Annotated in this window: 47 protein-coding genes and 2 pseudogenes (1 of these 49 running past the window's edge); 28 read left to right on the forward strand and 21 right to left on the reverse strand. The window is 56.8% G+C overall.

Annotated elements, in window-relative coordinates:
* Positions 1-380 precede the first annotated feature (380 nt).
* On the forward strand, positions 381-1,478 hold the full coding sequence (locus Q1Q75_RS02090) for an NADH:flavin oxidoreductase (RefSeq protein WP_300667357.1): 1,098 nt from the start codon (positions 381-383) through the stop codon (positions 1,476-1,478).
* A 48-nt stretch (positions 1,479-1,526) separates the two neighbouring features.
* On the opposite strand, the gene Q1Q75_RS02095 is transcribed toward Q1Q75_RS02090, so the two are convergent.
* Positions 1,527-4,007, reverse strand: coding sequence for a transporter substrate-binding domain-containing protein (locus Q1Q75_RS02095; RefSeq protein WP_300667358.1), 2,481 nt, complete (start codon positions 4,005-4,007; stop codon positions 1,527-1,529).
* Between the two features lie 560 nt (positions 4,008-4,567).
* Positions 4,568-5,479 (reverse strand): LysR family transcriptional regulator ArgP, encoded by a 912-nt coding sequence (locus Q1Q75_RS02100; RefSeq protein WP_300667359.1) that lies wholly within the window; start codon positions 5,477-5,479, stop codon positions 4,568-4,570.
* Between the two features lie 290 nt (positions 5,480-5,769).
* Here Q1Q75_RS02100 and Q1Q75_RS02105 point away from each other — a divergent pair, with 290 nt between their 5' ends.
* The 10 genes and pseudogenes from Q1Q75_RS02105 to Q1Q75_RS02150 all read left to right on the forward strand — a co-directional run bounded on the left by Q1Q75_RS02105 (position 5,770) and on the right by Q1Q75_RS02150 (position 17,886).
* Positions 5,770-6,378, forward strand: coding sequence for a LysE/ArgO family amino acid transporter (locus Q1Q75_RS02105; RefSeq protein ID WP_300667360.1), 609 nt, complete (start codon positions 5,770-5,772; stop codon positions 6,376-6,378).
* Between the two features lie 182 nt (positions 6,379-6,560).
* On the forward strand, positions 6,561-8,057 hold the full coding sequence (locus Q1Q75_RS02110; protein WP_300667361.1) for a sigma 54-interacting transcriptional regulator: 1,497 nt from the start codon (positions 6,561-6,563) through the stop codon (positions 8,055-8,057).
* Positions 8,058-8,353: 296 nt separating this feature from the next.
* Positions 8,354-9,862, forward strand: a complete 1,509-nt coding sequence (locus tag Q1Q75_RS02115) for a BCCT family transporter (protein WP_300667362.1) — start codon at positions 8,354-8,356, stop codon at positions 9,860-9,862.
* Positions 9,863-9,955: 93 nt separating this feature from the next.
* On the forward strand, positions 9,956-11,377 hold the full coding sequence (locus Q1Q75_RS02120) for a trimethylamine methyltransferase family protein (RefSeq protein WP_300667363.1): 1,422 nt from the start codon (positions 9,956-9,958) through the stop codon (positions 11,375-11,377).
* A 15-nt stretch (positions 11,378-11,392) separates the two neighbouring features.
* Positions 11,393-12,937 (forward strand): BCCT family transporter, encoded by a 1,545-nt coding sequence (locus Q1Q75_RS02125; RefSeq protein ID WP_300667364.1) that lies wholly within the window; start codon positions 11,393-11,395, stop codon positions 12,935-12,937.
* 55 nt (positions 12,938-12,992) lie between these two features.
* Positions 12,993-13,625: a corrinoid protein gene (locus Q1Q75_RS02130; RefSeq protein WP_300667365.1), complete on the forward strand. Its 633-nt coding sequence runs from the start codon at positions 12,993-12,995 to the stop codon at positions 13,623-13,625.
* 76 nt (positions 13,626-13,701) lie between these two features.
* Positions 13,702-14,502 carry a dihydropteroate synthase gene (locus Q1Q75_RS02135; RefSeq protein ID WP_300667366.1) on the forward strand — a complete coding sequence of 267 codons (801 nt, stop codon included), beginning with the start codon at positions 13,702-13,704 and terminating at the stop codon, positions 14,500-14,502.
* A 172-nt stretch (positions 14,503-14,674) separates the two neighbouring features.
* Positions 14,675-16,281, forward strand: a pseudogene (locus Q1Q75_RS02140) (ASKHA domain-containing protein).
* 225 nt (positions 16,282-16,506) lie between these two features.
* On the forward strand, positions 16,507-17,241 hold the full coding sequence (locus Q1Q75_RS02145; RefSeq protein ID WP_300667367.1) for a hypothetical protein: 735 nt from the start codon (positions 16,507-16,509) through the stop codon (positions 17,239-17,241).
* Between the two features lie 171 nt (positions 17,242-17,412).
* A complete protein-coding gene (locus Q1Q75_RS02150; protein ID WP_300667368.1) occupies positions 17,413-17,886 on the forward strand; it encodes a hypothetical protein in 474 nt (157 codons plus the stop codon).
* A 150-nt stretch (positions 17,887-18,036) separates the two neighbouring features.
* Here Q1Q75_RS02150 and Q1Q75_RS02155 read toward each other — a convergent pair whose 3' ends face one another.
* The 3 genes from Q1Q75_RS02155 to Q1Q75_RS02165 all read right to left on the reverse strand — a co-directional run bounded on the left by Q1Q75_RS02155 (position 18,037) and on the right by Q1Q75_RS02165 (position 22,889).
* On the reverse strand, positions 18,037-18,663 hold the full coding sequence (locus Q1Q75_RS02155; RefSeq protein ID WP_300667369.1) for a DUF2284 domain-containing protein: 627 nt from the start codon (positions 18,661-18,663) through the stop codon (positions 18,037-18,039).
* A gap of 537 nt (positions 18,664-19,200) precedes the next feature.
* Positions 19,201-20,565 (reverse strand): sigma 54-interacting transcriptional regulator, encoded by a 1,365-nt coding sequence (locus tag Q1Q75_RS02160; protein ID WP_300667370.1) that lies wholly within the window; start codon positions 20,563-20,565, stop codon positions 19,201-19,203.
* A gap of 542 nt (positions 20,566-21,107) precedes the next feature.
* The gene (locus Q1Q75_RS02165) at positions 21,108-22,889 is read right to left on the reverse strand and encodes an ATP-binding protein (RefSeq protein ID WP_300667371.1); all 1,782 of its coding nucleotides are present in this window, start codon (positions 22,887-22,889) and stop codon (positions 21,108-21,110) included.
* 436 nt (positions 22,890-23,325) lie between these two features.
* On the opposite strand from Q1Q75_RS02165, the gene Q1Q75_RS02170 reads away from it, so the two are divergent.
* Together Q1Q75_RS02170 and Q1Q75_RS02175 are read left to right on the forward strand one after the other, a co-directional pair.
* A complete protein-coding gene (locus Q1Q75_RS02170) occupies positions 23,326-23,724 on the forward strand; it encodes a periplasmic heavy metal sensor (RefSeq protein WP_300667372.1) in 399 nt (132 codons plus the stop codon).
* 125 nt (positions 23,725-23,849) lie between these two features.
* The gene (locus Q1Q75_RS02175) at positions 23,850-24,104 is read left to right on the forward strand and encodes an SHOCT domain-containing protein (RefSeq protein ID WP_300667373.1); all 255 of its coding nucleotides are present in this window, start codon (positions 23,850-23,852) and stop codon (positions 24,102-24,104) included.
* Between the two features lie 145 nt (positions 24,105-24,249).
* Here the strand turns inward: Q1Q75_RS02175 and Q1Q75_RS02180 are convergent, their stop codons facing one another.
* Entirely contained in the window at positions 24,250-25,974 is a 1,725-nt protein-coding gene (locus tag Q1Q75_RS02180; RefSeq protein ID WP_300667374.1) for an alpha/beta fold hydrolase, read from the reverse strand.
* 211 nt (positions 25,975-26,185) lie between these two features.
* Between Q1Q75_RS02180 and Q1Q75_RS02185 the strand changes: the two genes are divergently transcribed.
* From Q1Q75_RS02185 to Q1Q75_RS02230, 11 genes and pseudogenes are all read left to right on the forward strand, one after another.
* A complete protein-coding gene (locus Q1Q75_RS02185) occupies positions 26,186-27,022 on the forward strand; it encodes a phosphate ABC transporter substrate-binding protein (protein WP_300667375.1) in 837 nt (278 codons plus the stop codon).
* On the forward strand, positions 27,019-27,885 hold the full coding sequence (pstC, locus tag Q1Q75_RS02190; protein ID WP_300667376.1) for a phosphate ABC transporter permease subunit PstC: 867 nt from the start codon (positions 27,019-27,021) through the stop codon (positions 27,883-27,885). The genes Q1Q75_RS02185 and pstC overlap by 4 nt, the downstream gene beginning before the upstream one ends.
* The gene (locus Q1Q75_RS02195; RefSeq protein WP_300667377.1) at positions 27,882-28,754 is read left to right on the forward strand and encodes a PstA family ABC transporter permease; all 873 of its coding nucleotides are present in this window, start codon (positions 27,882-27,884) and stop codon (positions 28,752-28,754) included. The genes pstC and Q1Q75_RS02195 overlap by 4 nt, the downstream gene beginning before the upstream one ends.
* Before the next feature lie 20 nt (positions 28,755-28,774).
* On the forward strand, positions 28,775-29,467 hold the full coding sequence (locus tag Q1Q75_RS02200) for an ATP-binding cassette domain-containing protein (protein WP_300667378.1): 693 nt from the start codon (positions 28,775-28,777) through the stop codon (positions 29,465-29,467).
* A 239-nt stretch (positions 29,468-29,706) separates the two neighbouring features.
* Entirely contained in the window at positions 29,707-30,675 is a 969-nt protein-coding gene (locus Q1Q75_RS02205; RefSeq protein ID WP_300667379.1) for a flavodoxin family protein, read from the forward strand.
* A 262-nt stretch (positions 30,676-30,937) separates the two neighbouring features.
* A pseudogene (locus Q1Q75_RS02210) lies at positions 30,938-32,230 on the forward strand (FAD-dependent oxidoreductase); the annotation flags it as partial.
* 45 nt (positions 32,231-32,275) lie between these two features.
* Positions 32,276-32,812: an NADH peroxidase gene (locus Q1Q75_RS22565; protein ID WP_366945141.1), complete on the forward strand. Its 537-nt coding sequence runs from the start codon at positions 32,276-32,278 to the stop codon at positions 32,810-32,812.
* A 44-nt stretch (positions 32,813-32,856) separates the two neighbouring features.
* A complete protein-coding gene (gene rd / locus Q1Q75_RS02215) occupies positions 32,857-33,015 on the forward strand; it encodes a rubredoxin (protein WP_300667381.1) in 159 nt (52 codons plus the stop codon).
* 132 nt (positions 33,016-33,147) lie between these two features.
* Positions 33,148-34,356 carry a flavodoxin domain-containing protein gene (locus tag Q1Q75_RS02220; protein ID WP_300667382.1) on the forward strand — a complete coding sequence of 403 codons (1,209 nt, stop codon included), beginning with the start codon at positions 33,148-33,150 and terminating at the stop codon, positions 34,354-34,356.
* Between the two features lie 131 nt (positions 34,357-34,487).
* Positions 34,488-34,847 (forward strand): DsrE family protein, encoded by a 360-nt coding sequence (locus Q1Q75_RS02225; protein WP_300667383.1) that lies wholly within the window; start codon positions 34,488-34,490, stop codon positions 34,845-34,847.
* Between the two features lie 299 nt (positions 34,848-35,146).
* Positions 35,147-35,836, forward strand: coding sequence for a DVU0298 family protein (locus tag Q1Q75_RS02230; protein WP_300667384.1), 690 nt, complete (start codon positions 35,147-35,149; stop codon positions 35,834-35,836).
* A gap of 923 nt (positions 35,837-36,759) precedes the next feature.
* On the opposite strand, the gene Q1Q75_RS02235 is transcribed toward Q1Q75_RS02230, so the two are convergent.
* From Q1Q75_RS02235 to bioD, 12 genes are all read right to left on the reverse strand, one after another.
* Entirely contained in the window at positions 36,760-37,308 is a 549-nt protein-coding gene (locus Q1Q75_RS02235) for a hypothetical protein (protein WP_300667385.1), read from the reverse strand.
* 685 nt (positions 37,309-37,993) lie between these two features.
* Positions 37,994-39,394, reverse strand: a complete 1,401-nt coding sequence (locus Q1Q75_RS02240; protein WP_300667386.1) for a hypothetical protein — start codon at positions 39,392-39,394, stop codon at positions 37,994-37,996.
* A 48-nt stretch (positions 39,395-39,442) separates the two neighbouring features.
* The gene (locus tag Q1Q75_RS02245) at positions 39,443-41,311 is read right to left on the reverse strand and encodes a hypothetical protein (RefSeq protein WP_300667387.1); all 1,869 of its coding nucleotides are present in this window, start codon (positions 41,309-41,311) and stop codon (positions 39,443-39,445) included.
* A gap of 840 nt (positions 41,312-42,151) precedes the next feature.
* Complete coding sequence (locus Q1Q75_RS02250) at positions 42,152-43,285, reverse strand: 8-amino-7-oxononanoate synthase (RefSeq protein ID WP_300667388.1); 1,134 nt, start codon at positions 43,283-43,285, stop codon at positions 42,152-42,154.
* The gene (locus Q1Q75_RS02255; protein ID WP_300667389.1) at positions 43,267-43,686 is read right to left on the reverse strand and encodes a hypothetical protein; all 420 of its coding nucleotides are present in this window, start codon (positions 43,684-43,686) and stop codon (positions 43,267-43,269) included. The genes Q1Q75_RS02250 and Q1Q75_RS02255 overlap by 19 nt, the downstream gene beginning before the upstream one ends.
* Positions 43,687-43,979: 293 nt before the next feature.
* Positions 43,980-45,209, reverse strand: coding sequence for a beta-ketoacyl synthase (locus Q1Q75_RS02260; protein ID WP_300667390.1), 1,230 nt, complete (start codon positions 45,207-45,209; stop codon positions 43,980-43,982).
* A 236-nt stretch (positions 45,210-45,445) separates the two neighbouring features.
* Positions 45,446-45,811 (reverse strand): acyl carrier protein, encoded by a 366-nt coding sequence (locus Q1Q75_RS02265; RefSeq protein WP_300667391.1) that lies wholly within the window; start codon positions 45,809-45,811, stop codon positions 45,446-45,448.
* 130 nt (positions 45,812-45,941) lie between these two features.
* The gene (locus Q1Q75_RS02270; protein ID WP_300667392.1) at positions 45,942-46,685 is read right to left on the reverse strand and encodes an SDR family oxidoreductase; all 744 of its coding nucleotides are present in this window, start codon (positions 46,683-46,685) and stop codon (positions 45,942-45,944) included.
* A complete protein-coding gene (locus Q1Q75_RS02275; protein ID WP_300667393.1) occupies positions 46,682-46,969 on the reverse strand; it encodes a hypothetical protein in 288 nt (95 codons plus the stop codon). The genes Q1Q75_RS02270 and Q1Q75_RS02275 overlap by 4 nt, the downstream gene beginning before the upstream one ends.
* Positions 46,969-47,949 (reverse strand): biotin synthase BioB, encoded by a 981-nt coding sequence (gene bioB, locus Q1Q75_RS02280; RefSeq protein ID WP_300667394.1) that lies wholly within the window; start codon positions 47,947-47,949, stop codon positions 46,969-46,971. The genes Q1Q75_RS02275 and bioB overlap by 1 nt, the downstream gene beginning before the upstream one ends.
* A 261-nt stretch (positions 47,950-48,210) precedes the next feature.
* A complete protein-coding gene (locus Q1Q75_RS02285) occupies positions 48,211-49,086 on the reverse strand; it encodes a pseudouridine synthase (RefSeq protein ID WP_300667395.1) in 876 nt (291 codons plus the stop codon).
* The gene (gene bioD / locus Q1Q75_RS02290; protein WP_300667396.1) at positions 49,083-49,790 is read right to left on the reverse strand and encodes a dethiobiotin synthase; all 708 of its coding nucleotides are present in this window, start codon (positions 49,788-49,790) and stop codon (positions 49,083-49,085) included. Before bioD ends, Q1Q75_RS02285 begins: the two co-directional genes overlap by 4 nt.
* Positions 49,791-50,152: 362 nt before the next feature.
* Between bioD and Q1Q75_RS02295 the strand changes: the two genes are divergently transcribed.
* Positions 50,153-50,740, forward strand: coding sequence for a CDP-alcohol phosphatidyltransferase family protein (locus tag Q1Q75_RS02295; RefSeq protein ID WP_300667397.1), 588 nt, complete (start codon positions 50,153-50,155; stop codon positions 50,738-50,740).
* Positions 50,741-51,275: 535 nt separating this feature from the next.
* On the opposite strand, the gene Q1Q75_RS02300 is transcribed toward Q1Q75_RS02295, so the two are convergent.
* Positions 51,276-52,424, reverse strand: a complete 1,149-nt coding sequence (locus tag Q1Q75_RS02300) for a 4Fe-4S dicluster domain-containing protein (protein ID WP_300667398.1) — start codon at positions 52,422-52,424, stop codon at positions 51,276-51,278.
* Between the two features lie 150 nt (positions 52,425-52,574).
* Between Q1Q75_RS02300 and Q1Q75_RS02305 the strand changes: the two genes are divergently transcribed.
* Entirely contained in the window at positions 52,575-54,056 is a 1,482-nt protein-coding gene (locus tag Q1Q75_RS02305; RefSeq protein WP_300667399.1) for a sigma 54-interacting transcriptional regulator, read from the forward strand.
* 105 nt (positions 54,057-54,161) lie between these two features.
* Here Q1Q75_RS02305 and Q1Q75_RS02310 read toward each other — a convergent pair whose 3' ends face one another.
* The gene (locus Q1Q75_RS02310; protein ID WP_300667400.1) at positions 54,162-54,662 is read right to left on the reverse strand and encodes an acyl-CoA thioesterase; all 501 of its coding nucleotides are present in this window, start codon (positions 54,660-54,662) and stop codon (positions 54,162-54,164) included.
* Positions 54,663-54,889: 227 nt separating this feature from the next.
* On the opposite strand from Q1Q75_RS02310, the gene Q1Q75_RS02315 reads away from it, so the two are divergent.
* Positions 54,890-55,741 (forward strand): ribonuclease H-like domain-containing protein, encoded by an 852-nt coding sequence (locus Q1Q75_RS02315; RefSeq protein WP_300667401.1) that lies wholly within the window; start codon positions 54,890-54,892, stop codon positions 55,739-55,741.
* Between the two features lie 203 nt (positions 55,742-55,944).
* Positions 55,945-56,232 (forward strand): integration host factor subunit alpha, encoded by a 288-nt coding sequence (locus Q1Q75_RS02320; protein WP_300667402.1) that lies wholly within the window; start codon positions 55,945-55,947, stop codon positions 56,230-56,232.
* 61 nt (positions 56,233-56,293) lie between these two features.
* Here Q1Q75_RS02320 and Q1Q75_RS02325 read toward each other — a convergent pair whose 3' ends face one another.
* Positions 56,294-57,671, reverse strand: partial view of a hypothetical protein gene (locus Q1Q75_RS02325; RefSeq protein WP_300667403.1) — the 3' portion only. The gene runs 2,675 nt beyond the window's last position; only the last 1,378 of its 4,053 coding nucleotides appear in the window; its start codon lies beyond the right edge, outside the window — the gene reads right to left on this strand; the stop codon is at positions 56,294-56,296.

Genomic DNA, 57,671 nt, shown 5'->3' on the forward strand with positions numbered 1-57,671 from the left:
CATGCTCCCCATATATTTCTGAGAAAGGTTTCTGAGAAAGGGTGGCAATGCATCAACCCCCTCCCCTATGCGCAGCTCTTCCCGCTGTCAAAACGAAAAAATCGATTCCCCTGTCCCCCACCATTCATCACACCTATCGGTGGCGCATATTCGCTCTGTTCCATCCCCCCACCGCATGCTATCAAATCTCTCATGGTATCGTGCCCATGGCCCCTTCTCGATCCAGTTGAACCCCACGGCACACCAGGAGACACAAAGAAAGGTGAAAAATCATGGGAGATTGGCCACCGACCCGCCTCACATTTTTATTGGCGAGATGGCCTCCTTTTGATATAGCTTATGAATCTATAGATATCTGATACACCAGATAGGAGATCACTATGAACCCTCTGTTCACCCCCATGACGATCAACGGCATGACCCTTGCCAACCGATTTGTCCGGTCCGCCACCTGGGAAGGCATGGCCGGACCCGACGGGTGCGTCACCCAACGGCTCATCGACTGCATGGCCGCCCTCGCCGACGGCGGGGTGGGGCTGATCATCACCGGACACGCCTTTGTGGCGCTGGAAGGAAAAGCAAGCCCCTGGCAACTGGGCATCCACGACGATGCCTTTCTTCCGGGGCTTCAAAAGATGGTGAATGAGGTCCACGTCCGGGGGGGGCGCATCGTCGCCCAACTGGCCCATGCCGGCCGCAGAGCCCTCCAGGAAGAGTCCGGCCTTCCCCCCCGCATGATCTCGGCCACAGGAACCGAAGCCCCCCCCGTCACGGAAATGGGTCCCTGCGACTTTAAAACCGTTGCAAAAAAATTTTCCGATGCCGCCAGCAGGGCAAAAAAAACCGGTTTTGACGGGGTGCAGATCCACAGCGCCCATGGCTATCTTTTAAGTCAGTCTCTCTCCCCTTTGGAAAACCGTCGCAGCGACTGGTACGGGGGCTCCGTAACACACCGCATGCGCTTTCTCCTCGAGGTCTACACGGCAATCCGCGAAACCGTGGGCGCAAGCTATCCGGTCCTCATCAAGCTTAACAGCTCCGATCACCTGGACGGCGGCTTCACCATAGACGAGGCCTGCGCGGTCGCCATTCGCCTTGCCCATGAAGGCATTGACGCCATTGAGGTGAGCGGCGGCACCCCGGAGAGCGGAGCGCTCTCCCCCATCCGAACACGCATCAACACTCCGGAAAAAGAGGCCTACTTCCGCGAGGCCGGGAAAGTCATCAAAGAGTCTGTCCAGGTCCCCGTGATGCTCGTGGGCGGCATTCGCTCCCTTGAGACCGCGGTCACCCTGCACGCAGAGGGCCGGGCCGACCTCATCAGCCTCTCGCGCCCCCTCATCCGGGAACCCAACCTCATCGCCCGCTGGCACCAAGGGGACACCACCCCGGCTGCCTGTACCTCCTGCTGCCGATGCTTTGTTCCGGGCCGCCGAGGCGACGGCATCCGCTGCATGGCCCGGGTGAAAAAATCATAACTCTGCGACAACTGCAGTGCCGCCCCGTGGGCTGGTTCGCGGCTGCGATCACGCCAAGGCGCAAGGGGGGTTGCCTTCGCAAGCCCCGGCATCATCGAGTTCCTGCCGAACAGCCGTAAGAAGCTGGTTCATCGCCACAGGCTTCATCAAAAAAGTCCGCACGCCCACGGCTTCGGCTTTTTGACGCGCCGCCCGGTCGCTGTAACCCGTGCAGAGAATCACCGGAATTCCCGGCGTGGATGTCAGGACCTCTTTGGCCAGATCAACACCGGTCATGCCCGGCATGGTCATGTCACTTAACACCAGGTCATAGACGCCGGAGGTTGCCTGATAATGTGCCCAGGCGTCCTGACTGTCCGTATACACCGTCACCCGGTATCCGGCCCGCATCAGCATCCGCTTCAAAAGAAAGGCCAGCTCCTCTTCATCATCGACCACCAACACGGTCTCACGTCCTGCGGGGAGATCCTCAACGGGCAGAACCTCAAGGGGAGCGTCGTCCCCTTTCACCGTTGGAAAACAAAGCGTAAAGGTGGTCCCCACGCCCGGTTCGCTCTCCACCGCGATGGTGCCGCCACTCTCCCGAACGATGCCGTGAACCACCGAGAGCCCAAGCCCCGTTCCCTTGCCTTCCCCCTTGGTCGTAAAGTAGGGGTCAAAAATCCGTTCACGATTAACCGCATCGATCCCCACCCCGGTATCCCGAACCAAAAGCCTCAGCCCGGAACCCGAACAATATCCGACGGAGGCTTCCATCGACACCGTATCCAGGTTCACTTCAAGGATCCCGCCGCCCTGCCCTTCCATGGCATGATAGGCATTGGTGCACAGATTCATAATGATCTGATGAATGCGCGTGGGATCCCCGTAAACCCTCACGTCGTCGGCATGAAGCTGCTCTTTGATGGCAATGGTACTGGGAAGGGTGGACCGAAGAAGGGTCAGGGCCTCTTTCACCACGGCCTGAACATGCACCGGTTTCAACTCAACCTGATGACGCCGGGAAAGAGCTAAAATCTGGCCGACAAGGTCCCGAGCCCGTTGAGCCGCTTTCAGAACCCCGGTCATATTCTCCGCCTCCACGCTGTCCTCTGGAAGGGAAAGTTGCGTCATCTCCGCATACCCGATGATGGGGGCCAGGATATTATTAAAATCATGGGCAATTCCCCCGGCCAGGGTTCCCAGAGCTTCCATCGCCTGGGAGTGCCTGAGCTGTTCTCGAAGCTGCTCCTTCTCCTCTTCGGCCTGCAAAAGTCGACTGATGTCTGTAAAGCTATTCACGATGCCCAAAAACTTGCCGTCCGCATCGATCAGAGTATTGGCATCCACCAGGCAGGGGAGGCCTTCACGGCTTGCCGTGGAAAAAAGGCTCTCACATTTCTGAAGGGGAACCCCGGAAAGCGCCTGCTTCAAGGGGCAGGCATCCGTTCTGCAAACGGAACTCTGAAGGACCTCATAGCACCGTTTTCCCACAATATCTGAGGCCTCCACACTAAAGAGCTCGCTGAAGGTACGGTTCACCCGAAGCAACCGAAACTCCCGATCAATAATCAACTTCGGGGTCGAGGCGTTAAAAACCTGGGTGAGCTCAAGGTTGGCACGAGCCACTCGCTGCCTGGCCCCTTCCAACTCGACGGCCTGGGCACGCAGAGAGGCCTCCGCCCTGCGACTGACCCGGGTGGCCCTCGCCACTGCGCGCCGGAGGCTCCGGCTCCAGAAGAATATGCAGCCCAAGCCCCCCCCGACCAAGATCAGGAGCACCCCAAAGCCATACCTCCGAAACACCGGATCGCGGTACATGGGCTGTGTTTTCAGGTAGTACCACTTTTTGAAAATCTCCTGCTTCTCCGCAGGGGTGATGAGCGCCAGGCCGCGATTGAGAATGTCGACCAGCATGGGGTGCGCCTTGGAAACCCCCATGCAGATTTCATAATTGTAATGGGTATACCCCGAGCACTGAAGCTGATTCAGCCCATGCTTTTCAATCAGATAAGAGATAGCGGCCACGTCCCCGACAAAGCCGTCCACCTTTTTCAGGATAACCGCCTGCAGGCCATCCAGGATACGATTGACCGGGACCAGCCTCATCTCCGGATACTTTTTCGCCAAGGCCTGATGGTCCGCGCTGTCCCGCAGCACGGCGACCTTCTTCCCCAGCATATCTTCGAGACTGAGAACAGCTGTCCCCCCCGTCCCCGTCACGATGGTGGTGGGAACCTGAAAGTAGGCCCGGGTAAAATTGAGATGGATTTCGCGCTCTGGAAGTCGCGCCATGGTTGGGATCACATCCACCTGGTCGGCGTAACCGGCTTGAAGGATATCGGCCCAGGTCCTGTATCGGACCCGTTTGAATGTAAAGTCCAATTTTTTTTCGATGAGAGCGATGTATTCCGGTGTAATGCCCTGAACGGTCCCCTCCCCGGTAAAAAACGAGGCGGGCGGCCAATCCGGTTCAAAGGCCAGAGTCAGTTGCCCCTGATGAGCATCAAGCCATTGACGCTGGGCAGCGGTCAACGGATCCTGAGTCATAGAGGCCGCCTGTGAGACGAACCCAAAAAGAGAACAAACAAACACGCAAAAATAACAAAGGGCGTGCCGATATGAACGATCAAAACGTATAAATCCCGACTGATGCATCGCTGAAGTCTTTACTTTTCGTGGATAAGCGACCCGAACCCCCGCCAGAAAATTGCCATAACACCGCGCCCACACCAAAAAGTCGTTCACAAAGCGTGGCCACAAGGCGAGGACAACACTCTACCGGATGATTTCAGGCACCCTCATCGTCATTGGAAATACCCGCACAGCCTTATTACCAAGGGCATCGTAAAAAATCGGCCATTGCCACGGGGCCTTCGCAAGGAAACCCACTGCAACGTCAACCTTTTCCCACCCTCTCTTCCATGCGGCATGATCACTCATCAACCTCATCACAAATGAGGCATGGAGCGTGACAGTTTCCCTCGAAGCACCTATCTCGGATGGCTCCCCCACCAAACCCTTCCTACATTACTTTTCGTCACAGTGAAGAAAACCTTTATCCCTTGTTGACGAAAATCGACCGCTCACAGCAGACGGACCACAAAACCTCACGCCGATTTCCCGGGTTCGCATTGCAAAAGAAGTCGACCCGCGGCCCCCACCAAATGATGGGTAAATTTCTCCAGAAGCGAAGACTTCACATTCCAGACATGCCAATAAAGGGGGACCAAAAGGCCCTTGTCTGGAGCCACACTGACAAGCGCTCCGGCCTTAAGCAGAGCCGATGCCTGTTGAAGGGGCACCAGGCCGTACCCCATCCCCTGGGAAATGGTGGACACAACGCCTATAGACGACGGAATCAGGTGATGCGGGAATCCTCCGGGAGGGACCGTGAACCAAGTTCGTAAAAACCGACCATGAAGATCATCTTTCCGGTTAAAAAGCACCGCCGGTGCCTTGATTGCCGACTCCGAATCAAAACCACCGGCAAACCAGAGACGGCAGAAGGCAGGCGTTGCCACCATGTAATAACTCATGGTCCCGAGATACTCCGCCCGACACCCCTGCACCGAGACCGGATTGGACGTAATGCACCCCACCGCTTCTCCACTTTTCAAAAACCGCAGGGTCTCATCCTGATCGTCCACACGCACATCCAGCAGCAACCGCTCTTTCAGAAGAAAAGGCGTTAAACCGGGAAGCAACCAGGTCTCCAGGCTGTCCGCGTTGACCCCCACGGCAAGGGAATGAAAAGCCCCATCCGCGGAAGGAGCCAGCGCATCGACCAAATCCACTTCCAGATGTGACACCTTAAAATAGTGAGCCAGAAAAACCTCCCCGGCACGGGTGGCGGAAGGGGGCACTGTCCTGCTCAAAAGCACCTGCCCCGCCTGCTCTTCCAGGAGTTTGACCCGCTGAGAAACGGCAGACTGCGAAATATGAAGCACCCGCGCGGCCTTTTCAAAGCCACCCTCCAGCACCACACGGGCCATGGCCTCTATTAACTTGTAATCGTACATGGAAAACTCCCGGTACCCTAAGAATGCACCTGTCATAAAAACTGCAAATTCGATTTATGCCCACGCCAATTATTAGAATTTCTTATGATGTATATATATAATTAATTTTACTTTTACAATCGAATCACCCTACATAGGATGCCTTCGTCAAGGACCGGAGACCCCGAAGCGCATTCGCAACCTGGGGTCCCCTGGCCGCCGAAGGCGAGTTTCTTTTCTCTCTTTGAGTGAAGGCTATTATTCAATATTTCAAGAGCCTTGACCCCATAAATAAACGGACACAAAAGATCATGCTTTTACCATTTTTCAAAGGCTTCGGCACCAGCGCCGGCCTGATTATCGCCATCGGGGCGCAAAACGCCTTTGTGCTCAGCCAGGGAGTCAGGCGCAACCACCACCTGGTGATTCCCCTCATCTGCAGTTTCTTTGACGCCCTTCTCATCACCGTGGGCATCCTGGGGGTGGGCACGGCCATGGCCTCGCACCCCGCCCTGACTCGAGCCGCCGCCTGGGGAGGTGCCGCCTTTCTCTTCTGGTACGGCGCAGGCTCCTTTCGCTCGGCTTACAGGGGAGGCAACCTGGAAACAGAGGAAGGGGGAAGCACCACCCTGAAAAAAGCGGTGTTGACCACCCTGGCCGTCACCTTGCTAAACCCCCACGTCTACCTGGACACCCTGGTGTTTATGGGGGGAATCAGCAGCCAATTCCCCCTGGACCAGCGTCCCTGGTTCGGCTTCGGGGCAGTCATGGCCTCCTTTGTCTGGTTTTTCGTCTTGAGCCTCGGCGGCAATCTCCTGGCTCCCCTGTTCAAGAAAAAAGCGGCCTGGCGCATCCTCGACAGCCTTGTGGGCCTCATCATGTGGAGCATCGCCCTCTCCCTGCTGATCAGCCTGGCCTGACCCCCGAAAGATTGACATCCTCGAAGAGATCGTTCAAGGTACCCCTATCGAAGACAAATTTCTTTAACGGTATCGTCCCCCTGCACAAGGCCGGCAAGACCGGCCCTCTGTAAGAAAACGATGCCGTTGGCGCGGTGCCCTTGAATCACCGTATCCACACGAGTCATACCGGGGAGTTGTCCATGGGCACAGGCAAAAAACCGACCTCCAAGTCTCTTTTTGATATCACCCGCATCAACTTTCTCAGCGTTCTGGATCAGCTGGACGAAGGCATCATCATCACCGATCATGACGGGATCATCGTCTATTACAACAACACCCAGGCTCAGATCGACGGAACCACCCCTGAAACGGTCATCGGCAAGCATGTGACCGAGGTCTACGAGCTCTCCGAAGAGACCAGCATGATCGCCAAGTGCATGGAGAACACACGCGCCATCCGGAACCGCACCTTTTTTTACCGCACCCGACAGGGGAAGGTGGCCCATACCATTCACTCCATCTTCCCCCTCCTTGAAGGCAGCCGTGTCACCGGGGCCATCTGTTTCGTCAAAGACTACAACATCCTTCAAAAAAGCACCCCCATGATCGCCATCCCCAACTTCAACAAAAACCTGGGGAACGGCACCCGCTACACCTTCGGGGACATCATCGGCAAAAGCTACACCCTCCAGCGTGCCATGATCACCGCCCGGGAGGCGGCCTCCTCCTCCTCCCCCATCATGCTCATCGGCGAAACAGGCACAGGAAAAGAGCTCTTCGCACAATCCATCCACAACCACAGCGCCCGAAAAGAGAAGGCCTACACAGCCGTCAACTGTGCGGCCATTCCGGAAAACCTCTTAGAGGGGGTGCTGTTCGGCACGGTGAAGGGCGCCTTCACCGGAGCCTTGGACAAACCGGGCCTTCTGGAAATGGGCAACGGGGGCACCCTCTTTTTAGACGAGCTCCTGGCCATGCCCACCACCCTCCAGGCCAAACTACTGCGGGTGCTGCAAGAGAAGAAATTCCGCCGCATCGGTTCTCACAAAGAGGTGGAGGTGACGTTGAAAGTCATCAGCGCCATGAACGGGTCCCCCCGAGAGGCTGTGAAAAACGGCCAGCTTCGCACCGACCTCTTCTACAGACTCGGCGTGGTGATCGTTCAGATCCCCCCGTTACGAAACCGGCTGGATGACCTCGAAAACCTCATCAGTCACTTCATTCTGACCCTCAATCACACCTTCGGCACCCACGTAAAAGCCATTTCCCCTGAGGTGATGGACCTCTTCAAAGGATACAGTTGGCCTGGCAATGTCCGAGAACTGGAACATCTCATCGAAGGAGCCATGAACAGCGCCGGTCAGAATAAAATCATCGACATCCAGCACTTCACCTCCGCCTTTGAGACCTTCGATGTCCTCGGTGAAGACGAGGACAGTGGCACATGGACGACCATGGAGACAAACGTCTTTCATAAACTCAAAGGGGCCGCCCCCGGGCCTCTGACTGAAAAAAACCTGTCAGAATCGCAGCAGGAAAGCGAACGCCAGTCCATCACCCACGCCCTGACCCATGCCGTGGGCAACGTTTCCAGGGCCTCGAAAATTCTCGGCATCTCCCGGCAACTCCTCCACTACAAAATGAAAAAACACAAACTCAACCGAAAAGCCTTTTCCGACACCCTCAACAAATCATAAGCGCTCGAGTGAAAAATATTTTTCTAAATAAGAAAGGAATTTTGACAAAACCGAAAAAGTGAAAAATTCCTTTCACCCCATGCCCCCCTGCCCTTCATCGTTCCCGCCAAACAGCGTTCACCATCGTCCACCGCAATCACGGTCGTTTTCGCCCCTCAACCCCTTGATGTTGCCTGAAGACTCAACTTCTGGCACGCCCCTTGCTCTTTCTATCCGGGCATGGGGTTACCAATCCGTACCGGGCCGTCCTGCCGCCGGTTACGAATGCAACATCATGTTTAATAAAGGGGTTACACATGTCTCAGACCGATCTTCAAAACGCAAGGTCCTTCGACCCAATCATTTTCTGGGTGTCGGCATCCGTCACTGTGCTGTTTATCCTGTGGTCGATCATCTTTCCAGAGAACATGGACACAACCATCAACGCCGTCTTCGGGTGGACCACTCAGAAGTGGGGGTGGCTCTATCTCATCACGGCGTTCATGCTGGTGGTGGGCTGTCTCGTCCTCCTGGGAGGGAAATACGGCCGCCTGAAACTGGGGCTCCCCGGGGACACACCTGAGTTCTCCAATTTTTCCTGGTTCGCCATGCTCTTCGGCTCTGCCATTGCCGCGGGGATCGTCTTCTGGGGCCCGGCAGAACCGGCCTACCATTTCATGACCCCACCCCCCTACTTCGGCGGGGAGGCGTTAACCCCTGAAGCCGGGGCCAACGCCATGACCTACTCCTTCTTCCACTGGGGGCTCTCCGCCTGGGCCATCTACGCCATTCTCACCATCGCCCTGGCCCACGCCTGTTACACGAAAAAACTCCCTTTAAACTTCTCCAGCGCCTTCTACTACGCCATCGGTGACCGCATCTACGGTACCTGGGGAAAAGTCATCGATATCTTTGCCGTGTTTGCCACCTTAGGCGGGCTGGCCACCACCACGGGCCTCGTGGCCCTGCAGCTCTCCAGCGGCCTGAAATACCAGTACGGCGTGGAGCTGGGCACCAACTCCATCTACATCATCATCGGCATCCTCACCGTGATCTTCACCATCGCCGTCTACACCGGGGTGGAAAAGGGGATCAAGATCATCGGGGACGTCAACATGTGGGTTTTCATCGGGGTCTGGTTCTTCATCCTGATCTTCGGACCCACCATCTTCCTCATCAACCTCACCGTCAACTCCTTCGGGCAGTACCTCCTCCACTTCCTGCCCATGAGCCTCTACACAGCCCCAGGCATCGAAGGCAACTGGCTCGGAGGCTGGACCGTCTTTTACTGGGCGTGGTGGATGAGCTGGGCTCCCTTTGTCTCCGTCTTCATCGCCCGCATCTCCAAGGGCCGCTCCATCCGTGAGACTGTGGCCGCTGTCCTGATCCTTCCCACCTTGGGGAACTTCCTCTGGTACGGCGTGGTAGGCGGATCCGGCATCAGCTTTGACGTCACCGCGATCCTTAAGGAACACGGGGTGGAGAGCGCCATCTTCGCCATCGCGCAGCACCTGCCCTTAACCGGCATCCTGGCGATCTTCCTGATCTTTCTCATCACCACCTTCTTCATCACCAGCGCCAACTCGGCAGCCCTCTCCCTGGCCTGCTTCGTCTCCGGCAAAGAGAACCCGGGGCGCAACCTTCGCGCTTTTTGGGGCATCGCCCTGGGTGCCGTTGCCGCGGTCCTTGCCGGCACGGGAAAACTCAAGGCGATCCAGACCGCCTCCATCGCCACGGCCTTTCCCATGATCTTTCTTCTGCTCCTGTGCCTCTGGGGCACCTTTCGGGGCTTAAACAAACACATCAAGGAGAATCCCGACTCGTAAACCACTAGGGACAAACCGATCAAAGGGGACCTTCCTCCCCCCCCGGAGGGAGGCCCCAAAATTTCAGGACTTTGCAACCTAAGGAGACGCTCGATGTACGACAGAATGCAGGAGTTAAATCAACAAGACTTTTCCCGCGTCCATGAAAGCGCCATGGATCTTCTGAAAAACACGGGCATCGTCTTTAACGACGATGAAGCCATCGAGATTTTTAAGCACAACAACGTCAAAGTGGAGGGAAAAACAGTCTTTCTCACCGAGAAGGATGTCCGTGCTGCCCTTGAAAAAGCCCCGGCAACATTCACCGTGGCCGGGCGAAACCCAGACAAATCCGTGGCCATCGGAGGAGACGACTTCGTCTTTGTGCCCGGCTACGGTGCCCCTTACATCATCGACGCCCAGGGAGAGCAGCGGGAAGCTGTCATGGAAGACTACGACACCTTCTGCAAGCTGATCCACACCTCCAAGTACATCGACATGAACGGCTGGATGATGGTGGAACCCTCCGACATGCCGCCGGAGACCGTCCACATGGACATGATGCTCTCCAACTTCCTCCTCTGCGACAAACCCTGCATGGGCTCCCCCGTCTCCCGCCAGGGAGCCAAAGACGGTATTGAAATGGCTGCCATCGTCTTCGGAGGTAAGGAAAAAATCATGGACCAGCCGGTCTCGGTCTCCCTGATTAACTCTCTGTCCCCCTTACAGTTCTCCGATGAGATGGTGGGCTCCCTCATCGAACTGGCCCGCAACGGCCAGGCGTGCGTCGTCGCCTCCCTGATCATGGCCGGCGCCTCAGGCCCTGTCACCTTAGGCGGAGTCGCCGCCCTGCAGAACGCGGAAATTCTGGCGGGTATCACCCTGGCCCAGATGGTGCGGGAGGGCGCCCCCGTCATCTACGGTTCCACCTCCTCGGCCATGGACATGAAGACCGGAGCCCTCTCCATCGGCGCCCCGGCCCTTGCTAAAAACACCAACGTCACCGCCCAGATGGCCCGGTTCTACAACCTGCCCAGCCGGAGCGGCGGGGGCCTCACCGACGCCCTCTACCCCGACGGTCAAGCCGGCATCGAATCTGCCCTGGCCCTCTCCACAGCGGCCCGTTCCGGCATCAACTTCATCCTCCACTCCTGCGGTATTTTAGGTTCCTACATCGCCATGAGCTTTGAAAAATTCCTCATGGACGAAGAGCTCTGCGGCATGGTCCGCCAGATGCTCAAGCCCATCGCCTTTGACGATGAGGGCATTGATGTGGAGATGATCAAAAAGACCGGCATCGGCGGACAGTATCTCACCAACCCGAAGACCTTCAAACTCTGCCGTACCGAATTCTTCCTGCCCGACCTCATGACCCGCATGAACTACGACGCATGGAGCGCCGGCGGCAAAAAACGCATCCATGAGGTCGCCGACGACAAGCTGAGCCAACGCCTGGCCAAATACGAAAAACCCGACATCGATCCCGCCGTGGAAAAGGAGCTCACCGAGTACGTCAACCGACGCAAAAACGCTTAATCGAAGGGAGCCCTGATGAATACCGAAGGAATCACCCAACGCATGGGACGCCACCTTGACCTCACTGTTTTTGCAGGATCAGCCGTTCTGGTGATTCCCTTCGTCCTGCTTGGAGCCGTGGCCCCCGCTCTGCTGAAGAGCATGAGCGGGGCCGCCCTTGGCTATCTCACCCAAAGCTGGAGCTGGCTCTACCTCTCCAGCGTCAACCTTTTTGTCGTGGCCGCCCTGGCCCTGGCGCTGTCTCCCTACGGAAAGATCCGCCTGGGCCGCGACGACGAAAAGCCGGAGTACGGATGGCTCAGCTGGTTTGCCATGCTCTTTTCAGCCGGCATGGGCATCGGGCTGGTCTTCTGGTCCATTGCCGAACCTCTGTATCACTACGCCTCTCCCCCGAAAGGGGTGGGGTCAACGGCCGAGTCGGCACGGCTCGCCTTTCAGATCTTCTGCCACCACTGGGGCATCCATGCATGGGGGACCTATGTGGCCGTCGGACTGCCCCTGGCCTACTTCCAGTTCCGCAAAGGCCTTCCCGGCACCGTCTCCCACTGCCTCTTTCCAAGGGGCAAGGGAAGCGGTGAAAAAAAGGCCACCCGCCGAATGGGCAAACTGGTGGACATGCTGGCCGTCTGGGCCACGGTCATGGGGGTTGTCACCTCCCTGGGGCTCGGAGCCCTGCAGATTACCAGCGGGCTTCATCTCTCCTGGGGGATTCCCGGAGGCGTTGGCACCACGGCAGCGGTCATCGGGGTGATTACCGTGCTTTACATTACCTCCGCCTTGAGCGGGGTCAAACGCGGCATCCGCATGCTCTCCCTGCTCAATGTGGCGCTCATGGTTCTGCTGCTGCTCTTTTTCATGGTGAAAGGTCCCTTTGGGTTCATTCTCAAGACCCTGGGCGTCGCGCTCTCGGATTACGCCACCGGCATTATCCCCCTCTCCACGACCTTCAGCCTCTTCGGGAACCGTGCCTGGACCGAGGCCTGGACCGTCTTCTACTGGGCATGGTGGATCGCCTGGGCCCCTTTTGTGGGGGCCTTCATCGCCACCATCTCCAGGGGTCGGACCATCCGAGAGTTCGTTCTGGGTGTCATGTTTCTGCCGGCCCTCTTCTCCATCCTCTTCTCCACCGCCCTGGGCGGAACCGCCATCTGGCTGGAGCTGGAGCAGGGAGTTGGCCTGGTAAGAGCGGTAAGCCAAAGCCTGGAAGCGGCGCTCTTTGAAACCCTGGCACACCTGCCCCTGTACGGCCTCCTGGCCTTTTTGGCCAACCTGCTCATCGCCTCGTTTTTTATCACCTCGGCAGACTCAGCCACCTTGGTGATCAGCCGGTTTTCCACCGGCGGCCTCGCAGGGGGACCGGAAACCACCGATGGAAAACTCCTCATCGTCTTCTGGGGGCTTCTGCTGGGGGGCCTTGCCATGGTCCTTATCTGGTCCGGCGGGCTCAAAGCCCTGCAAACGGCATCCATTATCGGAGCCTTCCCCTTTGTCTTCGTCATGTTTTTCCTTCTCATCTCCCTCACCCGGGAGCTGGTTCGGGAGGGGATACCCAAAGCATGAACGGATATAAACTGATGATTATCACTCACCCGACACATAACAATGGAGATTCATTATGTCTGATTTAAAAACCATCACCGAAACCCTTATTTCCGGCGACGTAGAAGCCCTCATGTCTCAGGTGAAAGAGGCTCTTGAAAAAGGCACCGCCGCAGGTGAGATCCTGGCAAACGGCCTCATCGCAGGCATGGACATTGTGGGCGAGCGCATGGAGACCGGGGAGATGTTCATCCCCGAAGTTCTGATGTCCGCCCATGCCATGGGCGAAGCGGTGGAAATCTTAAAGCCTCTGCTCGCCGAAGGCGAAACCAACACCGCCGGTCGCGTGATCATTGGCACCGTAAAAGGCGACCTGCATGACATTGGAAAAAACCTGGTGTCGATGATGCTGGAGAGCGCCGGGTTTGAAGTCACTGACCTGGGAGTGGACGTGGATGCCGATGCCTTCATGAAGGCCATCGAAGAGCTCAACCCCCATATCGTAGGGCTTTCGGCCCTCTTAACGACCACCATACCGGCGATGCGCGACACCGTGGACAGAATTGTTCAGAGCGGAAAAAAAGATTCCATTAAAATCATGGTGGGTGGAGCCCCGGTTAACCAGGCCTTTGCCGATGAAATCGGCGCCGATGCCTATGCCTCTGATGCCGGCTCAGCCTGCAAACTTGCCAAGGCCATGCTCCGATAACCCCAGCTCATAAAAATTGACAAAAGTTTGGCCCCAGACAGGGCCGCCGAAGGCATCATCCCAAGAAGGAGAGACCATGTTTACCGTTATCGGAGAACGCATCAACACCACCTTAAAAAAAGTGAAGGCAGCCACGGCCGAACGCGATGCCGACTACATTAAAGAGGATGTCCAGAATCAGGAAGCCTCTGGGGCCACCTACATCGACGTCAACGCCGGGGCACGCATCGGCCATGAAGAAGAAGACATGAAATGGCTCCTCTCCGTCATCCAGGAAGCCACCCAGCTCCCCCTGTGCCTTGACAGTCCCGACCCAGCGATTCTGGAGATGGCCTACGGCCTGGTGAATCAGACTCCCCTGATCAACTCCATCAGCCTGGAAAAAGATCGATTTGATCCCATGATGAAGTACCTCAAGGGCAAGGAGTGCCGCATCATCGCCCTGTGCATGGACGACTCCGGCATGCCCAAAAGCGTGGACGACATCTTCTCCCGGGCAAAATCCCTGGTGGAAGAGTTGGAAGGCATCGGCTTCAAGCGCGACGACATCTTCATCGATCCCCTGATCCAGCCCATGAGCGTGGCCGCAGAAAATGGAACCATGGCCATGGATGCGGTGGAGAAGATTATGACGGAGCTTGAAGGGGTCCACACCACAGGTGGCCTCTCCAATATCTCCTACGGCCTGCCCCAGCGCAAAATGGTCAACCGCATCTTCCTGGCCATGATGATGGCCCGAGGCTACGACTCGGCCATTATGGATCCCCTGGACAAAGAGATCATGGCGGTTTTAAAAACAGGCGACATGATCAAGGGCAAAGACAACTTCTGCATGAATTACCTGAAAGCCGTACGCGCTGGCGACATCATCGCCTGATCCGCCCCTGCCTGACAGGGCGTTCCCCCGACCCTGTCAGCGCCGGATCACGTGTGCGACCCGAAGGGCCCATGCCTCGCATGCGGCCCTTCCCCTGTTTCAGGGCGCAGCGAAATGGCAAAAAGCGTGCCTCCAACGGCACTTTTTATTTACACAACCAGGATAAGAGATCATGACGCAGCACACCCTCACCCTTCTGCCAGGCCGACGTACCGCCACCTGCCGTGATGGGGAGCTCATCGCCGCTGCCCTGGCATCGAGCGGAATCTTTCTTCGCACGGACTGCGGGGGCAAAGGGGTTTGCGGCAAGTGCCGGGTCTCCCTCTCTTCGGAGTCGGTGCCCCATGTCTCCCAGGCCGAAGCCGGGGAAAGGGGGACCGAGCGACTCGCCTGCCGAACGCGCATTCATGGCGACCTCACCCTCTCCATTCCGGCCGCCACCCTCATGACGGCCACTCCGGTCACCAAAGCCCCGGCCCTGCTCCCCGAAAGCTATTCGCCTGACGGGACACATACCGATGATGAGACGCTGGGGGTGGCCGTGGACCTGGGAACCACCACCCTCGCCCTCTACCTTCTCAGTCTCTCGCGCAACACGCTCCTCGGCTCCGTGTCGGTGAAGAACCCCCAGGCTATCTTCGGGGCCGATGTCATGGCCCGCATTGGCGCCGTCCGCGAGAATGCGGAGGCCCTGACAAAAATGCGGACCCTTGTGATTCGGGCCATCGAGTGGGGCGTCAAAGAACTGCTCACCGGAGGAAATCTCTCCGCAGGACGACTGAAAACCCTCATGGTCGTGGGAAACACCACGATGATCCATATCCTCGCAGGGGTTAGCCCGGGTCCCCTGGGCGTCTCCCCTTACGAACCGGTTTTTACAGCCCCCAGACGCGTTACCCCCGGAGCCGACCACTTCCCCCTGGCCCCCAAAATGCAGTGGGCCACCCTGCCCCTTCTCTCCGGATTTCTCGGCTCCGATATTGTCAGCGCTGCGGTGGCCGTGGACCTGGCCAATGCCCCGGTGGGAACCCTCCTCGTGGATATCGGCACCAACGGCGAGATCATGCTCAAAAGCGAGTCGGGAATCCTTGCCGCCTCCTGCGCCACCGGCCCCGCCTTTGAGGGCGGGCCATCTCCTGTGGCATGCCCGCCGTCGAGGGTGCCATCGACGGCGTCACCATCGACCCGGCCACAGGGAAAGCCCATTTTACCCAGATCGGAAAGCCGCAAACCGGCGCCACCGGGATCTGCGGCTCCGGAATCATCAGCGCCATGGCTGAGTTCCTCCGCGCCGGTCTGGTCCGCCCCGACGGACGCTTTGATTCCCGGCACATCACCGGCACGGTCCAGACCGATGACAAAGGGACCTCCTTCGTCACCATCGCCCAGGCAAACGAAGGTTCAGGGTTTCCGGCGGTCACCCTCACGCAGAAAGACATCCGCGCCATGCAACTCGCCAAAGGGGCCCTCATCGCGGGGATTGCCCTGCTGGTCCGACAGGCGGGCATGGAGGAGCCCACGGAAATTCTTCTGGCAGGAGCCTTTGGAAATGTGCTCAGGGAGGAGGACGCCTTGACCCTTGGCATGCTCCCCGAAGCGTGTCGGGGCAAAATCCGCTTTGTGGGTAACGCGGCGGGCACCGGCGCCGTGCTCGCTCTCTGCCACACGGAAAAAGCCGTCGCCATGGAGACCCTGGCCGCCACCACCCGAGTTTTTAATCTGGGTGAAGAACCGGCGTTCAACGAACTCTTCATCACCTCTCTGGGCTTTCCACATTAAGCGGAGTCATTCTCGCCCCTTTTTCATTTTCTGGACTTGCCCTGCACAGCCTGATTGTGTTATTTTTATTGAAAATTTTAGTCGGCATACAATGGCGTATGACGCATCATCAAGGCAACGAAGCCCGCATGGATCTCCTGAAACGAGATATCCCCGCGGGCTTTTTTATTTGTAAATGGGAGCCTGAGTTTAAACGGTCCCAGCACGCTGTGGAGTTTTATTACCATGAAAGACACAGGACGCATCCTCACCATCGATGCCCGCATCACACATAAAGAAATCCTTGCCCTGGCCACCCTGCCCTGGCGGGACCAGCCGGAGGCCTTACACGCAGCCCGACGGATCACCGACGAGATGAACCAGGTCATGCGGCCTGAGGCCCTTTTTCAGTGGTTGGATCTGAACGAGGTGAGAGACCAGGAAATTATGGCCTGTGAACCGGTCTCCGGGAGCCCGGTGCATCTCACCACCGGTGACTTTTCCCCCTACTTCCATCAGGCCACCCGTTTTTTAGCCGCCGTCTACACCCTGGGTCCCAAAGTCGACACCCTGCTGCACCGCCTGATGGTAAAAGGACGACACATGGAAGCCCACTTCGTCAACATGGGATCTCTTGCAGCCCTGACCCGAACGGCCTCCGTCCTCACACGCCTGGCTGAAAACCGGGCAAAAAAAGAGGGGGTCGGCGTCAGCCCCCCCTTAAGCCCCGGATCCATTGAAGGATGGGAACTTGAAAGCCAGCACGAGCTCTGCGCCCTCTTTCCCCTGGCCACCATCGGAATCTCCCAGGGTGAAGATGCCATCCTCTCACCCATGAACACCCTCTCCGTGGTCATCGCCATCGGCCCCGGCTTCAAGGATTCCCGAGCCGGGTCCCCCTGCCGCCTCTGCCGGATGGGGGGAAGCTGCACCCTCACCTGCAGCAACCACAAAGCAACCCTCAGAGACAAGGTGGCCTGACGCTCTTTTTTTTGTTTCTTGTCACACCACACAACAAGAGGTCATGGTGTAACAGACAAATCATACCCAGTCGCCGAACATTGCAGCCATGAAATACCCCATGCCCCCTTCGATCCAGAAAAAGACCTACATCAAGGCGGTCCCTTTACTCTTCGGGTCCCTGCTCGTGATATGCATCCTTGGCTTCTCCCTGTTCGGTATCCACAAAAGCTACACCTCCGCCATTCGGGATGCCCAATTAAGCAGCAGAAACGGATCTTTTCCCACTGGTGGGTCACGAACCGAGTCATCCTCTTTTTAACCCTGCTCCTCCTTGGGGCCATCGTTGCCGTCACCACGCTTCTTCATCAGAGCCACAACCGACTGATCAGAGCCCAGGTCCATCTGATACGGACCGGCAAAGCCAAGGATACACTGATCACGGAGCTCGAAAATGCCCTGAATGAGGTCAAGACCCTTCAGGGCATTCTTCCCATCTGTGCGTCCTGCAAAAAAATCAGGGACGACAAGGGCTACTGGGGGCAGGTGGAAGAGTACCTGCAAAAGCACACCGAGGCCAAATTCACCCATGGCATCTGCCCGGAATGCGCTGAAAAACTTTACCCGGATATTTATTTAAAAAATGAATTGAAAGACGAGACATGAAAAAAAGCAGACAGGAGCACCCAGGGTAGATGCCCCCTTTAAACAATGCGGTGAATAAGCTTCAATTTGTGACTGTTCAACGCATGAAAAAACAGCCTCCGGCGGCAAGGGGTGCCACCTTGAAAGCAAGTCCGATCGAACCGGTTAGGCTTAAAGCTCAGAAGAGGTCCCCCCCAGCAAAACAAAGCCGGCCAAAGCCCCCATCTCCCCCCCGGAGGAGGAGCTCTCAGCGGTGACGGTGTTCACCGTCCACCCAGCCAGGGTCGAAAGGACGGTAAAATCCACCCCAAGCCCGGACATGGAGGGCTTGGCAAGGCCCGCGTGGCGACAAAGCCCACCCTGGAGTTTCAGGCAAGCCTCAAATCCGCTGCAGAAAAGCGCCCGGCACCCGCCGGTGGCCACGCCCATGGTCACCACACATCCCGCGTTTTTGGCAAACTGCTCCAGAATCGCCGCGGTTTCATGGATCTTTCGAGACACGGGCAACCTCTCGTCGGTCATCAACACGGCCACCGGCACATCCACCTTGAACACCACCGCCTTTTCATACCACTCCAGGGAGAGCTGAAACTCCCGCGCCGAAGGGCCATGGGGCGGGCAATTGCCCGACGTCCCGTAACTCGGGCACTGAGGCTCGCGGCAATACCGCACCAGCTCCGGATTCACCTTAAGCGCCCCGGCATCGACGACCTGTGCATCGGAGACACCAAAATCCATGGCAAGGGCCACCATCTGCTCCGTGATTTCTTCAAGACTCATGGGGTGTGTAAAAGACATCAGGCCTCGCTGCATAAAGATTTTTGATTACCACCCTGTCTCAGCCATCATTAAGGGCAGGGGGGGGGTGTTAAAAGCGTGCTTCGTGGTTTATTAAAAGCGTGCTTGGTTCTTGGTTCTTGGTTCTTCGTGCTTGGTTCGAGGAGTCGCTGCGCTCCATCTATGATAAAAAAGCCGTGCGTGGGTGGCTGACATCGTAAGCCTTCATGGCCCCCAGAGAACTGACAGCTGCCGCAGATCTGGAACCTTACTATTTCAACACGTTGGAACTATGGCACATTACCTAAGCATAGCTGTGAATAGAAGTTATTCCGGTTAAAGTCAACGGCTGAGTTGAATTCTGCCCACTCACAGCTCATGCACTTGCAACGCACGGTGCGTCTCCTTGCACTTCACGCGAATGCGGATGCGAGATACTGAGAGTTCCGACAGCCGTAGAGCATTCGCAAACCCGCTTTCAAGGTGGCGCCACCTTGCCGCCGGAGGCTGTTTTTTCAAGCACTTTGACCATAGAAGGCAGGTTTTTCGGTCTTCTCATCACTCGTCTAACCCATAATTCTTGATCTTCAGATGAAGGGTCTTGCGGTTGATGCCAAGTCGCCTGGCGGTTTCGCTTTTATTGCCACCGGTCTCGTCCAAGGTCGCAAGGATGGCCTCTTTTTCGATGTCAGCAAGGGGTCTTCCGGCCATGGCGGTGTTCGTAAGGGCCTGGGACTGAGAAGAATCCGTCGAAGTCAGGTTCATGGGAAGTTCCCGCTCCGAGATGTACTCGCCGCACATGAGGATCACGGCCCGTTCCAGGGTGTTCTCCAACTCCCGGACGTTGCCCGGCCAGGGGTGTTTAATCAGTCGGTCCATGGCATCGGGGGTGACGCCCTTGACGAGCTTCCGGTTCTTTGTCGCGTATTTGTCGGAAAAATGCTGAACCAGCAGGGGGATATCCCCGTCACGTTTCCGAAGCGGAGGAATGGTGAGGGAGACCACGTTAAGGCGGTAATAAAGATCTTCCCGGAACCGGCCCTCCTTCACCTCGGCCGCCAGGTCCCGGTGAGTGGCGGCGATGATACGCACATCCACGGAGACCACCGATTCCCCCCCCACCCGCTGAAACTCCCGCTCCTGGATCACCCGCAGGAGCTTGGCCTGCATGGCCGCCGAGGTCTCCCCGATCTCGTCGAGAAAGAGGGTGCCTCCGTCCGCCTGCATAAACAGACCTTCACGACGACGGTCGGCCCCGGTAAAAGCGCCCCGTTCATGCCCAAAAAGCTCCGATTCCAGCAGGGTATCGGTCAGGGCTGCGCAGTTCACCACCACCATGGGCTTATGGCTCCGGGCACTCTTCCGATGAATCAGGCGGGCCACCAGCTCCTTGCCCGTCCCACTCTCCCCGGTGATCAGCACGGTGGCCTCCGAAGGGGCGATCATGACCAGCATCTCCCCCAGGGCCTTCATGACCGGGCTGGAGCCGATGATATCATCCAGGGAGGCTTCTCCAAGAGTCGCCCTCAACTGGCGGTTCTCTTCCTTCAACCCCACATGCTCCACAGCCCGATCCAGGGTCAGGCGCAGGAGATCAAAATCCAGGGGTTTCATCAGGTAATCATACGCTCCGGATTTCAGGGCATCCACCGCCGTCTCCACCGAAGAATAGGCGGTCATGATCAAAATCGGAATGGCCGGGTTATAGCCCTTGATCTCCTTTAAGGCGGCGATGCCGTCCATCTCGGCCATGCGCACATCCATCAGCACCGCATCCCAGGACGCCTCTTTCACCTGAGCCACAGCCTGAAGCCCGTCTTCGGCGATCCCTGTCTCATGGCCCCAGCTCTGGAGCAGGGTTTTCAAGGTGATGCGATGACCGCGGTCATCGTCTACAATCAGAACCCGTATCTTTCTATGCATTGAGCCTCCGCCGGCAAGGTGACGCCACCTTGAAAGCTTTTTTACGACGACCCTTTGCCCCCCTTTCCGTGGGACAAAGAGCCGCCGCGTATTAAAAAAAATCGGTCACTACTCAGCTTGTGCCTCCGGCGGCCCTGCCGGGGGCCAAACTTTTGAAAAGTTTGATAAACAGGCCTTAATATATATCTCAAATGTACGTCGAGCCACATGCGGATGTCATTTAACCTGAGAAATCCGACGACGCCTTGACAGCGGGAGAAAGAGCGTCGGCATGCTTTCATGGTGTTTTTGGCTAAGAGGCTTGCCACCCTTACCGCCGGAGTTATTCCTGTCAAACTCAACAGATGAGTTGAATTGTACCCACCTGCAGCTCACGAACTTGCGACGCATTGTTCGCCCCCTTGCACTCCACGCGAATGCAGACGCATTTCAGCCTGGAGTTGCGGCACCCGATGCGCATTCGCAAACCCGCTTTCAAGGTGGCTCACCTTGCCGCCGGAGGCTGTTGTTCCTGAGCTGAATAATTAAAAAAATCGTTCAACTCAGGATAGCCCCTTGTCAGGAAGAAACAGCTCAAAACGAGCCCCCTCACCGGGCTGACTGGCCACCTCGATGGTCCCGCCATGGGCCTCGATAATCTTATGAACGATGGCAAGCCCTAAGCCTGTGCCTTCGGCCTTGGTCGTATAGTAAGGGTCAAAGAGACTCTTCAGGGTCATGGCGTCCATGCCGCACCCGCTGTCTTCCACCCCAAGATGAACTCCCCCGTCTCGGTGGGCCAGACGCACCGTCAGGCGGCCCCCTGCCTGCTGCATGGACTGAAGGGCATTCAAAAATAAATTTAACAGGGACTGTGTCAGTCGGTCGGCGTCCAGTTCCGCCATCACCGGTGTTTCCGGCATCTCCACAGAGAGGACCACTCCAAGGGATTCGGCCTCGGCTTCCACAAGCCGGACCGCACGGGTCACGAGCGCCCCCACGTCATGGCGCGCCACAACCAGCCGGGTGGGGCCGGCGATGGTGAGCAATTCGGTCACGGCCCGGTTTAAACGATCCACCTCATCAATCATCACGCCGGCGGTCTCTCTGGCCTCATGGGATTCATCAAAGAGCCCGCGGAAATAGGTGGCAATGCCTTTGATGGAGCTCAAAGGGTTCCGGATCTCGTGAGCGACCCCGGCGGCCATGTCCCCAATGGCGGCCAGCTTCTCTTTGTGACGAAGCTCATTTTCCAGCCGCTTGACCTCCCGCAGGTCCCTTAAAATCACCACACGCCCCACGCTGCCTCCATCCTCGTGGACAATAGAGGAGGCGCTGAGGCTTAAAGGAATGGTACGTCCTTCAGAGAAACGGCACAGCCGCTCCTCCTCCTGAAGGGTCCCCCCCGCATCCAGCGAAAGGTTCACGGTCTCCATCAGGTCCGGAAGCACCACAGCGGCGGGTTGCCCGCGAACCATGGCTCCTTCAAGACCTGAAATCTCTTCGGCGGCCGCATTCATAAAAGCGATGGCCCCCTCCCGATCCACCACCATCAGCCCCACGGGAAGGGAGGAGACCACCTCCTGGGCTATGGCGCTGGTGTCCCGCAGGCTCTCCCGGGTCAGCCGGTAATTCTGGAACCAGAACAGCGAAACGATGCCGCCCACGCCGAGAAGAAGCAAAAGCCCGGAAATCACCAGCGTGCTGCGTAGATCCCTGTGTCGAATCATTTCATAGGGCGTCCGATCCAGGGCCAGGACAATCAGAGGTTTTTCGATCTCTTCGGGAAAAAGCCGAGGGTTCTCCCCCTCCATCCCGCGCTCTCCCATCCGGTCCCCGCCATGCATCCGGCCCATGTGGTCCCCCGACCGCCCCCGCCGCGCCTCGGCCACCAGGGGACGAAACTCCCGCCACACCAGAAAAATCTGCGCCCCTTCGGCATCCTTGCGTTCAACGGTTCGGAGGCCTTTGCCCTCCTTGGCGCCCTGGGGGAGGGTCACCTTTTGCCCCAGGGCCTCCCGAGCGCTGTGCCCCAAAATCCGCCCGGAAGGGGAAATAATAGCGATAAAGCGAACCCCGGGCTGACGGGCCGACTCCTCCAGAAGATGCTGAAGCTGCCCCCGTCCCCATCGCATCCTCAACATCCCCGCTCGGGTTCCCGCCTCAATGGTCCGGATGAGGGCATCTCCCTTTTCCAGCAGCAGCCGTTCTGCGCTCGCCACCTCCCGGTGGTGATTGCGAACCGCCAGGAGTAACACCACCAGAATCAGGATCACCACCGCCCCGGCGGCCACCCAAAGACCGGAGCGGCTCGTTTTTGACGCTCTATCCAGTGTCAGTTTCATCTTTGTAAAATACCTTTAAACGTCTAAATAAAGCCTCCGGAGGCAAGGGATGCCGCCTTAAAAAGGCAGATGACACGCTTGTAAGTAACACCCCTTTGCAAAATATACGCCACCACCCCCTTTAGACTCTATACACGATTTTAGAGGGGTAACACCTCTATAGAGCCCCCGTCCATGTGGGGCATTTATGGACACACCCCACATGAAGAGACGCCTATTGGGGTATTATACCACAACCCGCGGCGTCCTCCAACGCAGCCTTCTCCCAAAGAATTCTATTACATTCAGTAATTCAAAGCATTTATCATTTTAATTTTAAACTTGGCACGACTCTTGGAATATCCTTTGTCACACGTCGGAATCTCCTCCGACTTCAGGTTTCACATTAAACAACTCAACCCATAACCTTAACGTTATTCAAAAAAGGAGTTTTACCATGAAAAAAGCACTTCTTATTCTCATCGCTCTTGCCATCACAGGCTTTTCGGCCACTCAAGCCCTGGCCGGGCGCGGCCACCACGGCAGCATGGACGGAAACGGCAGAGACTGTACCCAAAACATGACCGATGAACAAATCCAGGCCCGCCAGGCCTTCATGAAGGACACCGCTGATCTGCGCCAGAGCCTCGCCGTAAAAAAAGGGGAATACAGAGCACTCATGGCCGGTGACAACCCTGACCCCACGACAGCAGGCAAGCTTGCCGGTGAAATCGCCGGACTGAAAAACCAACTCCGTGAAAAAGCCGTGGCCGCAGGGGTACCCTTTAGAGGCCGAGGCATGGGACAAGGCATGGGCGACGGCCCCCACCAGAGGCAGGGCAACTGCAACTGGTAAGCCCCCGCCCGAGGCGTGACGGGTGAGACACCCAATCGGCGCGTGGCGCGTTGTCCGATTCGGTTCCTCACCCGGCCCGGCACCCCGATTTCAACCCAGCATCCGTTCAAACAAAGGAGTCCATAATGTGGCACTGCAATTCCTTATTCGGCTTTTCGGGAATGGGAGGCGCTCACCCCTGGGGGTGGATATTTCAACTCCTCTTCTGGGGCGCCCTGATCCTTTTCATCCTCTGGGCCGTCAAGCGAGTCACCCATCCGATGAGCCCCTCTGCACCAATCTATAACGAAGCCGCGTCCATTCTCGACACCCGGTTCGCCCGCGGGGACCTCACGCCTGAAGAATATCGTCAGGCGAAACAGACCCTGACCCACGGTTAAATCTTCCTTTGCCCCCGCAGACAGGCTTCTTCTCCCCCAAGGCCTGTCTCATCCCCCCTTCCTTATTCATGGAGACAACCCATGCCGCCTCAACCCATCATCAATCTTAGCCATTGGACGCCCGCAAAATGCTCCCGATGCCCGTCTACCGCCCGAAGACATATGTGCCGGGAGCCGGGCAAGGGGATCCCACGCCGGAAAAAGCCCCCATGGAAGGCCCCGCCCCCTTTTTGCCCGATCCCCCTAAAAGCCATTTTTGCCAGTCCACCCACCAGGACCCTTCCTTGACCGGGGTGTCATGATACCAATGGCCGTGAGGCACAAAACTCTGGCCCTCACGGGTGGTGGCGATACGATACGATCGCTTCGCATGTCCAGGTTCACTGAGGATCCCAGCGTTGTGCCCTCCGCCCGTTAACACAAAGGTCACGGAACGGGCATCAGACGAGAGATGAAATTTATACACCGAGGTCCAGGGGGAGACATGGTCTTTCTCTGTGGCCACAAGGAAAACGGGCTGATGGATGTCGCTGACCACCACCGGTGTGCCCTTGACCCGAAAGCGCCCCTCAAAGAAATCGTTGTTCAAAAAAAGATCCCGGAGGTACCGGCTGTGCATACGACTCGGCATGCGCGTGGTGTCGGTGTTCCAGGTCATGAGGTCGTTCATGGACGCCTGCTCACCTTTCAGGTATCGGCTCACCCACTTGCTCCAGATCAAATCGTAGGACCGAAGCAGTTGAAAAGCACCCGCCATCTGACCGGCGTCCAGGAACCCCTGAAATCGCATGATGTCCTCAATAAAACGAAGCTGAGAATGACCGATAAAAAGCATCAGGTCCCCCGCCTCGGTGAAGTCGGTCTGAGCGGCGAGCAGGGTCAGGCTTTTCAGTCGATCGTCTCCGTCCCGAGCCATGGCCGCGGCGGCAATGGCCAGAAGGGTTCCCCCAAGGCAATACCCGGCGGCATGAATTTTCTGATCCGGGACCACCTCCCACACCTTCTCCACCGCCTCCATCACCCCCAGCTCAAGATAATCTTCAAGCTCCATCTCCCGGTCCTCGTACCCCGGATTCAACCAGGACACCATAAACACCGTGTGCCCATGGTCCACAAGGTACTTCACCATGGAGTTGTGGGGCGACAAATCAAGGATATAGTACTTCATAATCCAGGCAGGAAGGATCAGCACGGGGTTCTCGAGCACCTCTTTTGTGGCGGGGCTGTACTGAATCAGCTCTATCAGGTGATTCCGATAAATCACCCTGCCCGGAGTGACCGCCAGGTTTTTCCCCACCTCAAACTCCGAGTCCGCCACGGGGAGGGGCACCCCGCAGGACCGCAGACAATCTTCCATCCAAAACGCGGCCCCCCGCACCAGATTTTCTCCCTTCTCTTCGGCGGTCAAACGCAAGAGCTCAGGGTTGGTCAACAGATGGTTGCAAGGCGAAAAAACCTCCAGCATCTGCCTCCCGATAAAAGAGATCAACTCTTTGTTCTGCGGCTTCATGCCGGGAACATCCGTGGCGTAATCCTCCCACCAGCGTTGCCCCTGCTGATAAAGCAGGTGAAAAGTCAAAAAGGGATCCTCCTCCCAGGACGAATCCTCATACCGACACCCGGGCCGTCCATCTCCCGGCACCGGCACCCGGGGACGCGCCCGCTGGGACAAGGCCTCCGTCCCCAGGCCATAAAGCCCGGCACATAAAGCGGCCTGGGTGCCCGGAGAATTGGCCAGGTGCATCAGCCAGTCGTTTAACGCAAGGCCCGTGGCCACAGGAGAGAAATTCATCGTCCACCGCCCCTGCAGGGCATGCCAGAGGCTGTCCAATTCCTGAAAAGCTCGGGTGTCTCGTCGCTCCCGCGTCATGGGATCTCTCCTTTTATTTTATCATGGGAAAAACAGCCACCACGCATTTCGATCCCGAGGGAACCTATGGAAAATGACTATCAGAAGGGCGATCTGTATTTGATCAATCGATTTGAGGAAGGAGGAAACCTGTGGTAGCAGAATCAGTCGGCCTTCATTTTACAATGAAGCGTATTGAAAAACCATGATAGAAACGCCAAGGAGACAAACCGTGAAACGTGGACACCTGATTCTCACAGCCCTGATATTCTGGGCCATTACCCCGATACTCCCCGGTGCGCAGGCCGACCCCTGGAGCACTTTTAAACCCCTCAAAGGGGAACTCGTCATCTCAGGCGGAACCGCTCACATCCCCGTCATGAAAGCCCTGGCCACGAAAATCATGAAAGTATCGCCCGGAATTCGCATCTCCATCGCAGGGGGCGGTTCCGGCCTCGGTATTAAACAGGTGGGGGAAGGCATCGTCACCATCGGCAACTCCGGCCGCGCTCCGAAACCCGAAGAGATCTCCCGATACGGGCTCGTTCTCCATCGCTGGGCCGTGGACGGCGTGGCCGTGGCGGTTCACCCCGAGAACCCGGTCCGTGCTCTCTCCTTTGCTCAGCTGCGGGCGATCTATTCAGGGAGCCTCACCAACTGGAAAGCGCTGGGCGGCCCGGACCGCACCATCAACCTCTACACACGAGACGCCTCCAGCGGAACCCGCTCCGTCTTCTGGAAAAAAGCGCTGGGCAAAGGTGAGATCCATGCCAGCGCCCTCTTCGTCAAATCCAACGGAGCCATGAAAAGCGCTCTGGCCGGCGATCCCTACGGCATCGGCTATCTCTCCGTGGGCCACCTGGACCCCTCCGTGACCGGCCTTGCCATCGAAGGCGTGACGCCGACCCTTGCCAACGTAAAATCTGGCAAATACACCATCGCCCGCGGCCTGTACAGCAACACCAAAGGCGACGCCACAGGCCTTGCCGCTGCATTCCTGGACGCGCTCTACTCCCCCACAGGCCAGGAGCTCATCGCCGCCAAAGGCTTTATTCCGGTGAAGGGGTGATCAAAGCCCGCCGGAGGCCCCACGAATGGATAGGAGAAGGAGCGGCCGCAACGGCCGCTCTGATCACCTTTGCCCTGACCCTTGCCATCTTCGGGTTCATGGGCTGGCTCGCCATGCCCCTGCTTCAAGGGGAGACCCTGACCACCCTGTTCACCTCGGTGTGGCGTCCGGACCGGGGACAATTCGGCATCCTGCCCATGGCCTGGGGCACCCTGGCCGTGGCTCTTCCGGCGACCCTTCTCGCCTTTCCCCTCAGCCTGGGATTCGCCTGCTTTGCCACCCACCTGGCTCCCCGCCGCCTCCGAAAAACACTCAAGGGTCTTGCCGGACTCATGACCGGCATTCCCACCGTGGTCTACGGGTTCTCGGCGGTCTTTCTCCTGGTCCCCCTGATCCGGGAGATGGCGGGACGAGGGTCAGGTTTTTCCATCATCGCGGCTGTTCTGGTGCTTGCCCTGCTCATCAGCCCCACCATGATCCTCATCCTCATCAGCGCCTTTGAAGCCGTCCCCCAGCCCTGGCAACGCTGCTTTGACTCCATGGGTGCCACCCCGGAAGAGACCGTGTGGCATCTCCTCTTCCCCCTGGCGACCCGATCCATGGTCGGTGCCCTTCTCCTGGGGCTGGGCCGTGCCATCGGAGACACCCTCATCGCCTTGATGCTGGCCGGAAATGCCGTCCTTGCCCCCACCGACCCCTTTGGCCCGGCCCGCACCCTCACCAGCCACATCGGCCTGGTGATGGCCGCAGATGTTGAGAGCCTGGAGTTTCGATCGGTCTTTGCCTGCGGGCTTCTCCTCTATCTGCTGATCTTCGTCCTCACCCTTCTGGTCCGGTACCTCACACGGAGGCCTGCGGCATGAAACGATGGAGACGCCTTCTGCTCCATGGCGGAGCCCTCCTGTCCACCTTGGGTCTGCTTTCAGGGGTATTTTTTTTCCTGGGCCACATCGTCCTCAAAGGGATGCCCTCCCTCTCCCTGGCGCTGATCTTCGGGGACACCTCCCCCTTAAAGGCCCTGCTCTTTACGCAACGGGTTTTTAACGGGCTGTTTCCTGCCATCTGCGGGACCCTCTGCCTGGTGCTTCTCTCCGTGGTCCTGGCCCTTCCGGCAGGCATTCTTACCGGCGTCTGGCTGAGCCACTTCGGCAGCGGCAGAGCAAAAGCCCTCCTCTCCCTGTGCATCGACACCCTGGCCGGGGTGCCCTCCATTGTGGTGGGACTCTTCGGCTTCTCCTTTGCCATCCTCCTTCATAAGATCAGCCACGGGACGGTGGGGCCCAGCCTCGGCATCGCAGCCCTCACCCTCTCCGTGCTGGTTCTGCCCGGTATCGTCCGGAATACCCAGCTCGCCCTGGCCGCCATCCCCCGCGAAACCCATCTCGCCGTTTCAGCCATGGGGGCCACCCCGGTCCAGGCCATTGTCCGGGTCTACCTGCCCATGGCCTCTCCCGGAATCTTTCGGGGAGCGATTCTGGCCATGGGGCGATGTGCTGAAGATACCGCCGCCATCATGCTGACCGGCGTGGTCGCCACAGCCGGGGCCCCTTACGCCCTCTTCGGTAGATTTGAAGCCCTCCCCTTCGCGATCTTCACCATCGCCTCGGAATACAGCGGCCCGGAGGAGCTGGCCCAAGGCTACGGAGCCTCGCTCATCCTTCTACTGCTCTGCGCCCTGCTCTTTGGCCTCTCAGCGCTCATTGCCTCACGTTTTCATCCTGACACGCCATAAACGGACCTTATACATACCCCATGAAACTCACATTTAACGACCTCAGCTTTCGCTACAAGACCCACACCATCCTCCAGGCCGTCAGCCTGGAGGTACCGAAAGGCTCCCTGACCGCCATCACCGGCCCCTCGGGCGAAGGCAAATCGACCCTGCTTTCCATCGTGAACCACCTCTGGAGACCAGATGAGGGAGCCCGGGTCTCGGGCGACGCCATGGCCCGCTTTGACTCCGGGGTCATCAATCTTCTCTCCCCGCACCTCGATCTCCCCTCCCTGAGACGCAAGGCGGCCATGGTCTTCCAGAACCCGGTACCCCTGCCCTTCTCCATTTTCAAAAATGTCGCCCTTCCCCTCGCCTTTGCCGGGATCCGCAAAAAAGAGGAGGTCCACCGACGGGTGGAGCGCGCCCTCATTCGATCCGGCCTCTGGAACGAAGTCAAAGATCGTCTGCACGACCGAGCCGCCCTGCTTTCCGGTGGCCAGCAGCAACGCCTCGCCCTGGCCCGGGCTCTGGTCACCGATCCTGAAATTCTGCTTCTGGACGAGCCCACCTCCTCCCTGGATGCCACAAGCCGGGAACATATCGAAGCCCAGCTGCTCACACTCAAGACTCACTGTACCCTGCTCCTTGTCTCCCACTCAGAGGCCCAGGTGGAGAGGCTCTCTGATCGAATCTATCAATTAAAAGCGGGGAACCTGAAACGAATGCGGTGAGACATCGCTCACCCGAGAGTCCACAATGACAGCTGGCGAAGACCCTACGACCGGATCATCATCTGCCTTGAAAATGTCTCCCCGACTGGTATAATAGCCAGACGTTCCATCACATTGATTCCATGGGCAATCAGGTTGACTGTCCATCCGCCCGCCCCCTGTCTGATGCGACAACTTGCGAAACCATTCCGGGAGCCCGGTACCTCTCATCACGTGATCTGACTGAAAGGAGACGCCCGATGTTAGCCGTGGGTCTGCAGGGAAGCCCGAGAAAAGGGGGCAACAACAGCCACACCTTGGGGCTTTTTCTTAAGCGCCTCGAATCCAAGGGATTTCAAACCGTCACCTTGCCTATTCCCCAGCTGAAATTCGCCTTCTGCATCGGCTGCGGGTCCTGTGAAAAAAACGGGTGGTGCATCTTTGACGACGACTACGCTTTAAAAATAGCCCCCATGCTCCGCCGGGCAGAGATCATTGTCATGGCCTCGCCCGTCTACTTCTACGGCCCGTCAGGGCAGCTCAAGGCGGCCATGGACCGTGGACAGATGCTCTGGTCCCGGAAATACCGTCTCAAGCTCAACGATCCTTCAAAAAAAAGACGACGGGGGTACATTCTCTCTTCTGCGGCCACCTATGGTGACGACCTTTTCACCGCCTTTGTCCTGAACGCCCGCTACTTCTTCGATGCCATTGACGCGTCGTATGTCGGGGCACTCACCTTTCGCGGGGCGGAAAGCAAAAACGCGCTGGCCCACCGCAAAGACACCGAAAGCCGGGTGTACGCCGCCGCAGACCTGGCCGTTGGCCCCCTGGCACCGCCCAAACGACGACTGCTTTTTGTCTGTCGGGATGGAGCCATCAAGAGTCGCATCGCCTGGGCCATGGCCACGTCGAGCTCACCGCCCTCCACCTGGATCCGTCACGCAGGCACCGAACCGGAAGCGCACCTCAAAACCCGTTGTGACACGTGGATGGAACGAAAAAAAACCGACATCCGATACATTCCCGTCTGTGAACTCCATGAAAGTCTGGACACGTTTTCACCGAATCTGGTAGTGGATATGGATGGGTCGTTACAAAATAACCCGAAGATAACCGCCGACATCACATGGGATCTGCCCCTTGCCCCCCCCAACAACGAGGACGAAGCTCAATCCCTGATCCGTCAGGTGGAATACAGAGTAAAAAAACTCATGGCCTCCCTGTAAAAGGGGTGTCTCACCACGATCTGAGACAACCCCTCCCGCTCAGAGGCATCTGAGACAGCTTTTTTATAGAAACACCGAAGCAGCCGCTCACCCCCTGGATGGGATCGTCTTTTAGTTCAAGTTCTTAGCGTATTTCATCCAGAGTTGGCACGCAAGATGCTGACACATACCCACACAGAGTCTGTCACTGTGTTTCCCTGCCGTTGCCGGGCAGGAATCACGCACCGACGCCTCGGCGCCCAACCTACGGAACGGAAACTTCATGCAACGATACCTGATCATCGGAAGCGGCATCGCCGGGATTACCGCAGCGGAAACGATTCGAGAGCACGACCCGGCAGGCAGTATTACACTGGTCACCCAGGAAGAGACCCCCTTTTACAACCGCATTCGCCTCTGCGATTTCATCGCCGGTGATTTGCCCCCGTCGAGCCTTCCCGGTGTCGAGCCACAGTGGTATGAGGAGAAGAAGGTCACCCTCAAGCTCTCCACACAAATAAAATCCATCGATACCCACCGCGGCATCGCCGTCACAGAGACAGGAGAGAGCCTGAACTGGGACAAGGTGCTCCTCGCCACGGGAGGTCACCCCTACCTCCCCGACATCCAGCAGATCCAGAAAAAAGGGGTCTTCACCCTGCGCACTCTGGCAGATGCACAGCGCATCCTGGCCCGCGCCCCAGAGGTCCAGAATGTGGTGATCATCGGCGGCGGCCTCCTCGGGCTGGAGGCAGGACACGCCTTTATCAAACGCGGAAAGAAGGTCACTGTCCTGGAATACGCCCACCGCATTCTTCCCCGTCAACTGGACGCCCAGGGCGCCGAGCTGCTCATGGAAAAAATGGTCAAGATGGGCATCGGCTTCCACACCGGCGTGGTGGCCAAAGAGATGACTGGCGAGGAACACGTCACCGGGGTCATCGTCTCTTCCGGCTCCGTGATCCCGGCGGATCTCGTTCTGGTCTCCGCAGGAATCCGGCCTAATACCGGCCTGGCTCAGGCCGCGGGCATTTCATCCGCCAAGGGCATCCCCGTCAACGCAAACATGGAAACCCAAACCCCCGGCATCTTTGCGGCTGGAGACTGCGCCACCTTCAACGGGGCCATCCACGGCATCTGGGCCACCGGCATGGAGCAGGGACGCATCGCCGGGCTCAACATGAGCGGCCACCCCACCGCCTACCAGGAGCCCGCCTTCTCCACCATGCTCAAGGTGACAGGTGTCTACCTGGGTTCCGTGGGAGAGGTGGACGCCGAAGGGACCCGAGAAAGCGTCGTCCAAAACAACGATCAGGTCTACAAAAAAATTGTATTCCATGACGGACGCCTGGTGGGCTGCCAGATGGTAGGAAATATTCATCATTTTAATGAAATGCAACAACATATCTTCAATGCGCAGCCGTTGAGTCCTTCTGAACGCAACGACGTGGAACGAGAACTGAGTAATGAGAAGGGAGTGGATTCAAAAATGAAAAAGTTTGTCTGTACGGTATGCGGTTATGTCCATGAAGGCAGTGCCCCCCCTGAAAAGTGCCCCCAGTGTGGTGCCCCGGCCGAAAAATTTAAAGAAGTCACAGAAGAAAAACCCGCCACCCAATGGATCTGTACCGTCTGTGGGTATGTCCACGAGGGGGACACGCCCCCGGAAAAATGTCCTCAGTGCGGCGCCCCGGAAGAAAAATTCAAACCCCAGGGCAGCGGGACACAGGCCTGGGCGGATGAACATGTCATCGGGGTCGCCGAAGGGGTGGACCCGGAGATCCTGGAGGGCCTTCGCGCCAACTTTACCGGCGAATGCACCGAAGTGGGCATGTACCTCGCCATGAGCCGCCAGGCGGACCGTGAAGGCTTTCCGGAAGTGGCCGAAGCCTACAAACGCATCGCCTTTGAAGAGGCGGAGCATGCCGCTAAATTCGCAGAACTCTTAGGCGAAGTGGTCACAGCGGACACAAAAACCAACTTGCAGAGGCGCGTAGAAGCCGAACACGGGGCCTGCCAGGGGAAAAAAGACCTCGCCACCCGTGCCAAGCAACTGAACCTGGACGCCATCCATGACACCGTTCACGAAATGTGCAAAGACGAAGCCCGACACGGCCAGGCCTTTACCGGGCTGTTGAAACGATATTTCAACAAATAGAGCGAAAAAATAAACGCGACACATCAACCAAATGAGGTGATCTGATGAAAAAGTATGAATGCACGGTCTGCGGTTACGTCTACGACCCCGAAGAGGGCGATTCTGAAAACGGCATCGAGGCCGGAACGGCCTTTGCCGATCTGCCAGAAGACTGGGTCTGCCCCGTCTGCGGCGTGGGTAAAAGCGAGTTTGAAGAAGCGTAGAAAAATCAAACCCCGGAAGACGTCTTTCCGGGGTCATTCTCATTGAAGGAATGGGACAACCCGGAGTTCTCTCGGCTGCACGCCGGGAATCCGGGCTCTCTCCCAGGGTATAAAAAGGAATCACAGGCTGACATGAGACCACTTAAAATCGCCGAAGGCATCTACGACGTGGGTGTCAAGGATTGGAACATCAGAGATTTTCACGGATACGCCACCCACAGGGGCACCAGCTATAATGCTTTCCTCATCGTTGATGACGACAAGGTGGTGCTCATCGACACGGTGAAGGAACCCTTCACCCAGGAGCTCCTGGAGAATATCCGCAAGGTCATCGATCCCAAAAAAATCGATTGTATCATCAGCAACCATTCTGAAATGGACCACTCCGGGGCCCTTCCCCGGGTGCTTCACCTCATCGGAGAAGAGAAACCGGTCTACTGCTCCAAAATGGGGGAAAAAGCCCTTACCGCACATTTTAACGACAAAAAAATAAACACCCAGGTGGTCAAGCCAGGCTCTGAGATGAAGCTGGGGAAATACACCCTCAGCTTCATCGAGACCCGCATGCTCCACTGGCCGGACAGCATGTTCACCTACATCAAGGAGGCGGGCATCCTCTTCTCCAGCGATGCCTTTGGCCAGCACTACGCCTCCCACGAAAACTTCGACGACGAAATGGGAGAAGGGCTCTTCGACCATGCCAAAACGTACTTCGCCAACATCCTTTTGCCCTTCGCCCCCCGCGTGGAGAAACTCCTGGAATCAATCCAGGACATGGGGCTGACCCTCAATATGATCTGCCCGGATCACGGCATCCTCTGGCGCAAGCATCCGGAAAAAATCATCGCGCGCTACGGCGCATGGGCTCGCCAGGAAAACCGGGAAAAGGTGATCGTCATCTACGACACCATGTGGAATTCCACGGAAAAGATGGCCAAAGAGATCGTGGACGGCGCCCGTTCAACAGGCGTTGAGGTCATCCCCATGAAGGTCCGCAACTGGGACCGAAGCGATATCATCACTGAGCTCATGGACGCCAGAGCCCTCGTGGTAGGCTCGCCGACCCTCAACAACGAGATCTTTCCCACCCTCTGCGACGTCCTCACCTACATAAAAGGCTTAAAACCCCGCGGAAAATTAGGAGCAGCCTTCGGCTCCTACGGATGGAGCGGCGAAGCCGTCAAACTCCTCAACAAAGAGCTCGACGCCATGGCCTTCGAACGCATTGACGAGGGCCTTCGAACCCTCTACGTGCCCGACAAGGAGTCTCTTAAAGCAAGCTTCGACTACGGCGTCCGCATCGGCGAAGCCGTCAAAGCCAAAAGCTCAGCACAAGAATAAAAAAAGTAACGATTCAGCTTATGCCTCCGGCGGCCCCTGCCGGGGGCTATACTTCAACAACATGCCGATTCATAACCGAAACATTATTGCGGAGCTTTTTTCAAAAAGTGACCCGCCGGAGGCCAGATACCATGACCGCTCAACCGACTTCTTTTGCTCTCTTCGCTTATCGCCAGGAACCCGGCTGCTTCATCCACGTGCTCCTGAACGGACTGGACCTCCATGCGAAAGGCCACCCTGTTAAGATCGTGATAGAGGGACCGGCCACCACCCTCCTGCCTGAGATCGAATCTCTTGACGCCCCCTTGCCGGCCCTTTTCAAAAAAGTCACCGAGCAGGGGCTCATCGACGGCTACTGCCTCGCCTGCGCCACCAAACTTGGCGTGGGAGAGGGGGCGAAAGCCTCGGGCCTGACTCCCCTCTCCGACATGAGCGGCCACCCGTCCATCGCCCACTATATCGAACAGGGGTATACGGTGATTAATTTCTGAGGGGTCACGGTTCCATTGTGATTCAAAAAAGCCTCCGGCGACCCTGCCGGGGGCCAAACGTTTAAAAAGTTTGATAAACAGATCTTGATGATTGCGATGGCCAATCATGAAAATCCGTAGAATTAATTCCCTTGTGGCGTACTGTGTGTTTCCCGAATGCGGACGCGAGGTACTGAGAGTTCCGACAGCCGTCGAGCATTCGCAAACCCGCTTTCAAGGTGGCACCACCTTGCCGCCGGAGGCTCGCCTTTGTACTTTTTATATAAAACGCGCCCTCGCATCGCCCTTTAGGAGGCCCCATGAAAGACATTAAAATATCCGGCGGACGGGAAATAAAACGCACCCTTCGTCCCCTCCTTCTGGAAGGCACGCCCCAAAGCGTCGAAGCAGAACTCCTCTCCTACCCCTTAAGGCGAATGGTGAGCCCCCTCATTGGTTTTTTCTGTGATCGTGAGGAAATAATCCGGTGGCGGGCCGTGACCGCCCTGGGAATAGTCACTCATGCCCTGGCCCAGGAGAAAATGGAAGAGGCACGCGTCGTCATACGCCGCCTCATGTGGACCTTAAATGATGAATCTGGAGGGATCGGCTGGGGCGCGCCGGAGGCGATGGGAGAGATCTCGGCCGTCAACAGCCGGCTTGCAGAAGAATACCACCGAATCCTCTGCTCCTACGTCAACGCGGAAGGAAACTTTCTGGAACATGAGATCCTTCAACGCGGCGCCCTCTGGGGCCTCTGCCGCCTGGCGGAGGTCGCCCCTGAAAAAGTGACGAACGCCTTGCCTGACGTCCGCCCCCACCTCACCTCGAAAGACCCTGTCAAGCAGGGCCTTGCCCTGCTCTTTGCCACCCGCACCCATGACAGGGAGTCCCTTCCCTATGCCGAGCCCCTCGTCGACGCCCCTGCCCCCTTCACCCTCTACGCCGGCTGGGATCTCATCCCCACCACCGTGGGAGACCAGGCCCGAGCCCTGATCAAAAAAGCTTAAGGACAAAAAAGCATAGGCCTCCGGCGGCAAGGTGGTGCCACCTTGAAAGCGGGGTTGCGAATGCGCATCGGGAGGCGCCTTTTGAGACTGAAATGCGTCCGCATTCGCCCGACGTCTGACGGTCAGCAACCTGCGTCGCACATGCGTGAGTCGACGGCTTTTCACTGGCGAATCATGGGTTGACATTAACCGGAATAACTCCGGGGGCTAACTTTTGCCATTTTTTATGAGTTGGGTTTAACAAACAGACCTTAAAAATTGTTCTCGATTACATTTCAGCCTAAGAGCAGATGTGATTTGACCTGACAAGTCCGCCTGCGCCCATGTCTGTGCGTCACCATTCGACTTAGCCCGGATATTTCATGAGAAAACAATCAGGGCTAAGGAATAATTTGTAATTACAGTTCTTTGCAGTAATATTTTCAGTCGTTTCAAAAATGTAAAATGTAATCCACGGTATTCTGTTTGATTTTCTCACCCTTCGGGCGAGCCGGGTGCACTCATCTGCCGCGTTATCAGAGCTTTGAGGTAAACCACTACATCTTCAGCTCTGATGCCTTGCATATGAGCGTACCCAACTCGTGAAATATCCGGGTTAGGTCAATGGACTACGGCGCGACAAACGAAGGGCTGGGAGCATTCGCGAACCTGGGTGCATGGGGTGGCGACGCCACGGTGGCAAAAACCACATAAAAAACAGATTTGCAAACGCGATGCAACAATGCCATGGGGTGGCAATGGATAAAAAAAGGCGGTGTGTGAGGGGATCGGACGGAAAAACCGGGATGGCTCTGGTCTCTTGCTGCAGATAACGGGCACACGGCCTCCTGTCCTGCCATGCAAAAAGGCCGGCAACAGATGCCCCTATTTATCATATAGAGGGCATCCATGGGCCCCCGGCAGGGCTGCCGGAGGCTTTTTTCCTATGAAGCGAAGGAGCGCTTGAAGAGCTCTTCGATGGCGGCTTTGCCCTGATCGGAGAGGTTCCGAGTTCCGGTGCCGCAAAAGGTCGTCTGAGTAATCACGGGAGTGTCCAGGGCCCAGCGGTTCTCTTTCCAAGTGTACCACTGGCTCTTCTCCTGATCGAAAACGCTCACGGGGCGGTTGAAGAATTTGCCGAGCTCTACCGCCCAGCCGGTCCCGCCTTTGACGGTGTTATCATCCTGAATCCATCCGATGGCAAAAACCTGGCACCCCTTGTTCACCATATGAAAAAGCACCTGAAACACCTTGCGGATCTTATCGGCCTGGGCATAGCGTCGTCCCATGCGGGCAGAGACGATCTCCATGCTGACATCGCCCTTTCTAAGCGTCTCTTCCGAAAGAATTTCTAGGTTCATCTCACGCGAAAGGGTCTGGCCTTCAAAGGCATAGGTGGTCTCAACAATTCCGTACTTCTCTGCCTGCTCGCCAAATGCTGCCTCAGCGCCTTTCAGGCCGCCGCTGAAAAAATGTTTTTTTACCTGGGTCATCGTCTTGAGTTTCCTTTTGTATAAACTGTTGCTGTTCGCATCATGACAGGTCTGCCCCTTTTCGCTGCATCTCTCCCGGCATACACAAAACACCCCATGGTTCAGCCATGAGGATCCCTCAAGAGTCGATGCCCCCTTCGTCGTCAGGTTCCCAAGCAGAGAGAGGCTCACGCACTGACATTTAAACGTAAGCATACACCCTGCTCGTTGCTTCTTCCAGAGCCGTCAAACAGAACGTACTTTACATGGTATGGCAAAGATGTCGGTCTGTATTGGATGGATGAAAAGATACATGAAGAGATACCGAAGGAACAAACGAGCGGGATAGTTATACCAATAATGCAGAAAAAGCAACACCTTTTAGCGGAGGAAGGAAGGAAACGCACATTATTCAAACCGCCTTGAGTCCCAAGGCTTTTGAAGTAAAAGAGACGATCAGAAGAGGCCACCAGCGCCACCACAGGAGCCTCACCATAAAAAAATCTGGTCGAAACATCTCTGCTCGACCGGAGTGACCCATCCAAAATAAACCCGCTGAAATCAAATCATATTTCCATAAAAGGCCCATCTCACACCTGCAGCAGGGATCCTCTCGGCCCTTGGCCCATCCTCTTTCTCAACCCATAGAGCCCCAAAGCGATAGCTGACACCACTAATTTTAAGAAAAATAACCCGGATTCTTTCCTTAATAAGTGTAGCCGATGACATTGGGGTCGTTGGAATAGATCTTCTGAAGGGAAGCCGGATATTGGTGTGTCTCCGGTGACGGTGCCTTCCCGTTCCACCACCGGTAGAGGGACTCGTTGATCGCTTCCCCCTTGTACTGAAAGGAGCTGGCGATGCGTTCATTGTAGCCGCCCACAAGCTGGTACCCGAAATGGGGGCTGTTGCGATCCAATCCGATTCGAATAAAAAAACCGGCGTGCTGGTTGTTACTCAAGGGGTTATCCGGGACAGCATCAATCCAGGCCTTGCCCTCGGGCTGTTTATAGTTTCGCGACAGGTTAAACTGATCCACCAGACTCATCATGGTGTCCCGTTGATAAAAGACAGGAAGAGGGGTAGAGTTGAACTCGGCCCCCAGATCCGAGCCGGTAATACCGTTCCCATCGCCACCTGCCTGGAGGCATACCTGGCGTGCCTGGTGAGGCAACTTGGGACTGTAAATTCCGGTGGCCCGTTTGTAATCAAAGGAGAGATCCCCCTGGAGATCATTGGTCCCCACAATAATGTCGGTAAGCTTCCGATCGACCGAATCGATGTTGTCATATTTAAGCCGAATCACCAGCCCGTTGATACGCACCGGTTCATCCGGATTCTGCCCCATGCGCAGGTTGTCCACAGCAAAATCCCAATCCAGGTAGTTGCGGTTTCGGTACGTCCCGCTGGAGAAAAGCACCAGCTGATTATTATCCCCTTGAGCCCCATCCACCCATTTGCCACCAATTTTGTTCTTGTATTTATACATATAATTGTCGTCATCCACCCAGGGGACATAGACGGTTTGCTTGATCAAGCTATCTTCGCCGTCCCCACGATAGAGAGTATACTCTGTGGCAAGCTGCCAGGGTGAGTAGATCATGTTGCCGCCGGAGTCTTTGCCCATCTCCACACGGAACCGTTTCGAGCCCCACTTATCAGGCTGTTCATCCACACTGGGTATATTCCCTGAAAACGTCCCCCCTGGGATATCTGAGTCTTCCCAGTCTACGCGAGGATCCCCATCCTTAAAATCCCATTTTTTCAAAGGTCCGAGCAATACCAGGCTTGGGTAATCTCCCGGGTTCAAGGCCTTACGAGTGGTCAATTCGGCCGGGGATTTGTAATAATACCCCAAACGCACCTTATCCGTCTCCTGATAGACCTCCATGTAAGCGTCCATAAAAATGCGCACCGTATCGTTCTCCATGCTGACGGAGATAGGGCTGGTTTGTGCCGTAATATCAGATAAAGCGCCATCGTTCATGGGGATCACCGAGCCCTCTGCCATGCTCATAAAACAAACCGCCCAGCAAAACAGAGCACCGGCCCACATCGCGCTAAAGACCTTAGATGTCATCATAAATAATTTAGTGATAAACCCCATGGGTTCTCTCCTCTGAGATGTCAAGTGTCTCACACACATCACCTATCATCAGTGGTCTGGAATCCAGCGGGCGCTGGCCCCGGGATAATCAGGCTCATAAAGATGCCAGAAATCATACGTCACCCCGCCCACACTTTTCGATATATCGTAGAGGTCCCACCTTCCTCCTGTGGGGTTTAAATTAGGTGTGGTGGAGGGCTTGTTTAAGCTGGTATTTCCCAGCTTACTTAAGAAATCCAGTTGGCCACGCCCGATGGGGTCCCAGTCGGGCTGCCCCCAAGACGGAAGCCCATTTGAGTTCATCTCATCTGGAAGTATTCCCGCGTCATAGACATAGTTATGACGCGTTCCGTCCGAATGCATATTTTGCTCGGTGATAAGGTACTGCTCGGCTCGACCCGGAATTTCAATATAGGTTTTCTTGGCCCGCATGCCGTCGAGGATGACGCTTCCCATGGAGGGGCCAAAGTCTTTATATGGCCCCTCATCCGGAGCGGAGAGATACCCCTGAATCTCTTCCACCCGTACCGATCCGTGCCGGGGCCAGTTGATGGCCACATAACTGCGATCGTCATAATAATCGACCAACTCGCCGGCCCCTGCGTCGTAACGCTGATAGGTTCGCCCTGTTTTCACCTGAATCGTCATGGGCCGTTCTTCGATGGCGATGGCGTTGGCCCTGCCCTGATCGCGAAGCTGATAGTCATCCTCCAGCTTATAGAGCCCCCCCACCTCACCAAAATGACGTGCCGTTATCGTGTCATTATCAGTGCTCTGACCATGCTCAAAGGGCATCTTCTTCCCCCCCACAAGATCGTAAAAGCCAACCTGATTGATGTTCCCATTCATCATGTAACCGTCGTACATATTGTAATAATCCGGCCCGCCCTCATACGGAGTCTTGATAAGACTCGGGTTGATGGGGGTATCCTTGGGATCCCATTGCGTCCCGTAATACCCGTCAGGGTCGTAGGTGCTCCCCAGGTACTGGGCGGGGGCATCACTTTTAAAGTAATCCTTGGACATGTCCCCCCACTTTCCGTAGAGGTTATGGACATCCTGGTTGAAGCTCTCCCGCAAATGAACACCCTTGACCAGGGCGTTGACCGTCCCATCGAGGGCCGTTAGCTTGATTTCATCAATTGAGGATTTGCTGCGGATCTCAAGGGCGATCCCCTCCCCTGTGACATAGTTCGGGATTTCTCCTGGAGGATAGAAGCCTGTATCAAATCCTGGAATATCACCCAGGGGGTAAATCGTCACCCGCTGGCCAAAGGTTTTCATGCCTGTTATGGAAAGGGTTCCGCTGTCGACCTCAAAGGCATCCTGCGTGAATCCATTCGAACCTGGAATCCGATATTCGCTTGCTGAAAAAGAGAGCCCCATGGAGCTGTCCTGCGACATAAAAACATCGGTGCCGTTGCCCATGTTCAGGATCACGGCATGGACACCCCGTGACTCAGCATCGGTCTTATAATCAGAGGCCTTGACAAGGGTGTAATCCTTCCTTCGGTGGTCATACACATCATTTAAGCCAGTAATCAAAAAATCTGAGACCCTCACCTTGGCCGTATCCTTGACGAACCAATCTCTCTGGGGTGCCTCGTAAGCGCCCACCTCGATGGAAAGGTTCCCGTTGACTGTTCGCTCACCCGTAATATCTGCAAAAGAAATAAACTCGGTTTGTTCATCGACCTCTTTCGTGGGGTCATAATCCGGGAAAAAAGTGGACGTTCCTCCCGACCGTTGAATGGTCAGATTTTCAAAGCCAATATTCACACCTGTCCCGGCCTCAACCCCCCCCAACTCCCATTCTTTCATGGGTTCAGGGGTTGCCAGGGCCACTGACGCAAAAAAAGCGCTTAAAAAAAATACATGGGCAATAGATTGCCGGAAAACCAAGGCCGAAAAAGCCATGTCGTCCTCCCTGACTGATACAGATAACTGAAACGGTCACTGACCCTTCAACGGATAAAGAATGATGTCACGTAGAGCACCCTTCGATTTTATTCACATACCTTGTTACGCGTACCGAACATTGTTACCATTTTGGCGCATATATTTCAACCCTTTTAAGGGAACACTCATCGTCACTTAAAAAGGAACTTACGGAATATGTCGTCGGCCCCCTCTCACTTGACTCGCTGTTTATTTATAAAAATATAACATCGGAAAACAGCACCAACCTACCATAATAAAACACAATATAGCCAACCACTATCCCTTATCTGCGTCTCCCTATATCCGAAACAAACGACTGCGATGCCCCGAGGCGGGGTGAATATCACAGGATAAAAGGATACCGGCTTAACCCGTAAGGTGAAGAGTCCGTTCATCTCAATATTGAGGGATATCTCGAGCAAATTGAAGGGAAGTGGAGTACGTATAAGCCATGCTAAAAGAGATTTTACAGTTTTCCAAGCGCTAAATGTCGTGGGGCCAACCACCTGATTCTTTGACATGCTCTCAGGCGAAGGAATGTTACTGCTCAGGTGAAAATCATCCAGAATTCTGGCGCTGCTTCCGGGGGGACCTCACTTTTTTCATCCACGTGTCCAGAGGGTCCGTATGCCAGCCAGCGCCATCCCCAGCGTTAAAACCAGTTCACCTGCAGCTCAGGCGCTTGCAACGCAAGACGCAACACCTATAGCGTTTACGCGAATTCGGACGCTTTTCAGCCCGGAGCAACGCCCCCCGATGCGCATTCGCAAACCCGCTTTCAAGGTGGCGCCACCTTGCCGCCGGAGGCTGTTTTTTCTATGAGCCCAAGTTGAAAAGCGCGTCGGAAAATTTTTGCAGGTCGTCTTCGGTGTGATGGGCGGTGAGGCTGAGGCGGATGATGGCCTGGCCCATAGGGACGGTGGGAAATCGAGCGGTAAAGGCGAAATAGCCCTGTTCAAAGAGCTTTGTAACGAGATCATGGGCGCGCTCTTCGTTTCCAATCTGAACGGCGAGGATGTGGGCTTCGCCGCAGACGGTGAATCCGCGATCGGTGAGGAGCTGGGTCAGATACCGGCTGAGGTGGGCGAGATGCGCCCTCTTGTCATTGGCCTGTTCCACTTCCGAGAGGACGGCCAGGGCGGTGATGGCGTGGGCTTCGGGGAGAGCTGTGGTGTAGATAAGGGGGGAGGCGAAATTAAAAAGGTACTCCCGGTAGAGGGAGGGGAGAAGTACAAAAGCGCCGAAGAGGCCCATGGCTTTGCCGAAGGTGCCCAGGGCCACATCGGCAACATTGCGGGCGATGCCGCGGCCTCCGGTGCCCAGGGCGCCATAGGCGTGGGCTTCATCCACCACCGTTAAAAAACCGTACTTTTTTTTAAGTTCAGCAAGGGCGGCCAGGGGCGGTGTGTCGCCATCCATGCTGAAGAGGGATTCGGTCACCACCACGGAATTACCGGGGGCACTTTTCAGCCTTTTTTCCAGGTGGCTCATGCTGTTGTGGCGAAAGCCTTTAAAGGGCGCAGAGCCCAACTGCATGCCCTTGACGGTGCTGGCGTGAACGTGCTTGTCAAAGAAAAGGCTCTCGTCCGGCCCGAAGAGGGTGGAGAGGATGGCAAGGTTGGCCTGGTACCCCGAAGGAAAGAAGATCGCCTCTTCATAGCCAAAATAGGCGGCATAGGCTTTTTCTGCCTCACGGATCACGGAGGCGTTGCCCGAAACGAGCCGGGAAGACGACGAGGAGGTGCCGTAGCGCAGGAAGGCGTCGGCCGCTTTTTTACGAAGGGTCTCGGAGCGGCCCAGGGCGAGGTAATCGTTCGAAGCAAAGTTGATCAGGGTTCGCCCATCAACCGTCACCGTGCGGCTATCCCCTTCTTCCACCACCGGAGGATTCCGGTAGAGCCCCTTCTCCTTCTGGAGTGCCAGCTTCTGTCTCAATCGTTTTTCAAACATGCAAAAATCTCCTGGTAATGGGGAGTAAGGCGCGCGGCCTCAAATCGGTCGTCAAAGGGGGTGGTTCCGATAAGCAGGGAGGCGGTGAGTGTCTCACCGGAAAGCTCAGCGGTAACCGTATACGCCCAGGCATCGGAGGCTGACCCGGTGAGGGTGGCGGTCATGGTAACACCCCCCGTCACAGGCGACGCAGGAAAGGGGTATCGGGCCACCTTCATCAGAAAGGCCTGACGGCTGAAACCGGTCAGAAACCGCACATGATAGGCGGCACACTGAGCCATGGATTCCAGGAGCTCATGGGGGCGTCCGCCCAACGCCACGGATTCGGCGGTCATAAACCCATCGCCAACGGCTGAAATACAGGAAAGCTTCAAAAATGGGGTCTCAAGCATATGTTTCACTATGGCCTTCTCTGATCAAATACATAAAAACGCCTCCGGCGGCCCTGCCGGGGGCTAAACTTTTAAAAAGTTTAACAAACAGATTTTAAAAACAATGTCGGCTGGCCCAACGCTGCCCACATGCCTGATTGACCACAGCCTTTCCTCCACAGCTCATGCACTTGCGACGTACTATGCGTCTCCTTGCACTTCACGCGAATGCGGACGCTTTTCAGCCCGGAATGACGACTCCCGATGCGCATTCGCAAACCCGCTTTCGAGGTGGCACACCTCGCCGCCGGAGGCATTTTTTTTTAGGGTGTCGAGGTGTCCCCACCTCGCCAACGGCGCACCACCAGGGCGCTGTTCTGGCCTCCGAAGCCGAAATTTTCAAAAAGAAGGGTCGAGATCCCTTCGGCGCCTCGACCGCTGACCACAAAATCGAGGGTCGGGTCCAGGGGGGCCTTGAGGTGAGGGTTGGCAGGCAACACACCCTGGGTTAAGGCGGCCAGCGTCACGGCCAGCTCCACGGCCCCGCAGGCCGAAGCCAGATGCCCCAGCCATGCCTTGAGGGAGAAAATAGCTGGCCGATGACCGCCGAAGACCCGCCCAAAGAGCGCAGCCTCCATCTGATCGTTAAGGAGTGTGCCTGTTCCGTGGGCCGAGACGGCATCCACCTCCGAGGGCAACATAAAGGCTTCGTCAAGAGCCAGCCGCACCGCCTTTTCCGCCCAGGTTCCTGAAGGGTCCGGGGCGGTCATGTTGTACCCGTCCAGGGACGAACCAAAGCCAAGAATTTCTGCGTAAATCTCGGCGCCGCGCCGCTTGGCATGCTCAAGCTCCTCCAAGAGAAGAAAAGCGCCCCCCTCTCCGGGCAAAAAGCCCTGGCGCTTCGCATCAAAGGGGGCATACACGCCGGAAGGGTCCCCCTCGCTCCGATGCAGGGCCCGGGCCATCCCGTACGCAAGGAGCCCCCCCCGGTTGATCCGAGAGTCTCCGCCCCCGGCCAGAGCCGTGTCGAGATACCCGTCCCGCACCTTTCGAAATCCCTCGCCAAGGGCTGTCAGCGAGGCGGCACAAGCGCTGCCGCAGGTGTAATTCTCGCCATGAATGCCAGTGAGCCGAGAAATGGCCGAAGCGGCGGTGTTGGGAAGAAACCGCAGCATCCACAAGGCCGAAAGCCCCGCCTCGGAAATCTCACCCCCCTGGATGTTCGAAAACTCTTCCCCGACATCGAGGTTGGGGCCGCTGCCACAGAAAAGTCCGGTATCGGCCCTCTCCTTCTCCGAGAGCCCCGATCTCTCCATGGCCATCACCGCCGAGGCCACCGCAAACTGTGCCCCCCGGTTAAGATACCGCCCATCCTTGAAACGCCCGGTGTACGCCTTGAGATCGAAGTCCTCCACGGGCGCCGCCCAAAGCCCCTCTTCCCCCGTAAAGGTAAAACGAGGCGCCCCGTCAGCCAATCTCTCACCGATCTCCTGAAATCTGGCCCCCAGGGAAGAGACCACCCCAACGGACGTCACCACCACACGCCTGCGCATGTAAACTCCTTAAGTTAAGCGAAAAACGAAGAACAAAAAACGGAAAACGGAAAACGCCTCCGGCGGCAAGGTGTGCCACCTTGAAAGCGGGTTTGCGAATGCTCTACGACCGCCGGAACTCTAAGCACCTCGCGTCCGCATTCGCGTGAAGTGCGAGGGTGTGCACCGTTCCTCACAAGTACCTGATTGGCCGGTTTGCCAGGATCCACTCAAAATTTGTTGTTCACCGGGATCACTCAGACGCTGCGCCAGTTGACGTAGTCCACAATGTCTTTCACCTTAAGGACCGGCCCGTCCTCCTGGTCCGCAAGGATTTCATCCACGCGGGTCGAGGTCAGGTAGGGGTATTTCTCCATGAGGTAGGCCCGGGTATCGGTCACCTGATCACCCGGCTCACTGATATAGACCCGCAGGGTCTTTAAGAAAACCTCGTCATCGTTGACATCAATATTAAACTCAGAGCTTAAGCTCACGGCCAGTTCCAGAAGATCGATGGACTCTACCTCCAGGTCCCGGAAAAGATACGTCTCCGCCCCGATGCTTGCCGTTTCCACATCCAGAATATCAGCCAGGGTGGCCTGAATTTTTTCAAAAACCGTCATGTTAAACGTCTCACTCCATCATCATTTTGATACAAACCAAAGGGGCTCCCGCAGGGGAATCCCCGTTCGATGGGCTTAAATTTTATAAAAAAAACCGCGTGACACCGGCACACCTTTTACCGAGATACAATCACTTACAGGCCGTCAGGCCACCGTCCATGGTGATGGGGGTGGCGTTAATGGGCCTTGCAGCATCTGAAAGGAGAAAAAGCAAGGTTTCGGCCACCTCGTCAGGAGAGGCCGCCCGCCCCAGAGGTATTTTTTGCCTGACCCAAGCTTCGTTTTCGGCCATAAATGCCTCGGCGCGTCCCGACGCGACGTAACCAGGCCTCAAAATGGCGGTGGTCACGCCTTTTTTGGCCATCTCAATGCCGATGCCCTGATAAAGGGCTTCGCACGCCTTTTTGGAGGCGGCGTAAAAGCCCTGCCCCCCGTTCTGAAGAAACGCGGCGGTCGATGAAAGATAGAGCATCCGGCCAAAACGCCTGGCCACCATGCGGCGTGCCGCCCATTTGATGAGGGCGGAACGACCCGTGACATTTTCATGAAAATAGCGCCCCACCTCTTCCGGGGATGCGGTGGCCACAAGGCTCTCCAGATTGCCGTGGGCAAAATCCACGAAGTAGTCCGGCCCCCCTTCTGAAAACCGGGCGTCCACGTCAGAAAAACCATCAGGGTCCAGGGCCTTTCCCAGGTCAAAAAAACACGGGGTGGTCTGCATCGTGCCCGGGGTGTCCTGAATCCTCTTTTTTCCCTCTTCCGAACGAAACGTCAGCACGGCCTCAAGCCCGGCCTCCGCAAGAAGCGGAAAAAGGGCCAGGGCCATCTCACAGCTTCCGCCCACAACCAGCACGGTTTTTCCGGTAAACTTCATCTGATCACCATCTCTCCGGTCACCGCCGGTTTATCGCCATGAAAGAGCTTGCAGGAGGCCCGCCCTTTGTCAAAATGGACCTGATACGCATAGGTACCGGGGGGAATAAACCGACGAAACCTGAAATTCTTTGCCTCCAGGGGGCGATGCCCCGCCTCCTGGAGCCGTGCGGCAAACGCTTCCACCACGAGGCTCCCCGGCACCACGGGAGTCCCCGGGAAATGCCCCTTGTAAAGGGGATCGGTACCGTCAAAGACAAAATGTCCAGACAAAGGGGCGGTCATCACACCTCTCCCACGCTGAGACCGGCATCGGCCACCATCTTCATATCGTCTTCCAGGGAGCGCCCGGCAGTGGTGAGATAATTCCCCACCATAAGGCCATCGGCCCCGGCGGAAAAAAGCCAGGACTGGAAGTCCCTCAAGGTCACTTCCCGGCCACCGCAGACGGTAATCCTCTTCTCCGGGGCAATAATTCGAAACAGGGCCACTGATTTCAAGGCATCTAAGGCAGGCATCAGGGGGCGATTTGCCATGCGGGTCCCCGCCACCGGCGTAAGAAAATTGATGGGAAGGGTATCGGCGTTAAGCCCTTTCAGGGTGAGGGCCAGCTCCACGCGCTGGGCCCAGCTCTCTCCCATGCCAAGGATGCCGCCGGAACAGACGCCGAATCCCAGCTCTGCCGCCAGTTGAACCGTTTCGATGTCTTCATCGTAGGTGTGGGTGGTGCAGATGGCGTCGAAATGACTGCGGGAGGTCTCCAGGTTATGATGGTAGCGCCCCAAACCGCTTGAACGAAGCCGCTCGCCCCGTTTGGCGTCCAGCATCCCCAGGGATCCGCAGAGGGTGAGATCGGTCTCTTTTCGGAGACGCTCCACCACACGGCAGACCCGATCGATTTCCGCATCGTTGAGGCTGTGCCCACTGGTGACGATCCCGAAACGGGTGGCCCCGGCCCGGGCCATGGCAAGGCCGCGTTCCACCAGGGTCTCTTCATCCATCAGGGGATAAATATCCACCCCTGTCTCATGGCTTGCCGACTGGGCGCAAAACGCACAATCCTGGGAGCACTTGCCCGATTTGGCGTTCACGATGGAGCAGAGGAAGACCGAATCTCCCTGGCGCTCCCGCCGCCTGATCTGAGCCGCTTCAAGCAAAGGCAACAGCGCCTCAGTGCCCACCCCGGCCAGGGCCAGGGCTTCGGTTTCACTCACCTCATAAGAAGGGTCGACAATCAATTTTCGTATGAATTCATGGGTCTGCATGGATGGTCCCTGCCTCCGGCGGCGAGGTAAGCCACCTCGAAAGCGGGCTGCCAGAGCGGGGGATACCTCAATCGCAATGATGATAATAACGTTGCAACAAATCAAAGAGACGAAAAACAAAAATGCTTCGTTTCACGAATCTTATTTGCATCTAAAGGGCACGTTATACAGCCATATCAGCCCACCTGTCAACCCTACCTCGAATCATGGTTGACAGGACAATAACGAAAAACAATCGTCGTTATTGTCCGGCAAACACCCTCATGCAAGGGATCGTGGAGAGACAAAATGACAGGCTTTCCCGGAGATCGGATCGGTAAAAAGAACCTCTTTGGCCAAGAGTTTCAAGGGATTTTCGTAGTCGGGAGGGGCCTCCTCTAAAAGGATCGGATAGAGGCGGTCGTTTGCGATAGGTGCGCCGATGGCACACATATGAAGCCGGATCTGATGCTTTTTCCCGGTGAGGGGGCAAATGCGGTAGAGCCCTCCCTTTCCGCGGGGGGAGAGGCACTCAAGGGTGGACATGGCATTGGGGGTGCCAGCCTCAACTTTCATACGAAACCACGGATCCCCGGAAACCAGGCGATTCTCCACGTGAAAAGGGCCTTCGGTCTCCGGCCGACTTAAGGAGAGGGCCTCATAGACCTTGCTCACCTTCCGATCCATAAAAAGGCTCTGATAAAGGCCCCGGCTCTTTTTCTGCCGAGAAAAGAGAACCAGCCCCGCCGTCTCTCGGTCGATACGGTTCACGGGGGCAAGGTCCGGCGTATCGAACCGCTTTCTCAGACGGGCCAGCAGGGTCTCGTTCACAAACTTCCCAGACGGAATCACCGGCAGAAAATGAGGTTTGCAGGCGACGATCAGGTGGTCATCGGCATAGATCACCTCCTCGACAAAAGGAACGGGCTCCTCATACGCCACCTCTCGAAAATAATGAAGCACCATCATGGGAGAGACCCGGGTCGCATGGGAGAGTGGCCTCCCCTGTGCGTCGGTCACCAGGCCTCCGTCCAGACGCGAGGCCCAGATATCAAGAGGAATCGTCGGAAAGCGCGTCTCCAAAAAAGCCAGGATCGGCGTGCCCTCAGGAATCGCCTCCCCCACCGTCACCGTGGACGCAAAAGGACTCCGACTCATGGGGTTTCCACTCCCATGGCCCGCAGCATGGGGGACAGACGCTGTGCCATGGCTTCGGATTCCGTTTCGATGCAGCACATGCGCCCGATGGCAGCCACAGGGCGGATACCGGTGATACGGGCCACCGCCTCCATATGCTCGGCGATCATCACGGGTTCCGTGGACCCATCCCGGTCGATGAACACCACAAAGGGCTGGGTGATCCCCCTGGAAGCCATGGCTTCCAGGGTAAGAAGAGTGTGGTTGATGGTGCCCAGGCCGGCCCGTGCCGCCACGACATGGACAAATTTCTCTTCGGCCAGGAGATCAATCACGTTCAATCGTTCGGTCACCGGCACCAGAGCACCACCGGCACCCTCCACGACCAGGGGACGTCCCAGGGCTCTCTTCTCTTTAATAAACGTCTTAAACGCTTCCGGGTCGATCTTCTTGCCCTCCTCACGAGCCGCAAAGTAAGGCGCTTTGGCTTCCCGAAAGCAATAAAGGACAGAATCTTTGGGTTCATCACGCCCCCCCATCAGGGTCAAAACAAAAGAGGGATCACTGTAGGGATGAGTGGGGCTGTGGCAACCGGTCTGAAAGGGCTTCAGGTAGAGGGGATCCAAGCCATTGGCGCGCAAAATTTTCATCACCAGAAGGGAAAGAACACTCTTTCCGACGTCGGTATCGGTTCCGGTGATGCAAATATCTCGAATGGGGGACATGACAGTCTCCAGATCGCAGGTTAATAACGGGGATACGCCCGAAATACGAACAGTCCGCAGTCCTGGGCACCCTGAAAAAAGAATGTGCATAGTGGTACTATGAACCCAGGTTTATTTCAATCATCCGCACCGGTCATCGCACCAGATTCACACAAAAAAGGCTCGTACACAAAATAAATTGACCAAATAAAAACCCCCACAGGGCATCACTCATTTATAAAAAAGACAAAGGCTCAGGAAGCATGACATCCGGCTTGCGCAGAGAGATCCGCAGTGATATGAAGTGTACATTGTTAAAAGAACGCTGCAAAAGCCCTGCCATTGGGACTTTTTACCCCGATTCTCACTGGAGCATACCCTTTATGGCTGGTAATATTCTACGCACACTTCTGTATTCTGTCCCCAATACCATCAGCCTCTTCAGGCTCGCCTGTTCCCCGGTGATTCTCTGGTTCGCCTGGACCGGAGAGGAGCGCCCCTTCCTGGCCTTTCTCACCTCAGCCCTGGTGTCGGATTTTTTTGATGGCTCCATCGCGCGCCTGCTGAAGCACACCACAGAGCTGGGCGCCAAACTCGACAGCATGGCCGATTTCCTTCTGGCCCTTGCCGTTTTGCCCTGCATCTGGTGGCTCTGGCCCCATCTCCTCGACACCGAACTTCCCTACTTTATGCTGATTCTGGTGGGCAGCTTTGCCCAGCTTACCTGCGGCTACGTCAAATTCGGGAGGACCCCAAGCTACCACACCTGGACCGCCAAAAGCGCCACCCTGCTGCTCTCCATCTCCCTGATTGTCCTTCTCTATACCCAAGACGTCAGCGCACCCTTTCGGTTCTCCGCCATGCTTCACCTGGCCTCCACCGTGGAGTCCATCCTCATCACCCTGATCCTCCCCACATGGAACTACAACGTCCACTCCCTCTGGCACGCACTGGAACTGACGAAAGACTAAAAGCACCTCCGTCGGCCCTGCCGTGGGCTAAACTTTTGCCTGATTTTATAGTAACTATTCAGCTCTTAAAAGGCTGCCTCCGGCGGCGAGGTGTGCCACCTCGAAAGCTGGTTTGCGAATGCGCATCGGAAGGCGTCTCTTGAGGCTGCAATGCGTCCGCATTCGCCCGGAGAGTGGAGGTCGGCAACGTGGGCCGCATGGGCGTGAGCTGGCGGCTTTTCACTGACGACTCATGGGTTGACATTAACCGGAATAACTCTGGCGTAGTTAACAAAAAAACTGTTTGGCAACCTTTTCAAAAGGTTGGCCCCCGGCAGAGCCGCCGGAGGCATAAACTGAATAGTTACAAATAGACTATTGCCCACGGGCGCAGCCCGTCAGCGAATGTGATCGACCTGAGGAACGAAGGTCGGGAGCATTCGCGAACCTGGGGTGCAGGGGATTTGTCCCCTGCCCGCCGGAGGCACGCTCTTGACGTTTCCTCTGTGGTTCACCCAGCTTTGACCACAGAAAGGCTGTTTTTAAGCGATAGCCTTCAGGCGCCTGAAAACCGGGCTCTCACCCGCAGCAGGAAGGCTCGGGTCACATAGACCGCCACCTTGGGACTCAGCCGGATAAAAAGGCGGGTAAAGGTTTCCGAGGGTGGGTTATACAAGGGATTCTCCTGAAGGGTAATGGCCCCTTCCGGGCAGACAGAGAGGCAGGCGGCGCAGCCGATGCACCGGGTGGGGTCGTAGAGGTGCTCTTTTTTAGAGATGGAGTGGGCCTTGGTGTTGCAGGCCCGAAGGCAGCGGCCGCAGTTCGTGCAGGCCGTGACATCCACCACCGCCTTAAACCGGGGTTCTGCCATGAGGGCCATGCCGCCGAAGTGGTTGATGGTCTCCAGGCCGTGGCAGCAGCAGTCACAGCAGGTGCAGATGGCGTTGGGGCTTTCGTGGGACACGTTGGCGGTCATTAAGACGAGGTTTCTCGCCCACCGCTCCTTGATCACCGCCCGCATCTCATCACGGGTGACATGGTATCCGGTGCCCTGGGGGACCACCCCTTCGGCAAAGGAGCCAAAGAGCAGGCAGCCGTCCTCGACCCGAGCCCGTTTGCAGGAGCCCCCGGAAAAAGCGACAGATTGACGGCACTGGCAAACATTCAGCACGGCAAAGGTGTCGTGGGCGGCGAGGAGCTTCTCCACCAGATCCGCGTCCGCCACGGCCTGCTGGTTTTCCACATGCTCTTCAATGGGAATGTTGCGAATGGAGGGAGCCTTGACCCAGCCGAGGAAATCCTTCACATATCCCGTGCTGAAGAGGTGGGTAATGCGATCCCCAAACCCCCGGTGCATGGGCGTCTCTTTGCCATTCATAAGAAAATACTCAAAAATCCCGGGGATCAAGGGCATCAGCGAATATCCGGACGTCCCCCCGAAAATAACCCGCCTCCTTGCGAGACTCTCCAGCACGGGAAGGGCCTCAGCCGCAGGCACCCCCGCCCGCTTGGCAACCCGGCTCATTTTCTTGGGCAGATACGAAGGAAGCCCCAGGACCACCCGGGCCTCTTCCGGGGTAAACAGATGGCAGACCAAGGCCCGCAGCTCCTCACCCATGGGCGGACCGATGAGCCAGACCGAGCTGAAACGCTCGGCCAATTTCTCCTGATATTTGTCTGCGGTGACGTTCTCGCGGGTCAACATAAATGAAGAATCTCCAAATTCACATAAAATTTTGCCTTTACTCAACCAGCCATTCAAGGGCACACTCAGATCGTTCGTGTACCATCCATATCGACCAAAATCAACGCAAGGTCATCCCATGCGCTGCCGGCAACACCTCAAGGAGACCCCATGATCCGGCTTACCGATCCGCAACGACACTTCTTCTCTCTGGTCAGTGAAGCGATCTACGCCAACCCCTTTGCTGAGGAGCGAGAAGCCATAGACACCCGCATTGCAGGCCTCTTCCCCGGAACCCGCGTGGAAAACCTCATCAATGAAACCATCCGGGAAGTAAGCACCCGCCTGGAGGCGCTGGATCCGTCGGGGCTGCCCCGCATCGACCGAATGAAAAATAAAGATCAGACCCTCGTTGAGAACGCGTTGGTTTTTGAGTTTTTTTACCTCTTTCGGGAACGCTTCGATGCCCTCATACACCGGCAGATAGAGGCCGGGGACACGTCCCTGACCGTGCCCTTTGCCGATGAGGCGCACACTTTTTTTCAGGCTCGGGGGTTCACCACCGACCAATTCTGCCACTACATGGCCCTGTGCTATCAACTCCGGCGCGCCTTTTTTCTCATCCGAGACTCTCTCGTGGGGGAGAGCCGGGCCATGAGACACCTGAGGCGTGACCTCTGGAACAATATCTTTACCCATGACATTGGCCTTTACGCCCGGTACCTGATCAACCGCATGGAAGATTTCTCCACCCTGCTCCTGGGGGAGACCGGAACAGGCAAGGGGACGGCAGCCATCGCCATCGGCCGAAGCGGCTACATCCCCTTCGACCCCGTCCGAAAAACCTTTACCGAAAGCTTTACCCGGACCTTTGTCTCCCTCAACCTCTCTCAGTACCCGGAGGCCCTGCTGGAGTCCGAGCTCTTCGGTCATAAAAAAGGAGCATTTACAGGGGCCGTAGAAGATCACAAAGGGGTGCTGGAACGATGCAGCCCCCACGGGGCCATCCTTTTAGACGAGTTGGGCGAGATCGCCCCCCACACCCAGATCAAGCTCCTGCAAGTGCTTCAGGAGCGGCTCTTCACCCCGGTGGGCAGCCACATGAAGACGCGGTTCAACGGTCGGGTGATCGCCGCAACCAACCGCCCCTTCGAAGAGATTACGGGAAGCGAAGGATTCCGGGACGACTTCTTCTACAGGCTCTGCTCGGATATCATCACCGTCCCCCCACTGCGGGTCCGTATCGAAGAAGATCCGGCAGAGCTGGGAGCCCTTTTGAACCATACCGTCACGCGCATGGTGGGCAAAGAGTCCCCCGAGTACACGGCCATGGTCCGGGAGGTGATCGACCGACAGCTCGGCACGCACTATCCCTGGCCCGGCAACGTGCGCGAGCTGGAGCAATGCACTCGAAGGGTCCTGATCAAAAAGAGCTACCTGCTTCCCCACCAAACCGAAGACACCTCCCTGACCGAGCGCCTCACCCGAGGGATTCGAAGCGGTGAAACCAACCTCAAAGAACTCACCGGCGGCTACTGCACCATGCTCTACAAACGCCACGGGACCTACGGTGACGTGGCCCGCATCACAGGACTCGACCGGCGCACGGCGAAGAAATATATTGAAACATTCAACCAGGATCAGACCCACTGAACAAAACCTGCCTCCGGCGGCAAGGTGGCGAAGCCACTGTAGCAAAAACCACCTTGAAAGCGGGTTGCAACATCCGTCGTGAAGTCATAAGCCACGGAATCGTTTTTACAATACGATCTTTTCCCGCCGGGCCAGCATGCGCTGTTTCTCTTCCAGACGGCGAGCCCTTCGGTAGCGGGCCTCTTCATTTCGGCGTTCGTCGTCTGGGGTCTCCAGAATTAAGGGGGGAAGTTTCCTGACCTCGGCCCCTTGATCATAAAGGGCCACAAAGGTGAGGTAAGCGCTTCCCACGTGTTTCTTCTCACCGGTCAGCAGGTTTTCCCCCTCCACACACACCCCGATCTCCATAGAGGTGCTCCCCACCATATTGAGACTTGCCTTCAGGGTGAGCAGCTCGCCGATATACATAGGCACAAAAAAATCCATGCGATCAATGGACGCGGTCACGCAGATGGTCCGCGCATAACGCACTCCCACCACCCCGGCGGCGTTGTCAATGTACTTCATAATCACGCCGCCGTGGACGTTTCCAGCGGGGTTGGCATCCTGGGGCAACATCAGATGAGAAAGGACAACACGGGTTTCTGAAACAGGGCGTCCCTGCATAACGACTCCTTGAATGAATGATAAAAGTGTGATGTTTATGGTGGGCTGTCCGTGAGACGACCATGACAAAAGAAGGGAACTCAAAGGCCTGCGAATCGTTGAAATACCACGTTATCAACCGACACAGGAAAAAGCAGGACCCCGAAAGGCTCGCCCGCCAGTGGCATGGATCATAAAACGCAGATTACCACAACAGAAACGATGTCAACACTCTTAAAGGAACACCCGTGATTCAAAACAGCTTTATTCATATGCAAGGGGTGGGCAAAGCCACCGAAGAGGCGCTCTGGCGACAGGGAATCACCGACTGGTCACGTTTCGAAGAGGCCTGCGCCAGGGGGACGAAGTTTCCCAGGGCGGGTACCGTGCTTCAAAGTATCAAAACATCACGCCACCACTATGACCGGGGTGACCTGCTTTTCTTCGAGGCCGGGCTGCCCGCCGGAGAGGCCTGGCGCCTCTTTCCAGGCTTTCAGAAACGCACCTGCTACTTAGACATCGAAACCACGGGAGACGGGCCCTGGTGCGACATCACCACCATCGCCCTCTACGATGGTCAACGCGTCTCCACCTACGTCAACGGAGAGAACCTCGCTGACTTTAAAGAAGCGATTAAAGCATACTCCACCGTGGTCACTTACAACGGAAAATCTTTTGATATTCCGGTCATCCGAAGGGTCCTGGGGATCCCCATGGAAATGGCCCACATCGACCTCCGGTATGTTCTGGGAAGCCTGGGCATTAAAGGGGGCCTGAAACGGTGCGAGGAGATCCTCGGCATGGGCCGTACCGACCTGGCCGGCGTGGATGGATCCTCTGCGGTGGTGATGTGGAACCATTACAAGAGGACCGGCGACCGGCGCTACCTCGAAACCCTCCTCGCCTATAACGTGGCGGACACCATCAACATGGAACCCCTGCTGGTGGAAGCCTGCCGCATACGCAGGGACACCATCCCAGAGGGCGTTCGGTTCACTCTTTCCGGCACAAAACGACCTGAAAACCCTCACATCCCTGACCATGGAGTCATAGAGGAGATGCGACAACTGCACAGTCACCCCAAAGGGAACCTGTGGTAAATATTTAGAATTCAAAGCATCCGTTGTCAGATGCAGTCAACAGGGAATTGGAAAGCCTCTCCAAAAGGGTGTCAGTAAAAAAAACATGCGTATTTCCTGTAACACTCTTGATATTCATTAAAATTACCCATATAAAGTATAACTGTTTTGTACGCAATCCCTGAAGCATCAAGCATTCGAAATATCTTGCGGGAGCACCGACAATGGCACTTACGAAGACCAACATTGTGGATCAAGTCCAGGAAAGAATAGGTTATTCGAGAAAACGAAGCAGTGATCTTGTAGAAAACCTGATTGAAATTATCAAAGACACCATCGGAAAAGGTGAAGATGTTCTGGTCAGCGGTTTCGGCAAATTCTGCGTCAAAGAAAAAGGCGCCCGGAAAGGGCGCAACCCAGCGACAGGAAACGACATGATGCTGGATCAAAGAAAAGTTGTGACCTTTAAATGTTCGTCTGTCCTGCGCGACAGAATTAACGAGGACAACTAAGCCTTTACCGTCCACACATCTAAAAAAAGCCCCCTTCGACTCGTTTCGAAGGGGGCTTTTTTTATGCATCGTTTTCGATAAAATCAGCCATCGGATCTTCCGGTACCTTCTTCGGCTTTTTCATCCAGCCGCCCCCCTCACACAGGGACTCCCCGGCCCATCGAACCCAGCCCACAACCTTCAAGGCAAGCCAGAGAGACCAGGCCAGCATCACCAGCCGAAAGGTCCAGACGGGAAGGCACCAGACGGCAGGCTCAGGAAAAGCGCCGGCCACCCGGTCCACGGTCCAGTGGAGCAGGGTCGCGGTGGACCCGTTGCCGGCGATCTGCATATCCGGCACCCCGAGAAGCCCCCCCTGGACGGCCTCAAAAAGCACCATGGCCACCCCCACGCCCCACCCCACCAGCACCACCTGAACCACGTTAAAGGCCAGGCGCTTTTCGGGCCGTTGGCGTCGTCTCATCTCCAGGGCAAAAAACCACCCGACCGCCAGCACAACCGCGGGCAGACTCCGGGTGACGAGTCCAAGCCCCAGCAGAGCCCACTCCAGGCTGGAAAGGGGAGAGACGGGCACTCGGCCCAGAAGGACCCCGGCCAGCACCACCAGCAACACCACACTCCACATCAGCACCGCTGGGCCCAGGGAGGGCCCTGCGGTCCAGAGGATCCAGTGCTCCCTTGAGAGATGCATAAACAGGTCAAGGTTCGACGCCTGACGCCCGAGGGAGAGATCCGGCAGCGAAATTTTCCGGGGCACCAGTAAATCCAGGGGAGAAAAAGCTTCGTCCTGGGAACTCCGCCAGATCACCTTGATATCCCCCCTGCCCGGATTCACCGGCACCGTAATCTTTCCGCCCTCTTCCGGCACAGGGACCGATTCACCAGAGGCCGTGACCTCCTTCACGTGGGCATTGAAACGGCTCTCCACCTCCACCACGGCCCCTTTGGAGGCGCGAATGTCAGCCGCCAGCTCCATGCGGGTCTCCCCGTCACCGGGCCAGAGAGACAACCGGGCATGATCCACGGTCAAGGTACGCCCCCCGGCACCTGCAAAACGGGAAACGGCAAGGGCCACCCTCTCTCCCCGCCGGGGAAACCATGCCATCCCTTTTTGCGCGCTCCCCCCCGTGGGGGCGATCCCCGACCAGGTCAAATGCCAGAGAGGATCCAGATAGAGCCGCCAGATTTCGGCCACATGGCCGGTATCCGGAGCCTTCAAGTCCAGGGGGGCACCTGGAGGCAGCACGCCCTCCCATTGCCTTTTCTTCACCCCTGAGGGAAAGGTAACGGAGACCTGATTGCCTTGGCGCTTCACCCCTTTGAGTTCGGTTCGAATCTCTTCCCCTGCCAGCAGGGTAAGGGTCATCCCCACCGGCGGTCCAGAGACATCGCCGCCGTGCCGGGTGACGGTGGTGACCACCCGCCATTCCAGGCCGAGG

The sequence above is a fragment of the Desulfoluna sp. genome, assembly GCF_030145185.1.
Taxonomy (GTDB): domain Bacteria; phylum Desulfobacterota; class Desulfobacteria; order Desulfobacterales; family Desulfolunaceae; genus Desulfoluna.

Bases quoted from the DNA above. Each gene is read 5' to 3' on its own strand.
- Q1Q75_RS02160 (WP_300667370.1), bottom strand. From the start codon at position 20,565: ATGCATAGAAAGATACGGGTTCTGATTGTAGACGATGACCGCGGTCAT.
- Q1Q75_RS02195 (WP_300667377.1), top strand. From the start codon at position 27,882: ATGAAACGATGGAGACGCCTTCTGCTCCATGGCGGAGCCCTCCTGTCC.
- Q1Q75_RS02240 (WP_300667386.1), bottom strand. From the start codon at position 39,394: ATGGGGTTTATCACTAAATTATTTATGATGACATCTAAGGTCTTTAGC.
- Q1Q75_RS02175 (WP_300667373.1), top strand. From the start codon at position 23,850: ATGTGGCACTGCAATTCCTTATTCGGCTTTTCGGGAATGGGAGGCGCT.
- Q1Q75_RS02130 (WP_300667365.1), top strand. From the start codon at position 12,993: ATGTCTGATTTAAAAACCATCACCGAAACCCTTATTTCCGGCGACGTA.
- Q1Q75_RS02320 (WP_300667402.1), top strand. From the start codon at position 55,945: ATGGCACTTACGAAGACCAACATTGTGGATCAAGTCCAGGAAAGAATA.
- Q1Q75_RS02235 (WP_300667385.1), bottom strand. From the start codon at position 37,308: ATGACCCAGGTAAAAAAACATTTTTTCAGCGGCGGCCTGAAAGGCGCT.
- Q1Q75_RS02310 (WP_300667400.1), bottom strand. From the start codon at position 54,662: ATGCAGGGACGCCCTGTTTCAGAAACCCGTGTTGTCCTTTCTCATCTG.
- Q1Q75_RS02225 (WP_300667383.1), top strand. From the start codon at position 34,488: ATGACCGCTCAACCGACTTCTTTTGCTCTCTTCGCTTATCGCCAGGAA.
- Q1Q75_RS02275 (WP_300667393.1), bottom strand. From the start codon at position 46,969: ATGACCGCCCCTTTGTCTGGACATTTTGTCTTTGACGGTACCGATCCC.
- Q1Q75_RS02110 (WP_300667361.1), top strand. From the start codon at position 6,561: ATGGGCACAGGCAAAAAACCGACCTCCAAGTCTCTTTTTGATATCACC.
- Q1Q75_RS02270 (WP_300667392.1), bottom strand. From the start codon at position 46,685: ATGAAGTTTACCGGAAAAACCGTGCTGGTTGTGGGCGGAAGCTGTGAG.
- Q1Q75_RS02095 (WP_300667358.1), bottom strand. From the start codon at position 4,007: ATGACTCAGGATCCGTTGACCGCTGCCCAGCGTCAATGGCTTGATGCT.
- Q1Q75_RS02165 (WP_300667371.1), bottom strand. From the start codon at position 22,889: ATGAAACTGACACTGGATAGAGCGTCAAAAACGAGCCGCTCCGGTCTT.
- Q1Q75_RS02230 (WP_300667384.1), top strand. From the start codon at position 35,147: ATGAAAGACATTAAAATATCCGGCGGACGGGAAATAAAACGCACCCTT.
- Q1Q75_RS02200 (WP_300667378.1), top strand. From the start codon at position 28,775: ATGAAACTCACATTTAACGACCTCAGCTTTCGCTACAAGACCCACACC.
- Q1Q75_RS02135 (WP_300667366.1), top strand. From the start codon at position 13,702: ATGTTTACCGTTATCGGAGAACGCATCAACACCACCTTAAAAAAAGTG.
- Q1Q75_RS02285 (WP_300667395.1), bottom strand. From the start codon at position 49,086: ATGAGTCGGAGTCCTTTTGCGTCCACGGTGACGGTGGGGGAGGCGATT.
- Q1Q75_RS02305 (WP_300667399.1), top strand. From the start codon at position 52,575: ATGATCCGGCTTACCGATCCGCAACGACACTTCTTCTCTCTGGTCAGT.
- Q1Q75_RS02260 (WP_300667390.1), bottom strand. From the start codon at position 45,209: ATGCGCAGGCGTGTGGTGGTGACGTCCGTTGGGGTGGTCTCTTCCCTG.
- Q1Q75_RS02090 (WP_300667357.1), top strand. From the start codon at position 381: ATGAACCCTCTGTTCACCCCCATGACGATCAACGGCATGACCCTTGCC.
- Q1Q75_RS02125 (WP_300667364.1), top strand. From the start codon at position 11,393: ATGAATACCGAAGGAATCACCCAACGCATGGGACGCCACCTTGACCTC.
- Q1Q75_RS02300 (WP_300667398.1), bottom strand. From the start codon at position 52,424: ATGTTGACCCGCGAGAACGTCACCGCAGACAAATATCAGGAGAAATTG.
- Q1Q75_RS02265 (WP_300667391.1), bottom strand. From the start codon at position 45,811: ATGACGGTTTTTGAAAAAATTCAGGCCACCCTGGCTGATATTCTGGAT.
- Q1Q75_RS02145 (WP_300667367.1), top strand. From the start codon at position 16,507: ATGAAAGACACAGGACGCATCCTCACCATCGATGCCCGCATCACACAT.
- bioB (WP_300667394.1), bottom strand. From the start codon at position 47,949: ATGCAGACCCATGAATTCATACGAAAATTGATTGTCGACCCTTCTTAT.
- Q1Q75_RS02120 (WP_300667363.1), top strand. From the start codon at position 9,956: ATGTACGACAGAATGCAGGAGTTAAATCAACAAGACTTTTCCCGCGTC.
- Q1Q75_RS02245 (WP_300667387.1), bottom strand. From the start codon at position 41,311: ATGGCTTTTTCGGCCTTGGTTTTCCGGCAATCTATTGCCCATGTATTT.
- Q1Q75_RS02250 (WP_300667388.1), bottom strand. From the start codon at position 43,285: ATGTTTGAAAAACGATTGAGACAGAAGCTGGCACTCCAGAAGGAGAAG.
- Q1Q75_RS02295 (WP_300667397.1), top strand. From the start codon at position 50,153: ATGGCTGGTAATATTCTACGCACACTTCTGTATTCTGTCCCCAATACC.
- Q1Q75_RS02105 (WP_300667360.1), top strand. From the start codon at position 5,770: ATGCTTTTACCATTTTTCAAAGGCTTCGGCACCAGCGCCGGCCTGATT.
- Q1Q75_RS02180 (WP_300667374.1), bottom strand. From the start codon at position 25,974: ATGACGCGGGAGCGACGAGACACCCGAGCTTTTCAGGAATTGGACAGC.
- Q1Q75_RS02205 (WP_300667379.1), top strand. From the start codon at position 29,707: ATGTTAGCCGTGGGTCTGCAGGGAAGCCCGAGAAAAGGGGGCAACAAC.
- Q1Q75_RS02100 (WP_300667359.1), bottom strand. From the start codon at position 5,479: ATGTACGATTACAAGTTAATAGAGGCCATGGCCCGTGTGGTGCTGGAG.
- rd (WP_300667381.1), top strand. From the start codon at position 32,857: ATGAAAAAGTATGAATGCACGGTCTGCGGTTACGTCTACGACCCCGAA.
- Q1Q75_RS02220 (WP_300667382.1), top strand. From the start codon at position 33,148: ATGAGACCACTTAAAATCGCCGAAGGCATCTACGACGTGGGTGTCAAG.
- Q1Q75_RS02150 (WP_300667368.1), top strand. From the start codon at position 17,413: ATGCATCCTTGGCTTCTCCCTGTTCGGTATCCACAAAAGCTACACCTC.
- bioD (WP_300667396.1), bottom strand. From the start codon at position 49,790: ATGTCCCCCATTCGAGATATTTGCATCACCGGAACCGATACCGACGTC.
- Q1Q75_RS02155 (WP_300667369.1), bottom strand. From the start codon at position 18,663: ATGTCTTTTACACACCCCATGAGTCTTGAAGAAATCACGGAGCAGATG.
- Q1Q75_RS02170 (WP_300667372.1), top strand. From the start codon at position 23,326: ATGAAAAAAGCACTTCTTATTCTCATCGCTCTTGCCATCACAGGCTTT.
- Q1Q75_RS02115 (WP_300667362.1), top strand. From the start codon at position 8,354: ATGTCTCAGACCGATCTTCAAAACGCAAGGTCCTTCGACCCAATCATT.